Below are 57,421 nucleotides of genomic sequence, written 5' to 3' on the forward strand. Positions count from 1 at the left end.
CGCGGGCGCGGGACGGCGGCGTACGGCGCGGGCCTGACCGCCGCGCTGCTGGTGGCCGGTGCGGCGGCCGGCTGGGCGTACGTCCTCGCCGTGGTGCTCGCGGGCGGGTTCGCGACGGGCGGCTGGTGGCTGTGGCGCACCGACCGCGGACTGCGCGGGCACGACCGGCGGTGGCGGAGGGAACAGGCCGTCGAGGCCGGGCGGCGCACCCTCGTCGGCGTCGACGCCATGACCGGCGGCGAGTTCGAGGAACTGGTCGCCGCACTGTGCCGGCGCGACGGATGCACCCGGGTGCGACGTGTCGGCGGCGCCTACGACGGCGGCGCGGACGTCATGGGGCGGCTGCCGGACGGCCGCACGATGGTCGTCCGGTGCAAGCGGTACGCGCCGAGCCGTACCGTGGCCGGCCGCGAACTGCGCGATCTGCTGGGCGCCAAGGTGCATTTCGGCGCCGAGGTCGCCGTGTTCGTCACCACCACTCGCTTCAGCCGCCCCGCCGAGGACTTCGCCCGGTACAACGGCATCCTGGCCGTCCACCGCGACCTGCTCGGCCTGTGGCACAACGGCACGCCTCTGCCGGCCCTCGGGGCCGTGAGCGGCCACGGCCGGGGCGGCGCACGCCACCGGGCCCGCTGGAAGCAGGCCTACGGCAAGTGAGGAGACCACGGGCCGGCCCACCCGGGGGACAGGCACTCGGCCTGGGCCGGACGCCGGCTGCCGCGTCAGCGGGGCGCAGGCCCCCCGCCCGGCACACTCTGCGGGCGCCGTGGCGCGGTCGCACGCGGGGCCGGACGCGGGTCCGTGCGGGGAATGGCCGGCGGGGGTACGCGGGTGAGGTGGGCCGTGGCCGAGGTGCGGCGCGGAGTCAGGCGGGCGACCTGGTCCGGGGGCAGGCCCAGCAGCCGGCCCACATCGCCCGGACCCACGCCGAGCGTGTCCACCAGGATCCGCACGGCCGCCGCGACCGCCTCCCCTTCGGCGGCCACCGCGGCCTCCCGTCGCCGGCGTGCCCCGGCCACGGCGTCCAGTTCGGGCGCCAGCTCCGGCACCACCAGGTGCACGGCGACCTGTTCCGGCCCGGTCCCCAGCGCCTGGGCGAGCAGATCGCGCGCCAGGTCCTCCGCCTCGTCCAGCGTGCGGCACTGGGTGTGCGCGTCCAGGCCGGGGATGTCGACGGCCCACCAGCGGCCCATGCGGTGCAGACGCACCTCGTGACGGCTCGTCATGGACGGTGAGCCCGTCAGCCGAGACACACCACGAGCAGGCAGAGCTGCTGCTGCGACGGCGTCGTGCTCGACGGCGAGGTGCTCGACGGCGCCGGAGCGGGTGCGGTGCCGCTCCCGGAGCCCGTGGGCGTCGACGGCTGCTGCGCCGAGGTGGACGTGCCGCCGGGGTCGGTGACCGGGGCGCCGGACGGCTGCGGGAGCGGGGTGTGCTGCCGGCGGATCGTGGGGATCACCGGCTGCGCGGGGGCCGCGGACTGCGGCCGGGCGTGGGCCGTCGTCGGTACGGCGGCGGGCGACCCGGCGCTGTCCGTGTGCCGGGCCGGGGGCGCGCTCGGCGCCGCGTGTCTCGGCGCCGAGCGGGTGGTGGGGCGCTGCGGCTCGGGGGCCACCGGAGGCGCGTAGGTCTGCGCCGGTACCTCGGCGACGTTCATGGTGTGGTCGTCCGGAGTGGTCGCGGCCTGCGCACGGTTGCCGGAGCCGCGGTCCATCGCGGCCACCGTCAGCCCACCGCCGACCAGCGCGACGGCGGTCGCCACCGCCGCCCGGCGCCGGTTCTTCTGCCAGCGGGCTCGCTGCCGGCGCCGCGCGGCCCGGCCGGACGGCGCGGAACCACCGTCGTACGCGACGTCCCTGTTGCCGCCGCCCGTTCCGTCCTCGGCGACCGCGGCCGCCGGCTCCCAGACCGGCGCGGTGCTCGACGGCTCGTGGTGGGGCTCGGTGCCCAACCGCTCCCAGACCGGGGCGGTGTGCGCCGGCTCGCGGGCCGGCGCGATGCTCACCGACCGTCCGGCCGACGCCGTGGCGGGGGGCTCGGCGTCGAATCCCGGGTCTATGTCCGGCGCGTAGGCGCCACACCCCGGGCACACCAGGGCGCCGTTGAGGTGGCGGCGGCACGAGGAGCAGTAATCCATCGGAGTCTTCCTGACGGTGGTACGGACGGCCAGTCACGCTAACGAGCCTGTTGAAAGGCTGTGTGCAGTCCGTGTGAGACTCCTGCGCGGATTCTCCGGCGGCCCTGCGGGCGCCGGACACAGGGGACGCCGGCCGCCGGTCAGCGCCGGCCGGCCCCGTGACGGTCAGGCCACCTGCCGTACCCACGGCCGCAGTTTCTCCGGGTTGCGGACCACCCAGATCCGGGTGACGCGTCCGCCGGAGATGTCGAAGGCGGCCACGGTCGCGACGACGCCGGCGCGCTGGGCCACCAGGCCCGGCATGCCGTTGACCGACCGCTCCAGGAGTTCGAGGTCCGGAGCCTTGTCGGCGATGGCGGTCATGTACTGGGCGATGCGCGCGCCGCCCTCGACGGGACGCAGCACGGTGCCGACCATGCCGCCGCCGTCGGCGGTCATCACGGCGGCCGGGTCGAGGAGGGAGACGAGGGCCGCGATGTCCTTGCTCTGCCACGCCTCCTTGACGTGCCGCACCACGTCGGCCCGCCCGGTCGCCGTCACCGCAGGGCGTGCCGCGCCCACCCGCCGCCGGGCGGAGGAGGCCAGTTGCTTGCAGGCCGCAGGGCTCCGCTCCAGAACGCCGGCGATCTCGGCGAACGGGTAGCGGAAGACGTCGTGCAGGACGAACGCCACCCGCTCGGCGGGCGTCATCGACTCAAGGACGACGAGGAAGGCCATGGTCACCGACTCGTCCAGGACGATCTGATCGACGGGGTCCGCGGGTCCTGCGGGACCGGCGCCGCCCGGGTGGTGGCCCCACTCGGTGCGGTCGGGCAGCGGCTCGGGCAGCCACGCGCCGACATAACGTTCCCGGCGGGCCCGCGCCGAGCCGAGCACGTCCAGGCAGATGCGGCCGGTCACCGTCGTCAGCCAGGCGCCGGGGGACACGATCTCCGCCCGCCGGCTGGGTGACAGCCCGTACCAGCGTGCGTAGGCGTCCTGCACGGCGTCCTCGGCCTCGGCCAGGGAGCCGAGCAACCGGTAGGCGACGTTGATCAGTTGCCGTCGCTCGCCGGTGGCCTCCTGTGTGCCGGTCCCGACAGTCCCCATTCGTGCGGCCGCCCCCTCGCCTTACCTTTCGCGGGCCCGTGTCGTCGGGCCGGTGAGACCTTATCGATCCACCGCCCCAGGGCGGAGAAGAAGGGGGACCCCGACATGGCCACCGAAGTGACGGCGAACTCCCGGCGCGCATCCTCGTTCCTGAGGCTCGCGATCGCCGCGCAGACCCTGACCATCTTCCTCCAGGCGGTCTCCGCCGGACTGCTGCTGACCTCGTCCTACGGGGAGACCCTGCACAGTGTGGGAGCGCGCGTCATGTACGCGGCGTCGATGCTGTACGTGCTCGCCGCGGTGCTGGCGTGGAAGCCGGGCGGCAACTCGCCCCGGCCGATCTGGCACGCGTCGGGCTTCCTCGCCCTGGCCTCCGTCCAGGTCGTGCTCGGCATCGCGCACGTCCCCTCGGTGCACCTTCCGCTCGGCGTCCTGATGTTCGGCCTGAGCGCGCTGGCGCTGTCCCGCCGCTGAAGGACCCGCGCTAGCGCGTCCGTACGTCCGCCAGAAAGCCGGTGATCAGCTCCAGCCATGCGCCGGGCCGCTCCACGAACGGCAGGTGTCCGGTGGGCAGTTCGGCCACCTCGGCGTGCGGCAGCGCGGCGGCGAGCTCGCGTTGCAGGCCGGGATGGACGAGCGGGTCGCCGGTGGTGACGACCACCAGCGTGGGCGCGGTGATCCCGGCCAGGTCGGCGCGTACGTCGGCGGCGCGGACCAGGGCGACGTGGTCACCGGTGCCGACGGGCAGGCCGGCGGCCAATCCCTCCAGTGAGGCGCGCAGTTGGCCGGGCGTGAGCGCGTTCAGGGCCGGGGTGCTCAGCGTCATGAGGGTCATGTACTCGGCCAGCAGGTCGTGCCGACCGGTGTCGAAGAGCCGCTGCCAGACGGACGCGGCGAGGTCCGTGCGGGCATCGGCATGCGCGAAGGTCGCGGTGAGGACCAGTGCCTCGACGCGCTCCGGGTACCGGGCCGCCAGCCGCAGCGCGACCGGCCCGCCCAGGGAGAACCCGCTGACGGCGAACGTGCCGAGCCCCTCCGCGTCCGCCGCGGCGACCAACTGGTCGGCGAGCTCGTCCAGGGTGAGCGGCTCTGTCGCCTTCGGCGTGGCGCCCGTCCCCGGGTAGTCGACGCCGACGACGGTGTGACCGGCGGCCAGCCCGGCCATGATCGGCCCGTAGTTGGCCTCGATGCTCCCGCTCGCGCCGTGCGCCAGCACAAGCCCCGGGCCCTGGCCGTGGACGGTGCGGGCGTAGAGGGATGAGAGCGAGGTGGTCATGGCTGCGTCCTCCCGGAACGTGGGCACGTCGGACACCGCACAGCTGTAGCGATCGCTAAAGCCAGCGGCGGCTCCGACCGTATCAGCTTCTTTAGCGATCGATACAGGGTTGGTTAGACTGGCCGCCATGAGCAGCACGGACAGCCCCCGCCCGGCCGCGGCCCGGCCCAGCCGGCGCGCCTTCGACCGTGACCGGGCGCTGGCCGCCGCGCTCAGGGAGTTCTGGACCCACGGCTACGAGACGACCTCGATCGCCTCCCTCACCGCGGCGATGGGCGTCAACCCGCCCAGTCTGTACGCCGCCTTCGGCGACAAGCGCCGCCTCTTCGACGAGGTCGTGCAGCTCTATCGGCGTGAGTACGGGGCCGGCCCGCTGGAAGGCCCCGACGCCCGTACGGCCATCGCCGCGATGCTGCGGTACCTGGCCGCCGACTACACCGACCCGAGCCACCCCCCGGGCTGTCTGATCATCACCGGTGCCGCCAACTGCGCTCCGGGCTCGGCGGACGTGAAGGAGGGGCTGCGGGCGATGCGCGAGGAGACCAAGGCCGCCTTCGCCGCTCGCATCCGCGCGGACGTCGACGCCGGTCTCCTCGGCCCGCAGGTGGACGCCGACGCCCTCGCGGCGTACTACGCGGCGGTCGTCCAGGGGATGAACCAGCAGGCGTGCGACGGGGCGGACCGGCGGACGCTGGAGCGGATCGCGGACCTCGCGATGGCGGCCTGGCCCGCCCCCGCCCCCTGACGGCGGGGCCGAGAGGGACGCCGCTCAAGGGCATGAGAAACGGCGAAGGGGTGGCAGCCCGTGAGCTGCCACCCCTTCGCCGTCAGGCCGGGAGTGCCGGGTGGGAAACCCGGTGTCAGGCGGCGACCGCCTCGCCCGCGTGGCCGTGCAGACGGGCGACGACCTCGGTCAGCTGCGCGGCGACCTCGGCGTCGTCCACCGGGTGGGTCTCGGCGAAGCGGGTCACCGAGCCGGGGATGGAGAGCTTGATGTCCTCGATCACCTTGCCGCCCGCGATGCCGACGGCCTTGCGGGTGTCGTCCTGCGCCCACACGCCGCCGTACTGGCCGAAGGCGGTGCCGACGACGGCCACCGGCTTGCCGCCGAAGGCGCCGGCGCCGTACGGACGCGACAGCCAGTCGATGGCGTTCTTCAGGACGGCCGGGATGGTGCCGTTGTACTCGGGGGAGAACAGCAGGAAGGCGTCGGCGGTCTGGGCGGCCGCGCGCAGCTCGGCGGCCGGGGCCGGGACGTTGCCCTCGACGTCGATGTCCTCGTTGTAGAACGGGATCTCGGCCAGGCCCTCGAACAGCACGACCTCGGCACCCTCGGGGGCGAGCTTGACGGCGGCCTCGGCGAGCTGACGGTTGTGCGAACCGGCGCGCAGGCTGCCGACCAGAGCGAGGATACGAACGGACATGGGAACTCCAAGGGCTGCTGAAAGACTGCTGTCAACGAATCCGGACCGGGGTCCGTTTATTTTTCTATCACCCTAACCGGACCGCGGTCCAGTTTCATTCCCATGCTTTACGCTGAGTTCATGTCCGTGCCCCTGCCACCGGTTCCGCACCCCCAGGAGATCGACGGCGCACCCGACCTGCTCACCCTCGGAGCCGCCGACGACGAGCCGTGCCTGCGCGCCGACGCCGCCCGCAACCGCGCCAAGCTCCTCGACGCCGCCTCCCGGCTGATCGCCGAGCACGGTGTGGCCGGGGTCACGATGGAGGCCGTGGCGGCCGCCGCGAACGTCGGCAAGGGCACCGTCTTCCGCCGCTTCGGCGACCGCACCGGACTGCTGACCGCGCTGCTGGACCACTCCGAGCGCAAGTTCCAGGCCGCGTTCCTCAGCGGCCCTCCGCCGCTCGGTCCCGGCGCCCCGCCCGTGGAGCGGCTGCGCGCCTTCGGGTGCGCGCTGCTGCGCAGGACCGTCGCCGAGCTGGAACTGGAGCTGGCCGCCGAACCGAGCCCGGACCGCCGCTATGTCGTGCCGCCGCGCCGGGTGCTGCACAGCCACGTCGCCCTGCTGCTGCGCCAGGCGGTCCCGGACGCCGACACCGAGCTGCTGGCGCACGCGCTGATGGGCCAGCTCAGCCCGTCCCTGGTCCACCATCTGACCCGCCAGTGCCGGATGCCCGTCGAGCGGCTGGAGGCGAGCTGGATGGACCTCGTCGACCGCGTCACCCGCACCGAGCCCTGCTGCTGACCCCGGGCCGGCCGGAGACGGCGCGGTGAGGCGGGCCGCCTTCCACGCCGGCGCCGCTTCGTGAAATCGCGGGGCATGCCGCCCCGGGCAGGAGGACTGCGCCCGCCTCTGCCAAGATGCGTACCGTCATGGTGCAGATACCGAACACGCCCCCGCCCGCGTCGCCCGCACCCCGCTCCGCCCCCACGAGCGCCGATGTCGCCCGGCTGGCCGGCGTCTCGCGCGCGACCGTCTCCTACGTGCTGAACAACACCAGCGCCGTACGGATCAGCGACGCCACCCGCCGCCGCGTGCACGAGGCGGCGAAGGAACTCGGCTACGTCCCGCACGCGGCCGCCCGCAGCCTGCGCGCCGGCCACAGCCGCATCGTCCTGATGCCCGCCCCGGCCATCCCGGTCGGCCCGCTCTACAGCGGCTTCCTCAACGAACTCCAGTGGGCGCTCGGCCGCCTGGACTACACCGTCGTGCAGTACGGCACGGTCGGCGTCCAGGGCGACGACGCCGCCCGCGCCTGGGCGGAGCTGCGGCCCGTCGCCGTCCTCGTCCCCGGCACCGGTCTCGGTCCCGACGGCGTCGCCGTCCTCAAGCGGGCCGGCGCACGCGCCGTGCTCACGCTCGGCTCCGAGGCCGTCGAGGGCGCCCACGCCCTGCTGCTCGACCACGAGGGCGTCGGCCATGCCGCCGCCACCCATCTGTACGCCCGCGGCCGGCGCCGGATCGGCGTCGTCGTCCCCGAGGAAACAGGCCTGGAGTCCTTCTCACGCCCCCGCCTGGAGGGCGCCCGCCGCGCGCTGCGGGACACCGACGCCACGGTCACCGCGCTGCCCCTCGCCTACGAGGAGGAACCCGCCGCCCGGCTCGCGGCGCGCTGGCGCGGACTCGGCCTGGACTCCGTGTTCGCGTACAACGACGAGTACGCGATGCTGCTGATGCGCGCCCTGCAGGACGAGGGCGTGCGCGTGCCCGAGGAGACGGCGGTCGTCGGGGCCGACGACCTGATGCTGGGCCGGCTGCTGCGGCCGAGGCTGAGCACGGTCCACATCGAACTGCCGTCCGGAAGTGACCTCGCCGAACTGGTCGACCGCGCGGTCCGCGAGCCGGGCGCCGCACCCGGCATCCACAAGGTGGTCGGCGCCTCGGTGGTGCACCGCGACTCCAGCTGAGAGGTGTGCGGGCGGGCAGACCGAGCGCGAGAAAGGAGCCCCCGGCCCGGGCGCCCCCGTCCCGGCCGAAGGCTCCTTCCGCGCCGGTGGACGGGCCGGGAAGCCCCTTGCCCCACGCCGGCGGACGAGCCGCGAGGTGTTACTGCCCCTGCTCCGCCTGGCCCTCCTGCGCCGCGATCGACTGGCGCACCTCGTCCATGTCGAGCTTGCGGGCCTGACCGATGACGTCCGCGAGGGCGGCCTCCGGCAGCGCACCGGGCTGGGCGAAGATCGCGACCTGGTCCCGCACGATCATCAGCGTCGGAATCGACTGGATCTGGAAGGCCGCGGCCAGCTCGGGCTGCGCCTCCGTGTCCACCTTGCCGAACACCAGGTCCGGGTTCTCCTCCGCGGCCTTCTCGTACACCGGCGCGAACTGACGGCACGGCCCGCACCAGGACGCCCAGAAGTCGATCAGGACGAAATCGTTGTCCGTGACCATCTGGTCGAAGTTCTCCTTGGTGAGCTCCACGGTGCTGCTCATGGCGTGCATCCCTCATTCCTGGTGTCGGGGGGCGAGCGTCCCGCACAACACGGCCGACGACGTGCGTATTCCGCGCACGTACCCATGTGGCCAGGGCGCACACCTGTGTTCCGACGGCGCACACCCGCGCCGCGATCCGGCGGTTCTGTGGCCCGGACGGCCGCCACCCACCAGACTGACCCCATGACGGAAACGGAAACGATCGCGTACGACGTCGTGGTGCTCGGTGCCGGACCCGTGGGGGAGAACGTCGCGGACCGCACCCGCGCGGCCGGCCTCACCACCGCGGTCGTGGAGAGCGAACTCGTCGGCGGTGAGTGCTCCTACTGGGCGTGCATGCCCAGCAAGGCCCTGCTCCGCCCGGTGATCGCCCACGCCGACGCCCGCCGCACCCCGGGTCTGCGCCAGGCGGCGCAGGGCCCGCTGGACGCCGCGGAAGTGCTGGCCCACCGCACCTACGAGACCTCCGACTGGGACGACGAGGGCCAGGTCCGCTGGCTGGAGGGCATCGGCGCCGACCTGTACCGCGGACACGGTCGCCTCGCCGGCCCCCGCACCGTCGAGGTCACCGCACCCGACGGCACGCGCCGCACCCTGACCGCCCGGCACGCGGTCGCCGTGTGCACCGGCACCCGCGCCCAGCTGCCCGACCTGCCCGGACTCGCCGACGTCAAGCCGTGGACGAGCCGGGAAGCCACCAGCGCCAAGGAGGTGCCGGGACGGCTGATCGTGGTCGGCGGGGGAGTGGTGGCCACCGAGATGGCCACCGCGTGGCAGGGCCTCGGCACCGAGGTCACGCTCCTCGTGCGGGGCAAGGGCCTGCTCAACCGGATGGAGCCGTTCGCCGGCGAGCTGGTCGCCGAGGCCCTCACGGAGGCCGGCGCCGACGTACGTACCGGCACCTCCGTGGAGTCCGTCAGCAGGCAGAACGGCACCGTCGTGGCCGTCACCGGCTCCGGCGACCGGATCGAGGCCGACGAGATCCTCTTCGCCACCGGCCGCGCCCCGCGCACCGACGACATCGGCCTGGACACCGTCGGCCTGAAGCCCGGCACCTGGCTGGAGACCGACGACAGCCTCCGTGTCACCGGCACCGACTGGCTGTACGCGGTCGGCGACGTCAACCACCGTGCTCTCCTCACCCACCAGGGCAAGTACCAGGCGCGGATCGCCGGCGCCGCCATCGCCGCCCGGTCCGCCGGCGACGCGCTGCCCGAGCACGAGCCCTGGGGCGCGCACTCCGCCACCGCCGACCACCACGCCGTACCGCAGGTCGTCTTCACCGATCCGGAGGCCGCCGCCGTGGGCCTCTCCCTCGCCGAGGCGGAACAGGCCGGGTACCGGGTGCGCGCCGTCGACGTCGAGATGTCGTCGGTCGCCGGGGCCGGCCTGTACCGCGACGGCTACAAGGGCCGCGCCCGCATGGTCGTCGACCTCGAGGAGGAGATCCTGCGCGGGGTCACCTTCGTCGGCCCCGGCGTCGGCGAGCTGATCCACTCGGCGACCGTCGCCGTCGCCGGTCAGGTCCCCATCGGCCGGCTGTGGCACGCGGTGCCGTCCTACCCGACGATCAGCGAGGTGTGGCTGCGGCTGCTGGAGGCCTACCGGGGCTGAACGCACCGCCGGCGCCGGTCACTCGGGGAGGCCGGCGCCTGGCGACAGCGCCTCAGCGGGGCAGCCGGAAACCGAGCTCGCGGGCGGCCGTGCCGGGCGTCGGCTGGTTCCACCGCCCGGCCATCGCCTCGTTCGACGACAGGGACCGCGGCTCGGCGGGGTCCAAGTACAGCGTGCCGTCGAGATGATCGGTCTCGTGCTGCACGATCCGTGCCGGCCAGCCCGTGAACACCTCGTCCACGGCCCGGCCGTGCTCGTCCTCAGCGGTCAGCCGCACGCGCGCGTGCCGCGCCACCACCGCCTGCCAGCCGGGCACGCTGAGACAGCCCTCGAAGAAGGCGGCACGCTCGGAGCCGACGGGCTCGTACGAGGGATTCACCAGCACCCGGAACGGCTGGGGCACGCGCCCCCGCGCCACCCGGACCTCCTCCGTGACCGGCGCCGGGTCCTCGATCACCGCGATCCGCAGCGCCACCCCCACCTGCGGCGCGGCCAGCCCGACGCCCGGCGCCGCGTGCATGGTGACGCGCAGCGCCTCGACGAAGCGGGCCAGCAGCGCGGGGGCGAGCTGTCCGTCGTAGCGCTCGGTGCCGCGGCGCAGCACGGGGTCGCCGGCCGCGACGATGGGCAACGGGCCGCCGGGCGCGAGCAGTTCCTCGATCCGCCCGGCCAGGGTCGCGTGATCACGGGGAGAGGCCATCGCGCCAGCATGCCATGGCCCGGAGGGGCGACAGGCGCCCTCCGGGCCATGGCGATGCACTCACTCCTCTTCGAAGTCCCCGGCGAGTGCGGAGGCGATCCGCAGATGGGTGTCGGCCTCCTCGCCGCGTCCCTGCCGTTCGAGGGTGCGGCCCAGCATCAGCCGGGCGTAGTGCTCCACCGGGTCGCGCTCCACGATGAGCCGCAACTCGCTCTCCGCACGCCGCAGTTGAGCGGAGTGGTAGTAGGCGCGGGCCAGCAGCAGACGCGGTCCGGTCTGCTCCGGCACCTCTTCGACCAGCGGACCCAGCACCCGCGCCGCGGCGGCGTAGTCCTTGGCGTCGAAGAACATCCGGGCGCGCTCCCAGCGCTCCGCGGGCGTTCCGTGGGTGTAGTACGCGGACTCCTGCGACTGCTGCGGCTCCTGCGCCGCGTTGAACATGCTCTGCACGGCCGACCTCCTTCGGGGCCGACAACCGGCGCGGTTGGTTCAATATTCCACTAGTTGTGTCCGAGGGTGCGCAGCTCGGCGTTCGCCCGCTCCGTCACCAGGGCCAGCACCCGGCCGGCCGCGGCCCGGTCCGCCTCGGGGATGTCAGCCCAGATGCGCGCCGAGGCCCGTGCGGTCTCGGCGGCCCCGGTGTCGTACAGCGCCCGGCCGTCCTCCGTCATCCCGACGGTGCCGCTGTCGTCGACGGTGAGCAGCCCGCGTCCGATCAGCGCGTCGACGGTCCGCTCCGCCTCCCCGGCGGTGATCTTGACTGTGTCGACGACGCTCTGGACGAGCCGGCCGCGGGAGAACGGCTCTTCGGCGGCGGCGACCGGCCGCAGCACGGTGGTCTCCAGGAAGCTCAGGCCGTGGCGGCCCATCACCTGCTCCAGAACCGCGCGTGCGGCGTAGTGGGCCAGGCCGATCGCGCGGCTGTCGGCGAGCGGTGCGGTGGTGGTCATGACTGCTCCTTGTCGGTGTCTGCGTGGACGTACGACGGGTCGAGCGGTGTGTCGAGCAAGGCCGTCAGTTCGCTCGTGAACTGCCGGGTGCGCGGGCTGCCGAGGCCACCGAGCGGCTGGAGCAGCTGGTCGAGCAGCCCCTGGACGACCTCGATCGCCCGCTCGGTGGTCGCCCGCCCCTGCGGGGTCAGCGCGAGCTGCACCGCGCGCGGGTCACGCGGATCGCGGGCGCGCTCCAGCAGCCCGGCGGCCTCGAGGGAGCGGGCCAGCTTCGACACGTACAGCGGCTCCAGCCCCGTGTGGTCGGCGAGGCGCCGCTGGCTGGGACGCTCACCGGTGCGCTGCATGCCGTGCAGCGAGGCCACGAGCGAGTACTGCGCGTGGGTCAGTCCCAGCGGGGCGACCGCGCGATCGACGGCGACCCGCCATTTCGTCGACAGGCGCCACACCAGATAACCGGGGGTCGGACCGCCGGCCATGTTGCTGCTCATGCACTTACAGTACATGGCTACTATGTCCATGGCTACAAAATTCTCTGTCCATGGCTACTGCGCCGGGCACCGCCGCCATCGCACGCACAGGTGGTGCCCGGCCGACGGACTGACGGGGCGAGCCGGACGGGACTACGTTGTTCCGTATGAGCAATCTCGATCGCCAGGCGGTGCCCGCCGTGTGCGGTGGCCGTGGCTTCGTCGTGGCGGAACCGGTCCGCGAACTCCTCAGCCCGCGCCGCGTCCCGCTCGGCGAGTCGACCGAGGTCCGCCGGCTGCTGCCCAACCTCGGCCGCCGCATGGTCGGCGCCTGGTGTTTCGTCGACCACTACGGCCCCGACGACATCGCCGACGAGCCCGGCATGCAGGTGCCGCCGCACCCGCACATGGGCCTGCAGACGGTGAGCTGGTTGCACGAGGGAGAGGTACTGCACCGCGACTCCACGGGGAGCCTCCAGCTGATCCGCCCCAGGCAACTGGGACTGATGACCTCGGGCCGGGCGATCAGCCATTCCGAGGAGAGCCCGCGCTCGCACGCCCGCTTCCTGCACGGCGCCCAGCTGTGGGTGGCTCTCCCCGACGCTCACCGCCACACCGAGCCGCGCTTCGAGTACCACGCCGACCTGCCGACGGTCACGGCACCGGGCCTCACGGCCACGCTGCTCCTCGGCGACCTGGACGGCGCGACCTCGCCGGGCACGGCGTACACCCCGATCGTCGGCGCGGACCTGGCCCTGTCCCGCGGCGCGGACGTACGCCTGCCCCTGGAGCCGGACTTCGAGTACGCGGTGCTGTCCATGTCGGGCGAGGCCCACGTGGACGGCGTACCGCTCCTGCCCGGCTCGATGCTCTACCTCGGCTGCGGCCGCACGGAACTCCCCCTGCACGCCGAAACGGACGCGGGCCTGATGCTCCTGGGCGGCGAGCCGTTCGAGGAGGAACTGATCATGTTCTGGAACTGGATCGGGCGCTCCCAGGAGGAGATCGAACAGGCGCGGCGGGACTGGACGGAGGGGACGCGGTTCGGGGAGGTGAAGGGGTACGACGGGGCGCCGCTGGCCGCTCCCGAGCTGCCGGCGACGCCGCTGAAGCCGCGGGGACGGGTGCGCTGACCTGCGGGAATGCGTGAGCGCGAACTGCCAGGTCGCGGTCAGCGTCCACGCCGCGAGTGACGCCGCTTCCTGCCCGCTGCAATGGCGACTGTTCCTGCCCCAGGAATGGGCCTCGGCCACCACTTGCCGGGCCCTTGCCCGCGTCCCGGCGGACGTCGCACACCGCGAAAAATGGCGCGTGGCCCTGGGCATGCTCGACACACTCGCCGGCTGCGGCATGAGCCCGCCGGTGGTGGTCGCCGACACCGCCTATGGCGCCAACGCTCACCTGCCGTTCGCGCTGCCCGAGCGCGGGCTTGCCTACGTCCTGGCCGCCCGGTCGGACGTGAGCACCCACCCCTTCGAGGCGGACCTGTCGTTCCCACCCACAAGGGGGAGGTCGGCTGCTGGCCCCAGCCCCCGCTACCGACAGGCCGCACCGTCGGTGGCAGACGTGGCCGCCGGACTTGGACCGCAGGCTCACCCACTCACCTGGCGGCACGGCTCGACGGGCGGGTTGCGCTCCCGCTGCGCCGCCGCGCGCGTGGGCCCGGCCGGCAAAGCGGTCGAGCGCCCCGTCAAGGCCGCAGCCTCGGCCTAACAAGACTGGTGGGACCGGGTCCTGCCCGACTGCCGGCTACTGGTCGAAATGGCCCGCCGACGCCGAGGCGCCGACCGTCCACCGAACAGCGCCTGGCCCGCAAAAGCGCCCGGACCGGCCTCACCCTCTACCAGTCCCTCGACGCCCTGCAGAGCATCCTGAGGTGTTGGAACGGCGTCTGCATCACCTGCCGACAACCCCTGCCCAGCAGGTCACACCCAAGTCCAAGATCGAGAGAGCTAACGGAGTCGTACTAGAAAACCTGCCCCCAGTTGAGTGTCGACGAGGTGCGGTCGTTGAACCCGAAGACGTCCAGGTGGTTGATTGACGTACCGGCGTAAATCTCGAAGCGGCTGCCGCTCCAATTCGGGTTGTCAAACAACGTCACGTGCCATCTGCAGTTGTCGGTCGACGAAATGATGTCGTTCCAATCGCCGAGGTGGAGAAATCCACGGCCTACCTTGTTGAGGTCCAGCCATCCGGAATTGGGGCCGTTGTAAAGCCAATCTCCGCCGCCGTGTTCGTGCTCGAAGTAGGTCGAGTTTGCGGGGCAGCCCGGGGGGTAGCTCACGCTGACGCTCGCTTCATCGCGTAGGAGAGAGGGCTCAAGTCTGTGTGTGCGCAGGTGGTTCGTCATCATGCGCATGGAGGTGAACATGTAGAGGACCAGCTCGTCCTTCAAGGTCCCCGGCGTTGAGTAAAGGGCTTGTCCGTCGAATTCGCTAACCGTCCTGGGCTCGTTGACCTCACCGTCGATGACCACCCTCACCTTCGGTGGTGTATGCGGCCGGAGCGGTTGCTGGTCGGCACCACCAACGGTCGGCAGCAGCAACAGGTCATCTTCGTGTGTGACGCGAGGGGACCATCGCTTCACCAGTGCGTCGAGAGAGTCGATGCCAAGTTCCCGGAGGTTCTCGCGTGCCTGGGCCGCGAAGTCTTCCGGGTCCGCGCCTGTTGCGGGGTTCGGTTGCTGGGTCATGACCACTGCCCGAATCGCAGAGAGAAGTGTTCCGGACGACGCGCTCGCCACCGTCAGGCCGCAGTCGTCCGTTTGGAGATGCCGCCTTTACGGCGAAGGGGTCATAGGAGAGGTTACGCCGCGCTATAGGGGGGCGGAGCCACCCAGACCAATGCGGGCTACTTCCATTGAGACACATCGGGGTGGGTCTTGCACGTGGAAACTTGGCAGAGGCATTGCGGGTGGTCCCAGGACGACGGGCACACCGAAAAGACGACCCTGGTACTCCAGCTGTAGATCGTGACCGTCGTGTCGGGGATGGTTATCTCACGAGCCCTCCCACAGCCCCAGCCGCCGCAAACGACGCTGCCGATGCCTCTCGTGCAGCGCCGTTGGCCCGAAGATCCCGCCGAGTAGAAAGCCGCCGATCGGTGCGATGACGTAGTCCGACGGCTGCACGTCTGGGAGCAACAGGAAGTAGGCGGCCCACACTGCTCCCTTCCGCAGTGCCGTTCGGGCTTTGGTGTCCAAAACTGTTGTGGTCTTCATGTGGGATGCGGCTTGTCGCCGGTAATGACTGGCCCGTGATCGCGCCCGGTGGCGGCGTCGCCAGGCGGACCAGCGGAGGCCGGGGGCCGGGCCGTACGAAGCGGTCAGGCCGCTTCTGCTGCGTCTGCGCGTGCAGAAACCGTGGCTGATGCCTTAGTCGAAGGGGTTGCCGGAAGCAGCGATGGCTCCGGCACCGAGGACGCAGCCGAGTCCGCCGGTGCGGCACCTGGCCGATGAGTCAGCCGGCCCACCTCGCCGGCCGTTGGACGGTCATCACGGGTGGATGGCCACCGGACGAAGGAGCCGTCGGCCCTGGAGTGTCCTCAGTGGGACGAGCCCGAGCTGTCGCCGTCGCGCCCCCGGCTCGTGGAGGGCACGTGTGGGGAGCGGAGCACGAGCAGGGTGATCTCGCTGGGGGCGAAGACGCGGAACGGCGGGCCCCAGAAGCCGGTGCCGCGGCTGGTGTAGAGGAGGGTGCGCGCGCCGTGGTGGCTGAGGCCCGCGAGGACGGGCTGGTCGATGCGGACCAGGTGGTGGAAGGGCCAGATCTGGCCGCCGTGGGTGTGGCCGGAGAGTTGGAGGTCGACGCCTTCCGCTGCCGCCTGGTCGACGAACTTGGGCTGGTGTGCCAGCAGCAGGACGGGTAGGCCGGGGTCGGCGCCGTTCAGGGCTCCGGCGAGGTGGGCGCGGTGGCCGGCCAGACCGGAGGACTCGGCGGTGACGTCGTCCACGCCGGCGACCACGAGGGTGTCGCCTCCGCGTTCGAGCAGCAGGTGGCGGTTGCGCAGAGGCTCCCAGCCCAGCTCGTCCATCAGGTCGACCCAGCCCTGGGCCTCGCTGTAGTACTCGTGGTTGCCGGTCACGTAGACACGGGCCCGGGTGGCCCGCACCGTACCGAGGGGGGCGGCCTGGGCGCGGCGGCGCTCGGCGGTGCCGTCCGCGATGTCGCCGGTGTGGCAGACCAGGTCGGCTTCCAGGGTGTTGACCGTCTCGCACACCCGTGCCGACCATCGGGCGCGATCGAGTGGGCCGTAGTGGGTGTCGGTGATGAGGACGACGCGGGTTCCGTCCAACCCTGCCCCCAGCCGCGGGAGTTGTACGTCGAGTCGGCGCACGCGTGGCACGCGGCGGGCCTCGGCGTACCCCCAGGCGAGCAGTACGGCGGTCACGCCGAGGACGGCCCACGTGACGATGCGGGCCCGGTCCTGACTCTCCTCGACGCCGGCCACGGTCAGGGCGAGCCGCAGGAGGACGCCGAGCAGAACGGACCAGGTGAACAGGACCCAGCTGGCGCCCAGCAGGGTGTCACCGATGATCGCCGCCCGGTCCTTCTGGCGCCGGCCGTGGCCGCGCACCATCGCGAGCGGCATACCGACGAGACCGAGGACGAACAGGCCGGTGCCGACCAGCGCGACGGGCAGCGGCCACTGCTGGCCGGTGTACAGCAGCACCCCGCAGGGCACGGCCCACAACAGGACGGGGGCGATCAGGGGGATGTAGCGCATCAGGCGGTGCAGTGGGCTCTGCCGCGTCTCTTGCGCTTCATCCACGGCGGGCCGGGTGTTGCTGGTGTCGTTCACGCTTGCCCTCCCCAACCAGGCTGCCGTCTCGCGCACTGTATCCCGTTGTCCGGACCGAGCCGGGTCCGGCCCTGCCCGGCGGCCTGCGGCTCCTTGCTCGCACAGCCTCGCGCAAGAGCCGGCGCCGTGCCGGTCACCGGCCTTCGCTTGATGATCTCGTTCAGGAATCGGTCGGTCGATGAGCCGCGCGGACGAGCCCTGACTCGTAGGCCATGATCACCAGTTGCGCACGGTCCCGCGCGCGCAGCTTGCTCAGCAGTCGGCCTATGTAGGTCTTGACGGTGCCGTTGCTGAGGTGGAGGTACGCGCAGATGTCTGACGACGATCACGTTGAGGCTGTGCGAGATGATGTCGTGCAGTTCTCGGGCGATGCGCAGTCGCTCCTCGGTCAGTGCCTCCTCCGCAAGGCGGCGCTCCCTGCGGGCAGTTCGGGATCTCCGCTCTCGCACGGCACGGCCCGCGGTCCACGCTGCCCCGACGACGACCCACACCAGGGCGGCGGTTCCGGCAGCTTCGGCCCACGGGCCGGAGGGCGTCAGGACCGCTTCCCCCGTGAGAACCGCGGCTGCCGAGACGACCAGGGTCGGGGCGAGCGCCGTCGAAGCCCGGCGTGCCGGCTCGACGAGCGCCACCGCGTAGACGACCAGGGCCGCGGAGATGTACGGGTCCCGAGTGATGTCGAGCAGTGTCGCCGTCGCCGAAGCGCCCAGCGCGACGGCCAAGGCAGGCAGGGGCCACAGGCGCCGAACAGCCACCGGGACCCCGACACAGACGGCCACCAGCCATCCCAGCCACCACGGACCGCAGAACCGTGGCAGACCGTCTGCGGTGTCCTGAGCGGCCAGCGCCACGTATCCGGCTGTCACGACGGCCGCCGCACAGACGTCGATCGCCAGCAGATGCGCGCCGGTCCGCAGGTGCTGCCTCACTCCGTGCACCGCTCGACGATACCGGTGACCGTTCATCCCGCCTGCCCGAGGAGGAACATCGCGGTGCCCACGGCGACCAGCGCCAGAAGCCGTCCGGCGACCGTGGCCGCCCGCGGGGTCGGCCCGCTGCGCAACACGGCCATGCCGAGCGGAACGAGCGCGAGGCACAGTCCGGAGGCGGCGGCGACCGGCAGCGGGGTCGTGCCCTTCAGCACCCCCAGCGGCATCGCCGAGGTCAGAGCCAGGGCCGTCGCACGCACCGGGCCGAGCACTCGGGAGCGGTGTGCGCCGATGGCCAGCAGGAGCCAGCCGCCCATGACGGCGGCGTTCAGTGTGCTGAAGATGTGGAACGCGCCGTAGGTCTGGCTCACCGTTCGCGTCGCCGATGCCGCCCCCTGGACGGCCGCCAGCTGGAAGGCCAGGTGGTCCACACCGGCGTGGAACGCGCGGGCGAAGAGGCCGAGGACGGTGAACGTGCCGCCCCACAGAGCGAGTTCCCGGAACTCCCTGTGTGAGAAGGGTCGTTGACGGGGTCGTTACGGTCATGGGGCAACGATGCTGCTGCCGGACGTAGCGCGTCGTCGGAGCCCGGTCCACACTATCGGCTCGGACCGTGGTCGTATCGATGGCCTCCGGGCCTCGCTCGAGTGGGGATGGTCTGCTGCGGGCGCGTCCCGGTGCCGGCCCCGAGCCGGAGCTGTTGATGATCGTGGGGGTTTCGCTGACGAGTGCTCGCCCATACTGTGGCCCCGTGACGTCGATCAGAAAGTTCCAGGTCACCTTCGACTGCGCGGAACCTGAGCGCCTCGCCCGCTTTTGGTGCGAGGTGCTGGGGTACGTCGTACCGCCGCCGCCCGACGGGTTCGCCACCTGGGACGAGTTCAAGCGTTCGCAGCCACCTGAGCAGCAGGACGCATGGTTCGCCTGCGTCGATCCCTCGGGCGTGGGTCCGCGACTGTACTTCCAGCGCGTCCCCGAAGGGAAGGTCGTCAAGAACCGGCTGCATCTCGACGTGCGGGTCGGCACCGGACTCGTGGGCGAAGAGCGCCTCGCCGCACTGGAGGCCGAGTGCGCACGGCTGGTCCCGCTCGGGGCGGTACACGTGCGAACGCTGTACGACGGCAACGATTCGTGCATCCCGATGCTGGACATCGAAGGCAACGAGTTCTGCATCGACTGAGGGCCCGCGAAGGAGCCGGCGCACGTACCGGCTCGTCCCCGCAGTGCGGGCAGGAACGCGGCGGCCCGTCACCCGCCCGGCCGGCCTCCGCGACCCCTGCGACGCGCATGCCCGAGCCGGTCCACGCGGCCGGCCTGGGCTCGTCCACCACGCTGTAAGCCTCGATGCGTGCCGGGTCGACCCGCGAGAGGAGAACGTCCTGGTGATTGATGTCGATTTTCGGCGGGTCGGAGTCGAGATCCGGACCCACCCTCGCAATGCGCACCGGCCCTCCGGTGTACTGGATCGCGTGGGAGTCGGAGCTCGAACTTGCGCTGGGAGCAGGGGTGTCCGCGGAACCGGACTCAGAGGGCTGAGCGGCCGGCGGAGTGGCAGTCACGGGTGACACCGTGCTGCCCGGCGTCGCGGAGTCCGGTGCCGCCGGCCTGTCGGCCTGGTCGTCGCCGGTGAGGAGAGCCGGAGCGACAGCGGTGATCAGGCCGAAGGCGCCACCGCCGACCGTCGTGACCACAGCCAACGACGAGGGTGATCTTGCCGCCTTCGCTCAGTCCCGTGAACCAGTCCCAGGCGCGGCGCAGGGCTGACGTTCGCGACGGCGGGGGAGTGGACCGGAGCCCGGGCCGGGCGTCGAGCCCGGACTGTTGTGCTGAGAAGGCGACGTCGAGGACATCCAAACTCCCTGACCGCGCGGTTGGTCGGGGTCCAAGAGAGTAGAGGAAGCGAGCGCCTGGGGCTGGCCCGGTCGCCGAACGGGCGCCGTCGGCACCAGGGGCGCCGCCCTCTTCCAGGACCGCCCGCATCGCCACCCGGAGACCGGGTCGGGATGAGGCTCAGCGGGTTCCGGCCGTCGTGGCCCGGGGCTCCGCCGGGACGTCACGGATTCCGAGGCACAGGTGCTCGACGTGGAAGAGGGCCTGTTCCAGCAGTTCGGCGACGTGGTTGTCGTAGAGGGCGTAGATGACCGAGCGGCCCCGGCGCTCGCCCGTGACCAGGCCGAGGTTGCGCAGCAGGCGCAGCTGGTGGGAGCAGGCGGACTGTTCCATGCCGACGGCGTCGGCGAGTTCGGTCGCCGCGCACGGGCCCTCCTGGAGGCGGGCCAGGATCCGCAGCCGGGACGGGGTGGCCAGAGCCTGGAGCGTGGCGGCGACGTCGGCGGCACCCACCGTCTCGAGGCGCTCGCGCGCGGTGGCGGTCGTTTTGGCATCAGCTCCGTGGCCCATGGCCCTCATCCTACGGAGACAGACCCATGAACGCATGAATGGGTCTTCATGTGGTCCTGTACGGTGGAGGGAGTGGCGCCGGACATCCGGCTCAGCGCTGTTTCGCCCTGCCTTTCGTGAAGGACTCCGCTCCGATGACCTCCACCCTCACCCAGCCGTCCACCGACCTGGCCGTGCTGCCACGCGGGAGCGGGGCGCCCCGGCGTCGCACTCGTGTGCTCGCCCTCCCCGAGGCGCGCTGGGCGCTGGCGGCCACCGTCCTCTTCCTGCTCGCCCTGCCGCTGCAGCTGACCGGCGCTCCCGTGTGGGCGTGGGCCCCGCTGTACACGCTGGCCTACGCGACCGGCGGCTGGGAGCCCGGCTGGGAAGGGCTGAAGGCGCTGCGGGAGAAGACCCTCGACGTCGACCTGCTGATGGTCGTCGCCGCGCTCGGGGCGGCGGCGATCGGGCAGGTGATGGACGGTGCTCTGCTGATCGTCATCTTCGCCACCTCCGGCGCGCTGGAGGCACTGGCCACGGCACGCACCGCCGATTCCGTGCGCGGGCTGCTGGATCTCGCGCCCGCCACAGCGACGCGGGTGGGCACCGACGGGGCCGAGGAGACCGTCGCGGCCGGGGATCTGTGGGTCGGCGACACCATCCTCGTGCGGCCCGGCGAGCGGGTCGGCGCCGACGGCCGGGTCCTGGACGGGGCGAGCGATGTCGACCAGGCGACCATCACCGGCGAGCCGCTGCCCGTCGCCAAGGAGAAGGGCGACGAGGTCTTCGCAGGCACACTCAACGGCACCGGCGCCCTGCGCGTGCGCGTCGAGCGGGACACCTCCGACACGGTGATCGCCCGCATCGTGCGCATGGTGGAGGAAGCGTCCGAGACCAAGGCGCCGACCCAGCTGTTCATCGAGAAGGTCGAACAGCGCTACTCGCTGGGCATGGTCGCGGCGACCCTGGCCGTGTTCCTGATCCCACTGGCCTTCGGCGCGCGGCTCACCGACTCGCTGCTGCGCGCGATGACCTTCATGATCGTGGCCTCGCCGTGCGCGGTCGTCCTCGCGACCATGCCGCCCCTGCTGTCGGCCATCGCGAACGCCGGACGACACGGTGTGCTCGTCAAGTCGGCCGTGGTGATGGAGCGGCTCGGTCAGGTCGACGCGGTGGCGTTGGACAAGACGGGCACGCTCACCGAGGGCACCCCGCGGGTCACCGACATCCGCGCGCTGACCGGCACGGGGCCGGACGAGCTTCTGGTCCTCGCGGCGGCTGCCGAGCGCCCGAGCGAGCATCCCCTGGGCCGCGCCGTCGTGGACGCGGCACTCGAGCGCGGGCTCGCCCTGCCGGTGGCGGAGCACTTCGACTCCACGCCCGGCGTCGGCGTGACCGCCACCGTCGACGGGCGCGTGGTCGCCGTCGGGGCGCCGGCCCGGCTGCTCCTCGGCGCCACGGACGCGAACTCCGCCCGAGCGGCGGTGCTCGCCGCCGAGCTGGAGGACGGCGGGCGCACCGCGGTGCTGGTCAGCGTGGACGGTACGCCGGTGGGGGTGCTCGGCATCGCGGACCGGCTGCGCCCCGACGCCGCCGCCACGGTGGCCTCGCTGACCTCTCTCACCGGATCTGCTCCGCTTCTGCTGACGGGTGACAACCCGCGCGCCGCCGCTCGCCTCGCCGCGGAGGTCGGCATCGAGGACGTGCGTGCCGCACTGCTGCCGCAGCACAAGGTCGTCGCCGTCCGGGAGCGGGAGGAGGCCGGCCGCAAGGTGATGGTGGTCGGCGACGGCGTCAACGACGCCCCGGCGCTCGCCGCCGCCCACACCGGCGTCGCCATGGGCCGGGCGGGCTCCGACCTGGCGTTGGAGACCGCCGACGCCGTGATCGTCCGCGACGAGCTCACCACCGTGCCCGCCGTGATCGCCCTGTCCCGGCGAGCCCGCAGACTGGTCGTGCAGAACCTGGTCGTCGCGGCTGTCTTCATCGCGGGCCTGGTGATCTGGGACCTCGCCGGGAACCTGCCGCTCCCGCTCGGCGTCGCGGGCCACGAGGGCTCCACGGTCCTCGTCGGCCTCAACGGACTGCGGTTGCTGCGTGAGGCGGCCTGGCAGCGGGCCACCGAGTGAGCCGCCGGAAGACTCCCGCCGAAGCGGCACCCCGGTGCACGGTCACCGTATGCAGGGGCTGCTGCTGCGGCACGCCCAAGGTTCCGGGCGTCGACCACGCCGCCCAACTCGCCACCCTGAAGGCAGAACTGGGGCCGGTCGCCCACATCAGGGCGGTGAACTGCCTCGACGCGTGCGAGCAGGCCAACGTCATCGTCGTACAGCCCTCCCCGGCCGGACGGGCGGCCGGTGGCCGGCCGGTCTGGCTGGGGCTGGTCAACGACCCCGACGCCACGGGGGACATCGTCGCGTGGGTGCGCGCCGGTGGGCCGGGGCCGGCGGATCCACCTCAGGTCCTCGACCTGTACGAGTTCGGGCCGTCCCGGCGCGTGCGGCGCGGCCTGGAGGACTGAGGCGTCCTCAGCGGTGCGCGCAGGGACCGTCGCCCACGTGACGGTGACTGTGTCGCCGGCCGTCCCGCACCGCGGCCGTCACCCCCGTCGACGAGCGACAGTGCGTCAAGGTCGGCGGCGGAGGGTCAGGCGGTTCCGCCAGGGGCTCTGGGGGCGGTCGCCATGGCTCGCGTCCGGGGCCGCCTGGTAGGCGGGATCGGGTTCCGTGAAGTAGGCGCTGTCCTTGGGGCGGCCGCGGTCCGCGGTGGGCCGGGGGCGCGGGGCCGGCTCCAGATGGGGAATGTGCTTGGAGCAGTGGACGTAGGCTTCCTCGACCGTGATGTGGACCCACAGGTGCGGCCGGCGGCCGGGCGCGGTCTCGGTCGGCAGGTGCGGGAACCACGCCCGTTGGTCGTGGTCGGCGTGCAGCCGTGCCGTGCCGTTGACGTGCAGTCCTATGTGGTCGTGCGTGAAGTCCATGAACAGCAGGCCGACGTGAGGGTTCTCGGTGATGTTGCCCGCACTGGCCAGGACCCCGTTGCCCCGGTATTCCGGGTAGGTCAGGGTGCGGTCGTCGAGGGGGACGCAGAATCCGGGCGGACCCGAGCGGAAGCTGGCATCGCAGGCGCCGCGGGAGTCGGCCGTCGACAGGAAGACCATGCTCTGGCGGGTTATGAACTCTTGCATGGCCGGCGTCAGACAGGGGCGTACCTGGCGGTCGTAGAAGCCGGCCGCTCGGTCGGTGGTGCCCAGCTGCTCCTGCAACAGGCGTTCTCCGAGAGAACCGGGCATGTAGGGGTCGGTCACAGCTGGTCGGTCTCCTCGGTCGGGCGGAGCGGCCGCAGGGGGGCGGTCAGGACGGGGACGTCCCAGGGGTCGTAGTGCATGAGATGGGGTGGAACACCGTGCCGTTGCAGGGCCTGCACCGCTTCGCCGAGCATCTGCGGCGGGCCGCACAGGTACGCCTCGTGCCGGTACCAGGGCCCGAACTCCGCGAGGACCTCGGGCAGCGTGCCCTCCAGCCCCGCGATGCGCTGATGGGAGACGGCAGCCCGGACCCGCAGCCAGTGGTGGCGCTGGGACATACGCAGCATGTCGTCGAGCCCGTAGAGTTCGTCTGCCGTTCTGGCGCCGATGAACACACTGACCTCCGTCCGGTCGCCGATACCCTCTCGGGCCGCCTGTTCTATGAGGGCGCGTATCGGAGCGAGGCCGGTCCCGCCCGCCACGAAGAGCAGATCGCGTCCGGCGGCCGGGCGCAGCACCATGTCGCCTTCCGGTGGGCCGAGCCGGACCGGATCTCCTGGACGGGCATGGTGGACCAGCGCGTTGCTGACGACGCCGCCGTGGACGGCACGGACGTGGAAGGTGAGCTCGGAATCGTCCCGCGGGGCGTGCGCGGGGGAGTAGTGCCGCCACAGCCTCGGCGCCCAAGGCGTCTCGACGCTGACGTACTGACCCGCCACGAAGGGGTACGGCGCCTGTGGCCGGACGGTGATCTCCGCGATGCCGTTCCCGCGGTGCACGTGCTGGACGATGTGCGCGTCCCACACCGCCGGCCGGTGATGTGCGTCCTCCTCGGCGGCGCGGATCATCACGTCCGCGGCTGCGGTGTAGGCGCGCTGCCACGCTGCCGCCAGGTCGGGCGTCCAGGCAGGGCCGGCGTAGCGGGAGAGTGCTTCCAGCAGGCATTCACCGACGGCCGGGTAGTGGGCCTCCTGGGTGCCGAACTTGCGGTGGTCACGCCCCAGGCGGGAGCAGAAAGCGACGAGGTTGTCCGGATCGTCGACCAGGTCGACGATCCGTAGGAGGGCACGCAGCAGGCGGTCCCGCTGGACGTCGAGGGCGGCCGGGAACAGGTTTTGGACCTGTGGGTGGCGAGCGAACAGGATGGCGTAGAAATACACCGCCAGCTCGGCGACGTGTGGCCCGACCACCGCCAGACTTGCCCGTACGAGTGCGATGTCCTCGGCGCTCACCGGATGCTGGACGGGCGCGGCGTAACGGGGGGCCGCGGCGGGATCCGGTGGGATCATGGCCGCTCCGCCCCATCCATCCCGCCGTCGCGGCTGCGGATCAAGGGACCAGGCGCCGGTCATCGGCCGGCGCTCGCCCGTCATGCTCTGCCCGAGGGCCGGTCCGCCGCGACAGCGACATGCGCGGGGCAGCGGAGAACCTCCGGCGCGTCGCAGAAGTGCGTGCGCGACCTGGTGATTCCTGCCGGGCGGAAGCGCGAGAGGGGCATGACCGTACGGCCAGGGCGCTGCCGAGCGCTGTACATGGAACGCACGAACCTTTCTCTTACTGATGGGAAACGCTCAGCACGAGCGGGGCGACGTCGTCGTTCGGGCGCCGGACCGAAGCTGCCAGGGGCCCCGCATGTGTGCGAGGTGTTCCTGCGGCGAGCCTGGTTGCCCGGCAGGGTCCGCCGGGCGGTCATCACCGTAGCGGCCGATCATGGCGGCGTGGGCCCGGCCGGTCACCGGTTGGGCGATTCCATCGGGTCCCGCCGGGCAGGACGACCCCTTATCGGCCCTGCACAGGCCGTACGAACCCGGGGCCGGTGGACCTCCAGCCGGATCTCGTTGCCGTCCGGTAACGGTTCTGTGGACGGCTCGGGTAGGGCCGACATCTCGGCCCATGTCGCCGGTCCTGGCCGGCCTCCGCCGCTCGGAAGGGAGAGTGGTGACGGCAGGCCACCGAGGGAAGGAAGGGGGCGACCGGGTGGGCCGCGCCGCGTCAGCCGTTGTCCGGAAGGTCCCGGATGCAGAAGGACTTCCGGTCCGCGGAGAACGTGTACGAGGTGCCGTTCCCCGCGGCCCGGGCAGGTCCGGTCACCGGGTGGGGGTCGGAGATCTCGCCGCGCAGGGTCATGCCGGCGGTGCCCGCCGGCCGGTGGCGTGCCGGGCCGTGTCCCGCGTCGCTCTCCGAGGTGCCGGCGACGACCGTGTCCTCGTTCACGAAGGCCGCGTCCATGTCCCAGCCATCCTCGCCCTCGCCGACGCTCAGCCCCATCCGCGCCGGATCGGCGTGCGGCGTGTGGAACGACCCCGAGGCCACCCGTCTCCGTGCTCGCGCGGGCGAGCATCCGGCCGCGGGCGGCGTCCAGGACGAGCCACACAGCTCGTCGTCTCCGTGTCGTCACCGTCGGCCGCGAGCAGGCCCCGGACGTGCGGCCGGACCAGCCTGCCGCCGGCGGAGACCGCGGCTGAACCGCTGTCGGGTCACCCGTTCGTCGTCGGCGTACTCGGAGAAGTCGCGGTGCAGTCGCGGGCATTCACCGGCCCGGCAGGCGTGGCGCACCTCCCACAGCGTGGCGCCGGACGCGTCCACGCAGCGCACGGCGTGCACTGCGGCGAACACGGCCGTGCCGCCGTCCGGGGAGACCGTCACCGTGCCGGAGCGGCGGGGCCAGGGGGTGGGGAAGCGCACTACGTCGGCCGAGTCCGGGTCGAGTGCGGCATCGGCACGTGCGCGATCAGCCGGCGCCCGGCCCGGCGCAGGACTTCGGGCGCGTCCTCGGATCCCGGGGCCGACGGGGCGGCGACGGTGGCGAGGAGACGGGCGGCGGTCACCGGGCCTTCGACGCGAGAGAGGTCCGGGGCCTTCACCCGCCACTCCCGTAGGAGGCCGCATCCGGCCCCCCGGCGGACGGCTCGTCGGCCGGCCCGAGAATGGCGGGAAGGTCGTCCATCCAGGCGAGGACCGCTTCCTCGTAGCGGATGCCGAAGGCGAGGGTGGCGCGCTGGTGGATGTCGAACGCCGAGGTTCCCAGGCGTGCCTGGTACGTCTTCAGGCGCCGCTGGTGGACCGTGCGGTGCTGGTCGACATAGGACAGCAGACGGGTGCGGTCCAGATGACCGCCGAAGGCGATCGTCAGCAGCAGGGGGTAGCGGATCTGTTCCGCGCCGGGAGGTGCGGCGATCCACTGTGCGAACGCGTCCCGCCCGGCGTCGGTGATGCGGTAGCGGACCCGGGCGCGCGGCCCGGTGTCCCCGGCCATGACGAGCCCGCGCTCGGCGAGGGCGGCGAGTTCGCGGTAGACCTGGCTCCGGGTCACGGTCCAGAACGCGCCGACGACCTCCTCGGCGATCCCCAGGAGTTCGTAACCGCTTGCTTCCCCCGTGTGGAGGAATCCCAGGAGCGTGGCGGCTGTGGCGTTGAGGTTGTCCATGCAGGCTCTCCTTGACACTCCACAGTGGACGGTACATGATGCTGGCGGTCGATAGTCCACTGTGGTCGGTCGATCCACTGTGTCACAGGGTCGGGGGCCCGGATGAGCACGGCGCAACGGGGGAGAGCTGTCATGGCGCGATTCGGTCTGGGCTTACAGAGCCTGGACGACGAGACCCAGCCGGTCGAACTCCCGGTCAGCGGGCGCCTCCCCGAGTGGTTAGGTGGCACGCTGCTGCGGAACGGCCCCGCCAAGTTCGAGGCCGGCGCCACGGGCTTCCGGCACTGGTTCGACGGACAGGCCATGGTCCATCGGTTCGCCGTCGACAGCGGGCGGGTGCACTACGCCAACCGTTACCTGGACACGCCGAGCAGCCGCGCTGTTCTCGGAGAGGGCCGCATCCGTCACCAGGAATTCGCCACCGATCCCTGCCGAAGCGTCTTCGCTCGTTTCTTCACGCCTTTCCAGCGCGGCCGCCCCGCAAATCCCAACGTGAACATCGCGCGTTTCGGGGACCGGACCGTCGCGCTCACCGAAACACCACTGCCGGTGGAGTTCGCGCCGGACACCCTCGCCACGGTCGGAGTGGTCGACTATGACGACCGGCTCGGCGGGCAGCTGACTACGGCGCATCCCCATCGGGACCCGGTCACCGGTGACCTCGTCAATTACGTGACGCATTTCTCGCGGCGCAGTGAATACCGTGTATATCGCCAGCGGCCCGGCGGCACACCGCGCCGTGAACTGCTCGGGCGCCACCGTGTGGGCGAGCCCGCGTATATGCACAGCTTCGCCATCACCTCCCGGCACGTGGTGCTGGTCGAGTTTCCCCTCGTGGTGAACCCCTTCAGGCTCCTGCTGAGCGGTCGACCCTTCATCGAGAACTACCGCTGGAAACCGGAGCGCGGAACCCGGTTCATCGTCATGGACCGAGATGACGGACGCGTGCGCGCGGTGCTGCGTGGCCCCGCGTGCTTCGCCTTCCATCACATCAACGCGTGGGAAGAGAACGGCCGGCTCTTCATCGACCTGTGCGCCTACGACGACGCCGCGGTGATCGAAGCCCTCTACCTCGACTCCCTGCGCGGCGGTGACGCCCTCCCGCCGGCCACGCCCACCCGGTTCGCCCTGGATCCGGAGGCCGGAACCGTCGCGGCGCAACCGCTGGCGGCGGAATCCCTGGAGTTGCCGCGCATCGCCTATCGGCGGCACAACGGCCGGCCCTATCGCTACGCCTACGGTGTCGGCTCCCGCGATCGCCGGACCGACGACTTCTTCAACCAGCTGGTGAAGCTCGACGTCGGGGACGGCGGCACGCTTGTGTGGCACGAGGAGGGCTGCTATCCGGGCGAGCCCGTCTTCGTCGCGGCCCCTCCTGATGCCGGCCGGGACGGAGCGGAGGACGACGGCGTCGTGCTCGCGGTGGTCCTGCGTCCGGCGACCGCGTCGTCGTATCTGCTGGCCCTCGACGCGCGGACGTTCCGGGAGCTGGCCCGGGCAGAGGTCCCGCACGCCGTCCCGTTCGGGTTCCACGGCGCCTTCGTCCGGGAGGACCGCGCCCGCGACGTCGTCTGAGCGGTTGGATTCTGGGTTCAGCAGTAAGAAACGGTGGGGGGCGCGGAGTGTCCGCGATGCCTCCGAATTCGCTGTGCGCTGCATTGAAAAAGAACTTGTCATGATCATGATTATGCCCGGATTAACAGACCCTTGGCTGCTCGAGCTGACTGGCCGGTCAGAATGATGCGTTCGTTCATTTCTGTAGAAAAATGGATACGCCGAGTTAACGCAGAGTCCCTTTATTTTCCTCCAGCGCGGCTCTAGACTCCAATCACTGACTCGGAGGAGCCGGTCGCGGGGGTGCCCCACCACCGCCGGCGAGCGAAACCCGGATCCAGTCTGACTGCTGAGTAAGGAGGACTGGGATCTGTCGTTCCGGCGACTTCTCATGGCGATGAGATCGCCGTCTCCTTCGAAGTCGGTGGATTCCTCCGTTGTTTCCGTCGTCAGATTCGCGGCTGCGTGCGGAATTCGGCGCCTCTGTGACTGTCACAGCAGGCGTGTGCACGCGTCATGCCGCATTCCGTCCCGCTCGGGTTTTTCCCCATTTCCCGAAAGGAACCACCATGCCCGCAGTGAGCGCTCTCGAGGCGCAGGAGTGGCTGATCGAGAAGATCGCGCACCGCCTCGGCACAGAGCAGGCCGAGGTAGCGCCCGAGATGTACTTCGACGAGATGGACCTCGACTCGACGGAAGCCCTCATCCTCGCCGGCGAGATCGAGAGCTGGCTGGGGTTCGAGCTGAGCACCACCACGCTGTGGTACCACCCCACCATCAAGGACCTGGCGGCTCACATAGCGGAGGAGAGCGACCGCCGTGCGGCATCCGCGTAGCGCCGAACGGCCCGTCGTCCACCGCCACCGCGCGGCGGCACCGGGCAGCCACACGGTCTACCTGGTCCACCCCGGCGCGCTCGACGTGTCCGTCCACCGCACCCTGGCCGCTGCGCTCCCCGCAGGCGTCGGGCTGACCGTGCTGGACCTCGGCGGACTGCCGGAGTACTGGCAGGCGGCACTCACCGGCGGCCACGCCGACACCACCATCGACGCGCTGGCCTCCCGGCTGCAGACGGCCGTCCAGGTCGCTCACATCGAGGGCGACTACGTGCTCGCGGGCTGGTCCTTCGGCGGCGTGGTGGCGCACGCCATGGCGTCCCTGCCCGCCCGCCACGGCCGTCCCGCCCGGCTGGTGCTGCTGGACAGCATCGCGCCCGTCGAGGCGTACAAACACGACGACGACGCCCTGGAACCGTCCCTGCTGCTCGGCTGGTTCGGCATGTACCTCGGCGCGAAGCGGGACCGCCCGCTGCCGCTCGACCCGGAGCGGCTGGCCGGACTCGGCGTGGACGACGGTCTGAAGCTGGTGCTGGAGGCAGCCGTCGCCAACGAGGTGCTGCTGCCCTCCACCCCGCTCCCGGGGCTGCGCAAGCTGTACGACACCTATGTCGACGGCCTGCTGCGCAACAACCGGCTGACGAACCCTCACCGGCCGCTGCCCGCTCCGGTGCCCGTGGTGCTGGTCAAGGCCGACCGCAGCCTCGTGCCGGGGGACCGGACGCTGGGCTGGGAGCCTCTCGCTCCCCACGGCCTGCAGGTGCACACCTGCCCGGGAGACCACTACACCATGCTCACCCGCGCTGACGCCGCTGCCGTCGTCGCGTCGCTGCTCGATGCCGCCTGACCGCGATACCGGCAAGCTCAGGTATCACGGGCATCGAGAACCAGCAGACCTTCGCCAGTAGGCGCATCCTCTTCCCACGAGGCCGGGCCATGCCGCCCTGCCCCGACCCTCGAGAGAGCCTCGCTGTGAACGTTTCGCAGGATTCCGACCTCGACCGCCGGCTCGCCCGCGACCCGATCGCGATCGTCGGCCTGTCCGCCCTCTACCCCAAATCCCGCGACCTGAGGGAGTTCTGGGCCAACGTCGCCGCGGCGGCCGACTGCATCGAAGACGTGCCCGCCACCCACTGGGACGTCGACGAGTTCTACGACCCCGATCCCGCGGTGCCGGACAAGACCTACGCCAAGCGCGGCGGTTTCATCCCGGACACGCCCTTCAACCCGCTGGAGTTCGGCCTGCCGCCGAACACCCTGGAGGTCACCGACGTCCTCCAGCTGCTCAGCCTGGTGGTCGCCCGCGACCTGCTCAAGGACGCCGGGGCCGACCAGTCCTGGTACGACGCCTCCCGCACCGGCGTCGTACTCGGCATCACCGGCGCCAACCAGCTCACCCAGCCGCTCACCGCCCGCCTGCAGACCCCCGTCCTGAAGGAGGTCGTCCGCAGCTGCGGCCTGAGCGACAAGGACGCGGAGGAGATCGCCGCCAAGTTCCGCCTCGCCTACGCCCCCTGGGAGGAGAACTCCTTCCCCGGCATGCTCGGCAACGTGGTCGCCGGGCGGATCGCCAACCGGCTCGACCTCGGCGGCATCAACATGACCGTCGACGCCGCCTGCGCCAGCTCGCTGGGTGCCGTCAAGGCGGCCGTCAGCGAACTGCTGGAGCGCCGCGCGGACACCATGCTGGTGGGCGGCTGCGACGCCGAGAACACCATCTTCATGTACCTCTGCTTCAGCAAGACCCCCGCGCTGTCCAAGTCCGGCCGCATCCGGCCCTTCGACCAGGACGCCGACGGCACGCTCATCGGCGAGGGCATCGGCATGCTGGCGCTGCGCCGGCTCAGTGACGCCGAGCGGGACGGCAACCGTGTGTACGCCGTGCTGCGCGGCATCGGCGCCGCCAGCGACGGCCGCTTCAAGTCCATCTACGCCCCGCGCAAGGAGGGCCAGGTCCTCGCCCTGGAACGGGCCTACCACGACGCGGACTGCTCCCCGGCCAGCGTCGAGCTCTTCGAGGCGCACGGCACCGGCACCGCCGTCGGCGACGCCACCGAACTCAGCTCGCTCGCCGCCGTCGTCTCCGCGGCCACGCCGGAGCGGCAGTACGCGGCCGTGGGCAGCGTCAAGTCGCAGATCGGGCACACCAAGGCGGCGGCCGGCGCGGCCGGCATGATCAAGCTGTCGCTCGCCCTGCACCACAAGGTGCTGCCGCCCACCATCAACGTCGACCAGCCCAACTCGGCCGTCGACTTCGCGAACGGGCCGTTCTACGTCAACACCGCTCTGCGCCCCTGGATCCGCGACCCGCGGCGGCCGCGGCGCCGGGCCGCCGTCTCCTCCTTCGGCTTCGGCGGCACCAACTTCCACCTGGTGCTCGAGGAGCACGGCGAGGGCGAGGACCTCCAGGTGATGTTCCCGGTCGCCCAGGTGCACCTGTGGCACGCCGCCGACACCGCGGCGCTCACCGCCGCGCTCGCCGAGGACGCGCCCGTGCAGGCCGGTCCCGTCCCCGACAGCCACGCCCGTGTCGCCTTCGCCGCCCGCGGCGCCGAGGACGCGGCGGCACTGCGCGAGCTGGCGCTGCGCGAGCTGCGGGCCCGCCCGGACGCCGACTCCTGGTCGCACCCCAAGGGCATCTTCTTCCGCCGCCGTGCCGCCGAGGCCGGGGAGCGCGGCAAGGTGGGCGCGCTCTTCGCCGGGCAGGGCAGCCAGTACGTCGCCCCGGGCATGACCGCCGTGCTGGCGCTGCCGCCGTTGCGCGCCGCCTTCGACCGCGCCAACCGGCACTTCCAGGGCGCCGAACCGCTCTCCCGCATCGCCTTCCCGCCGCCCGCGTTCGACGAGGCCACGCGCACGGCGCAGGAGAACGCGCTGCGCGCCACCGAGTACGCCCAGCCCGCCATCGGCGCCCTCGCCGCCGGTCAGTTCCGCTACCTGGGCGAACTGGGCTTCGCGCCCGAGGGCTACCTCGGGCACAGCTTCGGCGAGCTGACCGCGTTGTGGGCGGCCGGGGCACTGGACGACGACACGTACTTCGCCCTCGCCCGGGCCCGGGGCGCCGCGATGGCGCCGCCCGCCGAGTCCGGTTTCGACGCCGGTGCGATGGCCGCCGTCAGTGCCCCCGAGGAGCGCGTGACGGAGTTGCTGACCGGCATCCCGGGGCTGCACGTGTGCAACCGCAACGCGCCGGACCAGATCGTGGTGGGCGGCGCCACCGAGGCCGTGTCGCAGCTGGTGGCCGCCGCGGGCGAGGCCGGGATCAAGGCGTCCCGGCTGCCGGTCTCCGCGGCCTTCCACACCCCTTACGTCGGCCACGCGGTGGAGGCGTTCCGCGCGCACGTCGAGGCCGCACAGGTGGCCGAGCCGCGCGGCCCGGTCTACGCCAACACCCGAGGGGCTTCCTACGGCGCGGACGTGGCCGCCAACCGCCACATCCTGGCCGAGCAGCTCATCCACCCGGTGGACTTCGCCGCCCGTGTCGAGGAGATGTACGCGGCCGGGTTCCGCACCTTCGTCGAGTTCGGGCCGAAGAGCGTGCTCACCCAGCTGGTGCGCCGCATCCTCGGCGAACGCCCGCACACCGCGCTGGCCGTGGACGCCGGCCCCGGCAAGGACGCCGACCTCGCGCTGAAGCAGGCCGTGGCCCAACTCGCCGTACTGGGGCTGCCGTTGCGGACCGCGGACCGGTACGTGGCCGCACCGGTGGAACAGGAGCCGGTGAAGGGCATGTCCATCATGCTCAACGGCATCAACTACGTGTCGCCGGAACGCAAGGCCGCCTACCGCTCGGCGATCGAGACGGGCTACCGCGTCGCGCTGCCGACCGCGGCGCCGGCGCTGTCCGCACCTGTGCCGTCCGCGCCCGTTCCCGCACCCGCCCCCGTGCCCGCGCCGTCTGCCGTCGCCGTGCCCCAGCCCCGGCCGGTCGCCGCGCAGCCGCCGGTCCCGCAGCCGGTCGCCGCGCAGCCGTCGTTGCCGCAGCCGGGTGCCGGGTACCAGCCGGCCGCCGCTCCCGCCGAGCGCGCGACCGCCGTGGCTCTCGCGCCGTCGCCGGCCGCACCCGCGCCGGCCCCGGCATCCGCCCCCTCCCTCACCGCCCAGGAGACAGCACCCGTGGACAAGGATCGCCTGGCCGACGTGGTCGCCGACCACCTGGCGCTGCACGACGAGTACCTCAACGGGCAACTGGACAGCGCCCAGCGCCTCGCCGGACTGCTGGAGCGCGCCTACGACCAGGGCCTGCTGAACCAGGTGCTCTCCGGTGTCACCACCGTCAAGGAGCACAGCCTGGCCATCGGCCGCACCCATCTGCGGGCCAACGAGATCCTGCGCGAACTGGCCGGCTTGGAGATCGGCGCCGCCTCGGCGCCCACCACGGCCCCCGCCCCCGCGCCGCAGGCATACGCCGCGCCCGCCCCGGCCGCCGTCCCGGCCCCGGCGCCGCAGCCGCTGGCCGTCCCCGCCGCACCCGCCGTGGCGGCGCTCCCGGCCCCGGCCCCCGCTCCGGCTGCGGCCCCCGCCCCGGCCCCGGCGCCCGCTCCGGTTGTGGTCGCGGCACCCGCTCCTGCCGCAGCGCCTGCCCCTGTGGCTCCGGCTGCTCCCGCCGGGCCTGATGCGGCGTCGGTGACGTCGGCGTTGTTGGAGGTGGTGGCGCAGAAGACGGGTTATCCGGCGGAGATGCTGGAGCTCGGGATGGATGTCGAGGCCGATCTGGGCATCGATTCCATCAAGCGCGTGGAGATCATGGGCGTGCTGCACGAGCGGTTCGCCTCGGGTGTGGCGGCGAGCCCCGAGCAGCTGGCCGAACTGCGCACGCTGCAGGACATCGTCAGCTTCATGGCGGGCGCCGCCGCCGCGCCCACTGCCGCCACGCCGCTCACCGCCGCCGCCCCCGTCGCTGCCGCCTCGCTGGCTCCTGCTGCCGGGCCTGATGCGGCGTCGGTGACGTCGGCGTTGCTGGAGGTGGTGGCGCAGAAGACGGGTTATCCGGCGGAGATGCTGGAGCTCGGGATGGATGTCGAGGCCGATCTGGGCATCGATTCCATCAAGCGGGTGGAGATCATGGGTGTGCTGCACGAGCGGTTCGCCTCGGGTGTGGCGGCGAGCCCGGAGCAGTTGGGCGAGTTGCGCACGCTGCAGGACATCGTCAGCTTCATGGCGGGCGCCGCCGCCGCGCCCACTGCCGCCACGCCGCTCACCGCCGCCGCCCCGGTCGCTGCCGCCTCGCCGGCTCCTGCTGCCGGGCCTGACGCGGCGTCGGTGACGTCGGCGTTGCTGGAGGTGGTGGCGCAGAAGACGGGTTATCCGGCGGAGATGCTGGAGCTCGGGATGGATGTCGAGGCCGATCTGGGCATCGATTCCATCAAGCGCGTGGAGATCATGGGCGTGCTGCACGAGCGGTTCGCCTCGGGTGTGGCCGCGGCGAGCCCGGAACAGCTGGCCGAACTGCGCACCCTCCAGGACATCGTGAGCTTCATGTCCGGGCAGGACGCGCCCGCCGCGCAGGCCGGCCCGTCCCTCGTCCCGTCGGCCCCGGCGTCCGAGCCGGAAGCCGCCCCGGAGCGCGGGCGGATCGGCCGGGCCCAGGCCGCCCTGGCCGAGCTGCCGGTTCCCGACCAGCTGGTCAACGCCTACCCCGCGTCCTCGGGCGCTCTGCTCGTGGACGACGGCGGTGACCTGGCGCCGGAGATCGCCGCCAGGCTCCAGGCGCAGGGCTGGAAGGTGCACGTGCTGCGGCTGCCCGGCGTACCGCAGCGGATCGACGACACGGTGGATCACGCGCTGACCGGCTGGGGCGTCACCGAGCTCGCCTCGCGCATCGAGGAGGCGCTGGGGGAGCGGATCAGCCTGGTGCTCGACCTGTGCACCAAGGCCCCCGCGGACTGGGCGGAGGGAGTGCGGCGCCTGGCCCACACCCTGCTGGTGGCCAAGCACCTGACGGAGCCGCTCAGCACCGCCGCGGCCTTCGGCCGCGCCGCCTACGTCAGCGTCACCCGCCTGGACGGCTCCTTCGGCCTCGGCGGCGTCGACGAGCGACTGGCGCCGATCGGCGGCGTCGCCGGTCTGGCCAAGACGCTGGCCGTGGAAGCCCCCGAGGTCTTCAGCCGGGCCGTCGACCTGGCCCCCGGCCTGGCCCCCGGCGCCGCCGCGGCGCTGGTGCTCGGCGAGGCGCACGACGCGGCCACCGAGCCGGTCCAGGTCGGCCACGACGGCACCCGCCGCGTCACCCTCACCCTCGGTGAGCAGCCGCTGCACCAGGCGGGCACGCGGCCGCAGCCGCTGAGCTCCGACGACCTGCTGGTCGTCACCGGCGGCGGGCGCGGCATCACCGCCACCTGCGTGGTGGAACTGGCGCGACGTCACCAGCCGGGCCTGCTGCTGCTGGGCCGGACCCCGCTGGAGGACGAGCCGGCGTGGGCGCGCGGGCTGCAGGAGGCCGCCGCGCTCAAGGCCGCGGCGGTCGCCGACCTGAAGGCCGCGGGCGAGAAGCCCACACCGAAGCGGGTCGAGCAGGCCTACCGGGCCGTCGTCGGCGGCCGCGAGGTCCGGGCGACCCTGGACGCGCTGCGCGCCGCGGGCAGCCAGGCCGAGTACCTCGCGGTGGACATCACCGACCCGGAGGCCACGGCGGCCGCCCTCGCCCCCTACCGCAGCCGGATCACCGGTCTCGTGCACGGCGCCGGGGTCCTCGCCGACCAGCTGATCGCGCAGAAGAAGGCCTCCGAGATCGAGCGGGTCTTCGCCCCCAAGCTGGCGGGGCTGCGCGCCGTGACGGCCGCGCTGGACGCGGACACGCTGCGACACGTGGTCCTCTTCTCCTCGGTCGCCGGCTTCTTCGGCAACCGCGGCCAGTCCGACTACGCCATGGCCAACGAGGCGCTGAACGCCTGGGCCTCCTCCTGGAAGCAGCGGCACCCCGCCGCCCGGGTGACCTCGCTCAACTGGGGCGCCTGGGACAGCGGCATGGTCTCCCCGGAGATCAAGGCAGTCTTCCGGGAGCGCGGCATCACCCTCATCCCGCAGGAGACCGGCGCCGCCCTGTTCGCCGACCAGTTCGCCGCCGAACGCGCCGACGACGTGGTGACCGTGCTCGGGCCGACCACCCCGCTCTCCGAGCGTGTCCCGTCCGCACCGGCCGCCACCGTCACCGTCGAGCGGCGGATCGCCGATCTGGACCGGGACCCGCTCGTGGCCGACCACGTGATCGGCGAGGCCCCGGTGCTCCCGGCGGCCGTGGCGCTCGGCTGGGCGATCGGCGCGGTGGAGCGCGCCACCGGCGGCGAGGTCCGCCAGGTGCGGGAGTTCTCCGTGCAGAAGGGCATCGTCTTCGACGGCGGCCAGCCGGAGAACGGCCGCCTCGTCATCACCCCGCTGCCGGAGGCCCCCGGCACCGTACAGGCGGCCATCCGCTCGGTGAACCAGGACGGCGCGGTGCGACCGCACTACGCAGCCGTGCTGGACACCGCGCCGGCCGCGGCACAGGCCCCCGTCACCGGGCTGCCCGCGCTGGGCGGCGGCCGCGCCGCCGACGGCCTCTACACCGACGGCACTCTCTTCCACGGCCCCTCACTGCGCGGCATCCGACGGGTGCTCGCCGAGGACGAGTCCCGGCTCGTCCTGGAGTGCGCGCTCGCCGAGCACCGCACCGAGGGCGGCGCCTTCGCCGGCGCCCGCTACGCCCCCGGCACCGCCGACCTGCTGCTGCAGGCCGCCCTGGTGTGGGTGCGGCTGTTCCGGGACAGCGCCGGGCTGCCGCTGGCCGTCGGCCGCGCCGAGCTGCACCACGCGCTGCCCGACGGTGAGCCCTTCCTCGTCCTGGTGGAGCCCGGCACCGCCGGCGCGGGCGCCGAAGCCCGGCTCTCCGTCACCGCCTGCGCCCCCGACGGACGGGTGCTGATGCGCCTGCACGACGTGTCCGTCATCTCGGCGCCGCAGCTCACGGCCAAGTTCGTCAGCGGCTGACCGGCCCGTCCGTATCCGACTGACGACCTGACCGGTCGGCCCGGCCGGCGCCCTTCGCGCCGCCGGCCGGGCCGACCGACCTACGGAGGGACCTCGCTCTGATGAGCAAGTACGCCATCGTCGGCCTGTCCTGTCTCTTCCCGGGCGCCCGCACCCCCGCCGAGTTCTGGCAGAACCTGCGCAACGGGGCGGACGCCCGCCGGGAGGGCGGTGACGAGATCTTCGGCGCAACGCCCCTGGACGCCGACCTCGACCCGCAGCACCGCATCTACTGCCGCCGCGGCGGCTTCATCACCGACTTCGCTTTCGACCCTACCGGCTACCGCCTCGACCCCGAGCAGCTCACCGACCTCGACCGGATCTTCCACTGGTCGATGCACACCGCGCGCGAGGCGCTGCGGGACAGCGGCTACGACGCCCGGCCCGAGACCCTCGCCCGCACCGCGCTGATCCTCGGCAACTACTCCTTCCCCACCCCGACCTCGGCCCGGATCAGCGTCCCCCTGGCCCGGGAAGCGGTGCTGGAGGGGCTGCGCCGGGCCGGGCTGCCCGCGCTGGCCGGGCTCCCGGAAAGCGCCCCGCTGGTCGACACCGCACTGCTGCGCGGTGAGCACCTGCGGGTCAGCGGCTCCCCGGCGGCCGTCACCGCCGCCGCGCTCGGTCTCGGCGGCCCGCGCTACGCCCTGGACGCGGCCTGCTCCTCCGCGCTGTACGCGCTCAAGCTGGCCTGCGCCCACCTCGCCACCGGCCAGGTGGACCTGGTGCTGGCCGGCGGCGTCTGCGCCCCCGACCCCACCCTCATCCACCTCTCCTTCAGCGACCTGCACGCCTACCCCGAGAGCGGCTTCAGCCAGCCCTTCGACGACCGCTCCGAGGGCATCCTCACCGGTCAGGGCGCCGGGATGGTCGCCGTGAAGAGGCTCGCCGACGCGCTGCGGGACGGCGACCGCATCCACGCCGTCATCGACGGCATCGGCCTGAGCAACGACGGCAGCGGACGCCACCTGCTCGTGCCGCAGGGCGGCGGCCAGCTCGCCTCCTACGAACTCGCCTACGCCGAGGCCGGCGTGGACCCGTCCGCCATCGACTACCTGGAGTGCCACGCCACCGGCACCCCCCTCGGGGACGCCACCGAGGCCGAGTCCGTGGCCGCCTTCTTCGGCCGCCACGGCAAGGTCCCGCTCATCGGCTCGGTCAAGGGCAACATCGGGCACCTGCTCACCGTCGCCGGACTGAGCAGCATGCTGAAGGTCATCCTGGCCATGGACGAGGGCCACATCCCGCCCACGATCGGCGTCGAGCAGCCGGTGCGCTCGAGTGACGGACGGGTGGGGGAGCAGGTGCTGGTCCGCGAGGGCCGGCCGTGGCCCGAAGGGGTGGGTCCGCTACGGGCGGCCGTCTCCGCGTTCGGCTTCGGAGGCACCAACGCGCACGTCGTGCTCTCCGCGCCCGAGGCCGCGGAGACCTGGGAACCCGTCGAGGAGGCCCCGGCCGAGCCGCCCGCCCTGGACATCGTCGGCCTGGGTGCGCACTTCGGCCCGCTCGAAGGCGTGGACGCCCTGGAACGGGCCGTCCACGCGGGCACGGACGCCTTCGGGCCGCTGCCCGAGCGCCGCTGGCGCGGCCTGGAGCAGACCGGCGGCGGAACCCTCGAACAGGCCGGTCTGACCGGGGAGTCCGTGCCGCACGGCGCCTACGTCGACGGAGTGGACGTCGACCCCGTCGACCACAAGATCCCGCCCGCCGACCTGCGCACCTACAACCCGCAGCACGCGCTGGCCACCCAGGTCGCCGACGAGGCGCTGCGCGACGCCGGCTACAGCCGGGCCGTACCGCCGGGAGCGAGCGCGCCCGAGCCGCGGCGGATCGCGGTGGTGGTGGCGATGGAGCTGGAACCGTACACCCACGCCCGGCTCACCCGGTACACGCTGGGCACCTTCCTGCGGGAGCAGTTCGACGCCGCGGGCGTGGAGCTGACCGAGGAGCAGCTCGCCGCGATCGCGTCGGTGGGCCGGGACGCGGTCGTACCGCCGATCGTGGCCAATGAAGTGCTCAGCTACATCGGCAACGTGATGGCCAGCCGGATCTCCTCGCTGTGGAACCTCACCGGCCCGTCCTTCACCGTCTCGGCGGAGGGTTCGGGGACGGCGGAGGCCCTGGAGGTCGCCCGGCTGCTGCTGCTCGACCCGGGGATCGAGGCGGTGCTGATCGGCGCGGTCGACCTCACCGGCTCCGCCGAGCACCTGCTGCTGCACCCCGACGCGGTCTCCGAGGCGGGCCTCACGTTCGCCGACGGCGCCCGCGGGGTGCGGATCGGCGAGGGCGCCGGCGCGGTCGTCGTCACCCGCAGCGGCGAGGCGCAGGGCCGCCGCGTCTACGCCCGGCTGGACGCCCTGGCCGTCGGCACGGCCCCGGCCCGCGAAGGCGCCGTACCGCAGGCGGACGCCGACACGCTGGCCGCCACCGCGCAGGCGGCCCTCGAGGCCGCCGGGATCCCCGCCGCGCAGGTCGGCTACGTCGAGGCCCACGCGGCGGGCACCGCCGGCGAGGACGAAGCCGAACTGACCGCCCTGGCACGCGTGTACCGCGCGCCTGTGGCGGACGCGACATCCGACGAGGAGCGGGCCTCGGCCGGCCCCGTCGACCCCACGCGCGTCGTCGCCCTCGGCAGCGTCAAGGCACAGCTCGGCGACGCCGGCTGCGCCTCCGGGATGGCCGGGCTGATCCGCACCGTGCTCTGCCTGCACGGCGGTTACCTGCCGGGCACCACCGGCTGGCAGCGCCCGGCCCCCGAGTACGCCGCCGGCTTCGCCGCTTCCGCGCTGTACGTGCCGGAGCGGTCGCGGCCCTGGCTGCGTGCCTCGCGCAGCACAAGGCGGTACGCCGCCGTCAGCATGGTGGGTTCGCAGGGCGGCTGCGCCCATCTGGTGCTCTCCGCGGACGGGACCCGGGGGCGCGCGGTGGACGGTGACTGGCAGCGGGCCGAGGGACCGGTCCTGCTGGCGCTCTCCGCCGCGAGCCTGGACGGCCTGCTGGCCTCCGTCGAGCGGCACCGCGGCCTGCTGGACGAGGGAGCCGACCCGATGGCGCTGGCCCGCGCCGCCGCCCGCGAACTCCCCGGCGGGCCCCTGCGCGTGGTCCTCGTCGGCCGCGACCGGGACGATCTGCACCGCCAACTGGAGCTCGCCGCCCGGGACATTCCCGGCGCGCACGCCGCCGGCGGCGAGTGGGCCACCCCGGCCGGCTCCTACTTCACCGCCCGCCCGATCGGCCCCGAGGGCAAGGTCGCGCTGGTCTACCCCGGAGCGTTCAACTCCTACCCGGGTCTCGGCCAGGACCTGTTCCGCGCCTTCCCCGGCCTGCTCGAGCACTTCGAGGCACAGGCCGAGGAACCCGCCCGGCAACTGCGCTCCGCCCTGCTCTACCCGCGCACCCAGGTGACGCCGGGCCGGCGGGAGCTGATGGAGCTGGAGTCCGCGCTGGGCGAGGACGTGCCGTTCATGCTGGCCACCGGCACCAGCTTCGCCATCCTCTACACCCACCTGGTGCGAGACGTCCTGGGCGTCACCGCGCACGGCGGCTTCGGCTACAGCCTGGGTGAGTCCAGCATGCTCTTCGCCACCGGCGGCTGGGCCGCCGAGGGCCGCCGGGACGATCTGATCAGCAACACGCCGATCTTCCGTGACCGCCTGGTCGGCGCCCGCCGTACCGTGCGCGAACTGTGGCAGGACATCCCGGCCGGGACGCCCGCCAAGGACCTGTGGGCCTCGCACGTCCTGCTCACCGATCCGGACACGGCGCAGACCGCGCTCGCACGCTACGACCGGGTGTTCCTCACCCACGTCAACACCCCCGGCGAGCTGGTGATCGCGGGCGACCCCGCGCAGTGCCGCGCGCTGATCGAGGAACTGGGCTGCCCGGCGGCGCGCTCGCCGGTCAGCGTGGTGATGCACTGCCCGGTGGTCGACGCCGAACTCGACGGCCTGGCCGGGCTGAACGACTACCCGACCGGTTCCCTTCAGGGCCTGGAGCTGTTCTCCGCCTACGACTACCAGGAGCTGCCCGGCCTGGACCGGGAGCGCATCGCCCGGCGTATCGCGCACACCCTGCGCTCCACCATCGACTTCCCGCGCCTGATCCGCACCGCCTACGACCGGGGCTACCGCTACTTCATCGAGGTCGGCCCCGGCGCCACCTGTTCGCGCTGGGTGCGCGACACCCTCGGTGAGCAACCGCACGTCGCGGTCTGCGCGGACCGGCGTGGCGTGCCGGCCACCAAGTCGATCGCCCAGTTGGTCGCCCGGCTGGTCGGACACGGTCTGCCGGTGGACCTCACCGCGCTGCTCGGCGCGCAGACCAAGGCCCCGGCGGCCGTTCCGGCCCGGCGCACCACCCGGTTCCGGGTGGGCGGCGGCGACCCGGTACCGGAGCGGGTGGCCCATGAGGTGCGTGCAGTCGCCCCGGAGGTCGGCCTGCTGACGGACCGTCGGCCGGTGGCCCAGCCGGTCACCGCGTCGGTGGCCGGGTCGCCTCCGGCGCCCCAGCCCACACCCGTGCCCGCCGCCGCGTCCGGGCCGGCCCCTGTGCCCGCCGCCGCGTCCAGGCCCTCGACGGTGCCCGCCGCCATGTCCGAACAGGCCCCCGTGCCCGGCGCCGCGTCCGAGCCGCCCCCCGTGCCCGTCGCCGCGTCCGAGCCGCCCCCCGTGCCCCCCGTCGTTTCCGCCGCAGGACCTGCCTCCGCCCCCGTCCCGTCCACCGCACCGGAGGAATCCGATCTCATGCCCGCCGACCCGACTGTCGCGGACCCCGAGGCCATCGTCTTCGACGGCGACCCGATCGCCTTCCTGCCGTGGGCGCCGGCGAGCCCGGCGCAGCCCGCCACCGCGGCCCCCGCCCTCTCCGACCCGCACGCCGCCACCGCGGCCCCCGTCCCCTCCGGTCCGCCCGCCACGCCGTACGGCCCCGCCGCGCCCGCGGACCCGAGCGGCACCGGCGTGTCCGCCGCGGACCTGGTGCGGGAGCTGCGCCAGCAGATGGTCGCCACCCACTCGGTGGTGATGGAGACCCAGCGCGTCCTCCAGAACGCCACCCTCCACCGCGCCGAGTCGCTGCTCGCCGGCCAGCCGACCCCGGCGCAGGTCCCGCCGATGCCGGCGCAGACCCCGCCGGCGCCGGTCGCCCCCCTGCACCGCGCGAGCGCACCCCGGCCCCCGGCCGTGCCCGCGCCCGAGCCCACCCCGGCCCTCCCGTCCGCCGCGTCCCTCTCCGCGGAGCCTGTCGAAGCCGCCGCATCGCCCGCCACGGCCGCGCCGGCCGGTCCCACCGCGTCCGGGGGCGGCGCCCCGCTGGAGGGCGTGATCTGGGACGAGGACGCGCTGCTGGAGTTCGCCACCGGCTCCGTGGCCAAGGTGTTCGGGCCGGAGTTCGCGCCGATCGACGGCTACGCCAAGCGTGTGCGGCTGCCCGCACCGCCGTACCACTTCGTCACCCGGGTGACGAAGCTGGACGCGAAGACCGGCAGTTTCGGACCCGCCACCATCACCACCGAGTACGACATCCCCGAGGACGCCTGGTACCTGGTGGACGGGGGCGCGCCGCCGGCCGTGACCGTCGAGGCCGGCCAGTGCGACCTGCTGCTGGTCAGCTATCTCGGCATCGACTTCCGCAACAAGGGCGAGCGGGTCTACCGCCTGCTGGACAGCTCCCTGATCTTCCGCGGCGGTCTGCCGCGCGCCGGTCAGACGCTGCGCTACGACATCTCCATCGACCGCTTCGTGCACAACGGCGACACGACGCTCTTCTTCTTCAGCTACAACTGCTACGCCGACGGCGAGCTGATCCTCGAACTGCGGGACGCCTGCGCCGGGTTCTTCAGCAAGGAGGAGCTGGCCACCCCGCTCGGCGTCGTCATCACCGACCGCGAGCGCGCCGAACGCGCCGCCTTGACCCAGGGCTACTTCAAGCCGCTCGCCCGCACCGACAAGACGCTGCTCACCACAGCCGACCTGGAGCTGCTCGCACAGGGCAGGCCCGGTGACGTCTTCGGTCCCGAGCACGCCCAGGACGAGGGCCTCAACCCGGCGCTGCGGCTGCCGGACGCGATGCTGCGGATGGTGGACGAGGTGACCGTGGACCGCCTCGGCGGACCGCGCGGCCTCGGCAAGCTCACCGCCGTCAAGCGCCTCCAGCCGGACGCCTGGTACTTCACCTGCCACTTCCCCGACGACCCGGTGCTGGCCGGCTCGCTGGTCGCTGAGGGCGCGGTGCAGCTGCTCCAGACGTACCTGCTCTACCTCGGCATGCACCTCACGCTGCCGGACGCCCGCTTCCAGACCGTCACCGACGAGCGGATCGACGTCCAGGTGCGCGGCCAGGTCACCCCGGAGCACTCGGAGATCCGCTACGAGGTCGAGATCATGGACATCACGCTGCTGCCGCGGCCGACCGTGATGGCGGACATCCTCGTCTACCTGGGCGACAAACCGGTCATCAAGATGCGCAACCTCGGCCTGCAGGTGCGCGAGAAGGACGGCACGCCGTACCGCCCGGAGGCCGGGGGAGTGCCCGCATTCCTCGGCCGCCGCAACCGCAGCGGCGAGCCCGCGATGATCAACGAGCTGCACCTGGCACACGCCGCCAAGGGCCTGCTGGACATGGCGATGGGCCCGGAGTTCGAGATCTACCGCACCAGCCGCGCGCCCTACATCCCCAACGGCGACTTCCAGTTCGTGGACCGCGTGATGTCCCTCAAGGGCACCCGAGGTGAGCTGGGCCCCGGTTCGGAGATGGTCACGGAGTACGACTCGCCCGAGGACGCCTGGTACTACCGGCACAACTCCTACCCGCACATGCCCAACTGCGTGTACATGGAGACCTCGCTGCAGGCGGCCATCTTCCTCGGCTACTACCTCGGCGCAACCCTGAAGGACCCGCAGCAGCAGTACGCCATCCGCAACCTGGACGGCCGGGCCACCCTGGTCAAGGACGTCGACCTGCGCGGCAAGACCATCCGCCACCACTCCAAGCTGCTGATGACCAGCGCCGTCTCCGGCGCCGTACTGCAGAACTTCTCCTACGAACTGTCCGCGGACGGCGAGGTCTTCTACACCGGCGAGTCCCTCTTCGGCTACTTCAGCGAGGCCGCGCTCGCCAACCAGGTCGGCCTGGACAACGGCAGTTACGTCGCGCCCTGGATCGAACAGCACCAGCCCGGCACCGAGCAGGTGCGCCGTATCGAACTGCCCGCCGACGCGCCGGCGTTCACCGACCCTGCCGGCGGACATCTGCACCTGCCCGGCGGCCACTTCCACCTCGTGGACCATGTCGACCTGGTCGCCGAAGGCGGCCGGCACGGTGCCGGCTACCTGCACGGCCAGCGCCAGGTGCGGCCCGACGAGTGGTACTTCGACTGCCACTTCCACCGCGACCCGGTGATGCCCGGCTCGCTCGGCGTGGAGGCCGTGCTCCAGGCCATGCGGCTGTTCGTGCTGGAACAGGGGCTGGCCGACGGCATCGAGAACCCGCGCTTCGCCATGGCCACCGGTGTGGAGATGAGCTGGAAGTACCGCGGCCAGATCCTGCGCAACGACGGCGAACTCCGCTTCGACGTGCACATCAAGGAGGTGCGGCGGGAAGCGGACCGGCTGCTGCTCATCGCCGACGCCGACCTGTGGAAGCCGGGCCTGCGCATCTACGAGCTCACCGACGCGGCCATCGAGGTTCGCTCCGCCCCCGACCACGCCTGAACCAGCCGAGGAGCTGCGCTTCCCATGTCCACCACGCACCCCCAGACCCCGTTGCGCTGGTACGGCGACGGCTTTCCCAGCACCGACCCGGCCGGCGTGTACCAGGTCCTCGCCGACCTCGAGAACCCCTGCTTCATCGTCGCCACCCCGCAGGGGCCCGGCGCCGTCTCCGGCGGCACCGCCGCCCCCACCGGCCAGGGCCCGCACCTGCTGGCCGCCGCCGCCCCGCTGCCCCCGCACCGGCTGGGCTCGTCGGCCTTCACCGCCGCCCACGGCGTGCGCCAGCCCTACATGGCCGGGGCCATGGCGGGCGGCATCGCCTCCGCCGACATGGTGATCGCCCTGGCCCGGGAGGGCTTCCTGGCGTCCTTCGGCGCGGCCGGGCTGCTGCCCGAGACGATCGAGAAGGCGCTGCTGCGGTTCGCCGCCGAGATCCCCGGCCTGCCGTACGCCGTCAACCTGATCCACAGCCCCAGCGAGGACCGCCTGGAACGCGAGGCCGTGGAGCTGTTCCTGCGGCACGGCGTGCGCTGCGTCGAGGCGTCCGCCTACATGGGCCTCACCCCGCACGTGGTGCGCTATCGCCTGGCCGGACTGCGGCGGGACGAGGGCGGGCGGATCGTCGCGGGCAACCGGCTGATCGCCAAGATCTCCCGCCCGGAGACCGCCGAGCGCTTCATGCGTCCCGCTCCCGCCGCCACCGTCAGCGCCCTGCTGGAGCAGGGACTGATCACCGCCGAACAGGCGTCCCTCGCCCACCACGTCCCGCTGGCCGACGACATCACGGTCGAGGCCGACTCGGGCGGCCACACCGACCGCCGTCCGCTGCCCGCGCTGCTGCCGTCCATCCTGCGGCTGCGCGACCACGTCCAGCGCGAGCACCGCTACCCGGTGCCGATCCGGGTCGGCGCGGCCGGCGGCCTCGGCACCCCGGTCGCGGTCGCGGCGGCCTTCGCGACGGGCGCGGCCTACGTCGTCACCGGCTCGGTCAACCAGTCCTGTCTGGAGTCCGGGGCGTCCCCGGCCGCCAAGGCGATGCTCGCCGAGGCCGGCATCGCGGACTGCGAGATGGCCCCGGCCGCCGACATGTTCGAGATGGGCGTCGACCTCCAGGTGCTCAAGAAGGGCACCCTGTTCCCGATGCGCGCCCGCCGCCTCTACCAGCTCTACCAGGCCCACGACGGCCTGGAGGCGCTGCCCCCGGCCGAGCGCGCCCGGCTGGAGCAGCAGATCTTCCGCCGCCCGCTGGAGGACGTCTGGCAGGACTGCGTCGGCTACTTCGAGCGCCGCGACCCCGAGCAGCTCACCCGCGCCGCCGGCAGCCCCAAGCGCCGGATGGCCCTGGTCTTCCGCTGGTACCTGGGCATGGCCTCGCGCTGGGCGGTGACCGGACAGGAGGACCGGGCGCAGGACTACCAGATCTGGTGCGGACCGGCCATGGGCTCCTTCAACGACTGGGCCACCGGGAGCTACCTGAAGAACCCCAGCAACCGCCGCGTCGCGGACGTCGCACACCACCTGATGCGCGGCGCCGCCTTCCACACCCGCCTGGCCCAGCTGCGTCTGGCGGGCGTGCACATCCCGGCCGGCGCCGCCGACTACCGCCCCGTCCCGCTGGAGACCCCCACCGGCGCCGCCCCCACGGCAGGTGCCCGATGAGCGGCGACCTGACCCCCGAGACGCTGGAGGAGCTGCTCGGCGACCCGGCCGACCCGGCCAACCCGTTCGGATACGCCGCCGCGGTCGCCCACGACGAGGCGAACGCCTCGCCCGAGCGGCTGTACGAGGTGCTGCGCGACACCGGTTTCCACCTCAACTACCTGCCGGAACAGTGGGGCGGCGCCTTCCGGTCCTTCGACCGCAGCCTCACCCTGGTCCGTGCGGCGGCCCGCCGGGACGTCAGGATCATGCCCGGCACCATGTTCAGCATCATCGCCGCCACCTGCCTCCAACTGCACGGCACCACACAGCAGCAGGAGCGGGTGGCCCGCATCCTGCGGGACGGTGGCGCCGTCGCCTTCGCGCTCACCGAAGCCGACCACGGCAGCGACCTGCTCGCCGGACAGGTGCGGCTGGACGCCGACGGACTGCTGCACGGCGAGAAGTGGCTGGTCGGCAACGGACTGCGGGCCCAGGCCGTCTACGTCGTCGCCCGCACCGGCGCCCGCGGGCCGGGTGCCTTCACCTCCTTCCTGCTGGATCTGACCGATGGATCCCTGGACGACGACGACCTGACCCGGCTGCCGGCGCCGCCGATCACCGGCATGCGCGGCATCGACCTGGCCACGCTGCGATTCGACGCCCTTGCGGTGCCGTGGGACGCGCAGGTCGGCAAGGAGGGCGAGGGCCTGGAGGTCGCCATCCGGGCGCAGCAGGCGGTGCGGCTGATGAGCATGGCGGGTTCGCTCGGCATCGCGGACACCGCGCTGCGGCTCACCCTCGGTTTCACCGCCGAGCGCCGCTTCGGCCGTACGGCGCTGTCCGCGACGCCTTACGCGGCACGGGAGGTGGCGACCGCCTCCGCCGCGCTGCTGGCCGCGGACGCGGTGGCGCTGAGTGCCGCCCGCGGTGTGCATGTGGTGCCGGAGGCGTTCAGCGTCTGGGGCCCGGCCGCCAAACACCTGGTCGCCGAGGCCGCCGAGGACCTGCTGCGCCACTGCGGCACCGTGCTGGCCACCCGCTCGGTGCTGCGCGAGCAGGCCCCCGGCGACGGGGTGTTCCAGAAGCTGCAGCGCGACTCGGCCGTCGTCCGGGTGATCGACGCCAGCCCGTACGCCAACCTGCGCTCCTACAGCGGCCAACTGCCCACCCTGCTCGCCACCACCGACACACCCACACCGGGGACCCTGCGCCGCATCTTCGCCCTGGACGCCGAGCTGCCACCTTACGAGCCCGGCCGTCTCGACCTCATCGCGCGCGGCGTGGACCCGGTCCTCGGCGGGCTGCCCACCGTGGCCGTCTCCGTCCGTGCGGCCCTGGACGAGGACACCTCGGACCTCGTCGCCCGACTCGCCGAGGCCGTCGCCGGCCTGTCGTACGAGGCCGAGGCCGCACGGCGCCCCGGCGCGGAGCCCAACGCCCTCGCCGACCTCGCCGAGCGCTACGCCTGGCTGCACGGTGCCGCCGCCTGCGTCCACCTGTGGTGGGCCAACCGCGAACGCCCGCTGTACGGCGGCGCGCCCGGCGCCACCGGATGGCTGCGCGCCACCCTCGCCTACCTGCTGGCCCGCGCCGACGGCACCGACCCCCGGCGGCACGGCCCGCACCTGCTGGCCGCGCTCGACGTCCTCGCCGCACTGCGCGAGCAGGACAAGCTCTTCACCGCCACCCCCGTCCGCCTCGCGGCGACACCTCAGGAGGCCGCCGATGCCCACGCCTGACCTCAGCGCACTGGCCGCCCGGCTGGAGGAGTTCCTCGGCTACAAGCACGACCCGGCCGACCGCACGCCGTACGCCCCGATCACGCAGTCGGACGAGCGGGTGCCCTTCCCGGACAAGGCCGTCCAGATGCTGCGCTGCTGGGGTCTGCCGGACTACGGGCTCTCCGACGACCGGCCCGCCCTCTCCGTCCGCCTCGGCGACGCCCCAGGAGGCCGCTGATGCCCAAGCACGACCTGACCGAACTGGCCGCGCGGCTGGAGGAGTTCCTCGGCTGCCCGCACGACCCGGCCGGCCGCATGCCGTACGCCAGGATCATGGAGCTGGACGAGCGGGAGTCCTACCCGTACGAGTTCGTCCAGTTGCTGCGCGGCTGGGGTGTGCCCGAATACGCCCTGCCCGGCGAGCAGGGCGGCCGCGCGGGCGACGTGGAGGCCGAGTTCAACCTCGTCCGGCTCATCGCCCGGCGCGACCCGGCCACCGCCACCGCGCTCATCATCACCAACCTGGCCTTCATGCCGGTGTGGATCGCCGGCACCGACGAACAGAAGCGCCGGATCGTCGAGGCCGTCAAGTGCGGCCACCGGCTCTCCTGGGGACTGTCCGAACGTGCCTACGGCAGCGACCTGCTGGCCAACGCCATGACCGCGACCAAGGTCGACGGCGGATACCTGCTCACCGGCGAGAAGTGGCTCATCGGCAACGCCACCTGGTCGGACGGCATGGTGGTCTTCGCCCGCACCAGTGAGCGCGGCGGCACCGGCGGCTTCTCGGTCTTCGTGCTGGACAAGCGCACCGCTCCGGTCGGCAGCGTCCAGGAGCTGCCCGGCGAGCGGCTGCACGGCCTGCGCGCCATGGACATCAGCGGTCTGCGGGTGGAGGGCGTCTTCGTACCGGAGGAGGCCCGGCTCGGCGCCGAGGGCCAGGGGCTGGAGACCGCGCTGAAGGCCACCCAGACCGCCCGGGCCCAGATCAGCAGCATCGCGCTCTCCGCCGTGGACACCGGCCTGCGGCTCACCCTGGACTTCACCGAGGGCCGCGTCATCCTCGGCCAGGCCGTCAGCGACATCCCCTACAGCCGCCGTCAGCTCACCGAGGCCTTCGCCGACCTGCTGGTGGCCGACGCCGTCAGCCTGGGCGCGGTGCGCGGGCTGCAGGTGACACCGCAGCAGGTCAGCGTCTCCTCCTCGGTGGCGAAGTACTTCGTACCGACCCTGCTGGAGCGCACGATGTCCCAGCTCGCCGTGGTGCTCGGCGCCCGCTTCTTCCTGCGCGCCCACCCGCACTACGGCGTCTTCCAGAAGATGCTCCGCGACCTGCTGGTGGCCAACTTCGCCGACGGCAACACGGTCGTCAACCTGCGCAACCTCGGCCACCAGCTGCAGCCCCTGCTCACCACCGCGCTGAACGCCGACGAACAGCTGCGTGCCGAGGCGGTGGACAACGCCGCCGTGCTGTACGGCATCGACCGGTCCATGCCGCCCTACCGGCCCTGGCTGCAGGAGCTGTTCAGCCGTGGCCGGGACGACACCGTGCTGGCCGCGCCGGACGCCGTCGCCCGGCTGCGCGCCCTCGCCCGGGAGGCCAAGGAGGACGACCAGCGTGACTGGCTGGTCCGGGCCGCCGGCACCGCCGAGGAACTGCTCGGCCACACCACCTCTCTCGCCGGGCGCTGCGAGGGACTGCGCACCGAACTGGGCCGCGCCTACGGCCAGTCGGCGGAACTGTTCGACCTGGCCAAGGAGTACTGCGTGGTGCACGCCGCCGCCGCGTGCGTGCTCACCTTCGTGCACTCGCACGAGGCCCTGGACGAGCCGCTGCCCAACGCCGCCGTGCTGCTGCTCCAGCTGGAGCGGCTGCGCCGGCATCTGCGGCCCCACGAGGCCGTCACCGACCGGGGCGTCGTGGACGAGGTGATGCGGGTGCTGCGGCACTTCCACCGCGAGGAGCGGCTCTTCTCGCACTGGCAGTTCCCGCTCGCCGCGCGCGCCGTCGACCCGGACGCCGTCCGCTACTGACCCCGAGGAGGACACCGGCGTGAGCACGCACCACGTCCCCGGGGCGCTCGTTTCGACCTCCTACGGCTCGGTGAACGCCGAGCCGATCGTCCGATCGCCGGCGCCGGCGATGAGCTCCGACCCGGCCGTCCTCTGGCTGCTGCCCGAGCGTGCGGTGGACGGCTTCGCCGGCGCGCTCGGCGGCCCGCGGCTGCTCACCGACGAGGAGCGCGCCCGCCTGCACCGGCTGCGCGGCGAAGGTGCGCGCCGCCGCTTCCTGGGCGCGCGGATGCTGGCCCGCTACGCGCTCAGCGCGCGCAGCGGGCGGCCCGTGCACGCCTGGCGCTTCCGGGCCGGCCCCTGGGGCCGGCCCGAGCCCGAACCCCCCTGCGAGGGGCTGCGGTTCAACCTCTCGCACACCGAGGGCCTGATCGCCTGTGTGGTCACCAGTGGCCGCGACTGCGGGGTGGACGTCGAGTGCGCCCCCGCCTCGCCGGACGCGGTCACCCACCTCGTCCCGCACCTGGCCGACACCGAACGCGCCGAACTGGCAAGCCTGCCGCCGGCGGCCCGTGCCGACCGGCTCAGCGAGCTGTGGGTGCTGAAGGAGGCGTACCTCAAGGCCCTCGGTACCGGGATCACCCGGGACCTGGCCGGCTTCACCTTCACCACCCCGCCTGCCGGGCCGATCACCGTGCACGACCCCTGCCGGCCGTTCGGGGCGGGGGAGACCTGGTCGTTCGACCTGCTCCGCCCCGCGCCCGGATACGTGCTCGCCGTCGCCGCCGAGCACGGCCGCCCGGGTGACCTGCACCGCGTCGACCTGGCCGACCTCGCCGATCTGCCCGCCGCCTGATCACCCGTCCGTTTCACAGTGAGGACCACCATGGCACCCGACCACACCCCGCGCGTCGCCGTCATCGGCGCGGGCGTCTCCGGCATCTCCGCCGCCTACCACCTGCGCGACCGCGCCCGGATCACCCTCTTCGAGCGGGAGGACCGGCTCGGCGGGCACGCGAACACCGTCGAGGTCGAGGAGAACGGCCGCGTCCTCGGGATCGACACCGCCTTCGTCGTCTTCAACCGCCCCGCCTACCCCAACCTCTACGGCTTCTTCGACGAGCTGGGCGTGGACGCGGTGGAACACCTCGGCGGCTTCAACTTCTTCGACCTGGACTCCGGCCTCGAGTACGGCACCGAGGAACTCGACCTCGGCGAGGACGAGGTGCGGGCCCGCTACGCCGGCTCCCCGGAGTTCCTCACCATCTGGCGTGAGGCCCGCCGCTTCCACACCGAGGGCCGCCGCGACTTCCTGCGCCGCCGCACCGACATCCCGCTCGGCGAGTACCTGGACCGCGGCGGCTACAGCCAGGAGTTCCGGCACTCCTACGTCATCCTGCTCTGCTCCGCCGTGTGGTCGGTGCCCGCGGAGCTGATCTGGGAGATCCCCGCCTCCACCGTGATCGCCTTCTACATGGGCCACGACGAGGGCGGCCTGGGCGGACGCCGGGTGGACTGGCGCACCGTGGGCGGCGGGTCCATCTCCTACGTCCGCAAGGCGATCGCCGCCATCGGCCCCGAGATCCGCACCGGCGAGCCGGTCACCGGCGTCCGCCAGGAAGCGGACGGCGTCGTGGTGACCACGGCCGCGGGCAGCGAGCGCTTCGACTACGCCGTCATCGGCGCGCACGCGGACGAGGCGCTGGCCATGCTGGACAACCCCACCGAGCGGCAGCGGACCGTCCTGGGCACCGTGCGCTACAACTCCTCCGACGTGGTGCTGCACACCGACGACTCGGTGATGCCCGCCGACCGCGAGCGCTGGGAGGCGTGGAACTACGGCAAGGTCTCGGTGGACGGCCGGGCCCACACCTACGTCGCGTACTACATGAACAAGCTGCACGGCTTCACCGCCGAGCAGGACTACTTCGTCACCCTGGACTACCCGCGCGAGGTCCGTCCCGAGACGGTGATCGCCCGCTTCCCCTACACCCACCCGATCATCGACAACCAGGTCCGGGAGCTGCAGAAGGACATCTACGACGTCAACGAGGGCACCCGGGTCAAGCTCTGCGGCTCCTACTTCCACTCGCGCAGACTCGGCTGGGACCAGATCGGCTCGCACGAGGCCGGCTTCTCCTCCGGCGCCGAGGCGGCCCACCGGCTGCTGGAGGAGCTCGACGGCCCCGGCGCCTGAGCCTCACTCCTTGTGGCGCTGCGCGGACTCGTGCTCCTGGGCGAGCCTGCGCAGCGCCATCAGGGCGGGCTCCAGCAAGGTGGTGAGGACGACGGCGCGCTCGGCCAGCTCCAGCGGGTCCGTCACCCCCTCCAGGTGGTCGAGGTCGAGCCGCGCGGTCTCCTCGGCGAGACGGGCGTAGGGCAGCAGGGCGTGCCAGTCCAGAGCCATCCCGAACTGCTGGAGACTGGCCAGCGTCTCGGCCAGCACGCCACGGGCCGGGGCATCGCTGTGCACCTGCCAGCCCAGCTCCTTCAGGAGGGCGTCCACCGCGGCCGGGTGTTCGGACTCCCCGGCGGGCTCCTCCGGGAGACGGATCGCGCCGAGGGCCAGACCGAGCACCAGGTGGGGGTGGGACTGCTCCTCGGAGAGGGCCCCCAGCACCTGCCGGGTGGCCTCCACGGACAGCCCGCGTACCCCGATCAGGGCCCGGATCAGCCGCAGCCGGCGCAGGTGCTGCTCGTCGTAGTCGGCCTGGGTGGCCGAGGTGTGGCGGCCGGCGGGCAGCAGCTCCTCCCGGATGTAGTACTTGATCGTCGGCACCGACACCCCACTCTTCCGGCTGAGTTCGGAGATTCGCATCGGTCCTGTCTCCTTCTGTTCATTCGATAGCTCCACTGTCTATAGTGGATAGCGACAGTATCCATAGGGTCACTATCCATTATGCCCGTCGGCGGCTTCCGCAGGTAGGCCCCTCTCAGGAAGAGCACCGTCATGCCCACACTCCCCTGGACCACCCCGAACGAGCCGCAGCCCGGCGTCACCACCGCCCTGGTGATGGCCTCGCGCCTGGAGGTGCGCTCCCTCAAGGACGTGCCGCGCTTCTTCCTCCAGTCGCTGGCCGCCTGGAAGCAGGTGCGCGGCGCGCAGGGCGCCCTCGGCGCCTCGCTGATCGCCGACCCGCTGCGCCGCACCTTCTGGACCCTGTCCGCCTGGGAGAGCCGGGAGCAGCTCTACGCCTACGCCAAGGCGGAGCCGCACCACACGATCGTGAAGGGCCTGCGCTCCACCATGCGCCGGTCCGTCTTCACCTTCTGGGAAGTCCCCGTCGGCGAGCTCCCGATCACCTGGGCGGACGCCAAGCGCCGCATCGCCGAGCAGCAGGCCGCCGAGGCCAATTCCTGAACCCCTTCACCACCGACCGATCCGTTCCCTTCGCCTTCCCCTGAAGAACCGCCGAGGAGACCCCCATGCCCAAGCCCGATACCCGGTCGGCGCCGCTGTGGCTGTCGATCGTGGCCTCCAGCGTCCCGATGTTCATGGTCGCGCTGGACAACCTGGTCGTCTCGACCGCGCTGCACACCCTGTCCGCAGAGCTCGACGCCTCCACGCAGGACCTGCAGTGGTTCGTCAACGCGTACGTGCTCAGCTTCGCCTGCCTGCTGCTCACCGCCGCCGCGCTCGGTGACCGCTTCGGCCGCCGTCGGGTCTTCGTCCTCGGCATCACCCTCTTCACCGTCGCCTCCGTCTTCTGCGGCCTCGCCACCACCAGCGGCGAACTGATCGCCGCCCGGGCCGTCCAGGGCATCGGCGCCGCGGCCGTGATGCCGCTCTCCCTCACCCTGCTCTCCCAGGCCGTGCCGGCCCGAAAGCGCGGCCTGGCGCTCGGCCTGTGGTCCGGCATCAGCGGCCTGGCCGTGGCCATGGGCCCCGTGGTCGGCGGCGCGGTGGTGGACGGCCTGGACTGGCAGTGGATCTTCTGGGTCAACGTGCCGGTCGGCATCGTCGCCGTCCCGCTGATCCGCTTCGTCCTGAAAGAGAGCCGCCTGGAGGGCGTGGGGCTGGACCTGCTGGGCATGCTGCTCGCCTCGGCCGCCCTGTTCGCCGTGGTCTGGGGCATCGTGCACGCCTCCACCGACGGCTGGACCTCCGGCACCGTGCTCGCGGCATTCGCCGCCGGGGCCGTACTGCTGGTCCTCTTCCTGCTCTGGGAGCGCCGCGCCCCGCAGCCGATGCTGCCGCTCTCCTTCTACCGGGTACGCGCCTTCACGCTCACCAACATCGTCTCCGCCAGCATGTACTTCGGCGTCTTCGGCTCGCTCTTCCTGCTCGCCCAGTACCTGCAGATCGCCCCGCCGCGCACCCCCTTCGAGGCGGGCGTGCGGACACTCGCCTGGACCCTGATGCCGATGTTCGTCGCCCCCGTCGCGGGCATGCTGACCAACAAGGTCGGCGGCGGACGGCTGATGGCCCTCGGCCTCTTCCTGCAAGGCGCCGGCCTGGCCTGGATCAACGTGATCGCCGGCACCGACACCTCCTACCCGACCCTGGTCGCGCCCATGGTGGTCGCCGGCATCGGCATGGGCTTCGTCTTCGCGCCCACCGCGGCCGTGGTGCTCGGCTCGGTCAGCCAGGAGCACGCCGGCAAGGCGTCCGGAGCCAACACCACCGTCCGCGAAGTGGGCGGCGCGCTCGGCATCGCCGTACTGAGCACCGTCTTCGCCGGCCACGGCAGCACCGCGTCGCCCACGGACTTCGTCGACGGCATGCACCCGGCGGTGTGGGTGGGTGTCGGCGTCGTACTCGCCGGCGCGCTGTGCGCGCTGGGTATCCCGCGCCGGCCGCAGCCCGCCGACACCCCGGCCGCCGAGTCCGAGGCGGCCGCCCCCGACGCGGACCGCACCGCGGCCGCCACCGCCTGACCGTCCCCCCGACCGGCGCGGGTGCCCGAACCCCCGCGGGCACCCGCGCCACCCGTGCCAGGAGAAGCCATGGAACCCTCACTCGAAGGCTGGGACATCGCCCGCGTCGACGGCGACGACGAGCTCCCGTGGATCCCCTGGGGCACCCAGGGCAAGGCGCGGGCCAGGATCGCCGCCCGTGCGGACGGCTACCACGTGGCCATCGTGGAGGCCGAGCCCGGCTACCGGACGGAGCCGCACGTGCACCGGCACGCCGAGTTCCTCTACGTCATCGAGGGCACCTGCAGCAACCAGGGCCGCACCATGACCCGCGGCGACGTCTTCGCCGCCGCCGCGGGCTCCGCACACACCCACTTCGTCGCGGAAACACCCCTGACGTACGTCTCGATCTTCAAAACCGAAGGTGACGAAGACAAGAGCTGACACAGCGCATTCGGCACCCTCACCGAACCGAGGATTCCCATGATCGTCGAATCGTCGTCCGACAGTGCCCGCAAGACCTTCTTCCGCGTCCTCGGGCCGTTGCGGGTCTGTTCCGGCAAACGGGAGGCCGCCCTCCCCGAAAGCCGCCAGCTCACGGTCCTGGCCGTGCTGGTGACCGAGGTCAACAAGGCTGTCCCCCTCGGCAGGCTGGTCGACGCGGTGTGGGGCGACACCCCGCCGGTCACCGCGGACAAACAGATACAGACCTGTGTGTGGCGGGTCCGCAAGGCACTCGTCCAGGCCGGGTCCCGGGCCGACCTCATCGAGACGGTCCGCGGCGGCTACCTGCTGCGGCTGCCCGACGGATCCGTGGACACCCAGCTCTTCGAGCAGCTCAGGGAGCGCGGCCGGCTCCGGGCCCGGGCCGGCGATCCGGTGGGCGCCGTCGCCGACTACCGCGCCGCTCTGGCGCTGTTCCGGGGAGAGCCGCTGGCCGGGCTGACGAGCCGGGCGCTGGAACCGGTCGCGGCGTACTGGGCCGAGCGCCGGCTCACGTTGCTGGAGGAGTGCTTCGACGTCGAGCTCTCCCTCGGTCACCACCGGGAACTGGTCGGCGAACTGAGCCTGCTGGTCGACGAGCACCCGTTACGCGAACAGCTCCGCTGGCACCTGATGACGGCGCTCTACCTGTCCGACCGCCGGGCCGACGCCCTCGCGGTCTACCACGCGGGCCGGGCCGCACTGATCAGCCATGTCGGCCTCGACCCCTGCGCGCGCCTCCAGGAACTGCACCAGCGGATCATCTCCGGCGACCCGGTCCTCCCGCCCGAGGCCGTCGTGTACCCCGGGCTCGCCCTGCGGGGCGTGTCCTGAGCGACCGCCTTGCGTCACCGGACACCGGCCGCTGCCGTCTCCTCGGCCCGCTCTTCGGCCCGCTCTTCGGCCCGCTCCTCGGCCGCTACGAGCTCGGCGGCGAGCGTCTCCAGCGCCTGCCGGAGCACATCGACGGCCTTCGCGTACTCGGCGAGATCGATGTGCTCCCGGTCGGTGTGGTCGAGAGCGGAGTCGCCCGGGCCGTAGACGGCCATCGGCACGTTCCAGTGCGGCTCGACGATGTTGAGGTCGGCCGTGCCCGTCTTGAGCTTCAGCGTCGGACGCGCGCCCTGAGCCCGTATCGCGGAGCACAGGGCGCGCACCGCGGCGCCCCGGGTGTCCACGCGCACCGCAGGGGTCCGGTCGTCGATCTCCAGCACGGCGTCGCCGGCGGCGTCGGTCAGGAACCGTTCGAACGCCTCCAGGTCGAACCCCGGGGGGGTGCGGCAGGCGACGGTCATCCTCGCCTCTTCGATCGTGCCGCCCATCTCCGTCAGCGTCGGGATGGGCCGGTCGAAGGCACGGGTGCCCGCCGCGTGCGCCTCGCAGTAGCCGGCCACCTTGTTCCAGAAGGCGACGGCCGCCTCGGTCGCCTTCTCCTCCGGGCTCGCCGTGTGCACGGCGGGACGGCGCACGGCGTACCGCACCACGACCCGCCCCTTGTAACCGATGCCGACGCCGGACCACCCGTTGGGTTCCCCGACGAAGGCGGCGTCGGGCCGGTGTCCCTCGAGAAGGTGCGTCGCGCCCCGCCCGAAGGTCTCCTCCTCGACCACGCCCGCGACCACCAGGCGCACCTCCTGGCCGACCTCGGCGGCCGCGGCCGCGCAGATCATGGTGGCCAGCGGTCCCTTGGCGTCC

General features: G+C 72.7%; 46 protein-coding genes and 2 pseudogenes (2 of these 48 running past the window's edge). 26 read left to right on the forward strand and 22 right to left on the reverse strand.

Going from position 1 to position 57,421, the window contains the following annotated elements; genetic code table 11:
• A protein-coding gene (locus ACZ67Q_RS33970) for a restriction endonuclease (protein ID WP_471190058.1) crosses the window boundary here: on the forward strand, positions 1–657 show its 3' portion. The gene continues 33 nt to the left of window position 1, outside the view; the window shows 657 of its 690 coding nt (coding positions 34–690); the start codon falls outside the window, past its left edge; it ends in the stop codon at positions 655–657.
• A gap of 65 nt (positions 658–722) precedes the next feature.
• Here ACZ67Q_RS33970 and ACZ67Q_RS33975 read toward each other — a convergent pair whose 3' ends face one another.
• From ACZ67Q_RS33975 to sigJ, 3 genes are all read right to left on the reverse strand, one after another.
• On the reverse strand, positions 723–1,226 hold the full coding sequence (locus ACZ67Q_RS33975; protein ID WP_471190060.1) for a hypothetical protein: 504 nt from the start codon (positions 1,224–1,226) through the stop codon (positions 723–725).
• Between the two features lie 14 nt (positions 1,227–1,240).
• Positions 1,241–2,137: an SCO2400 family protein gene (locus ACZ67Q_RS33980; protein WP_471190062.1), complete on the reverse strand. Its 897-nt coding sequence runs from the start codon at positions 2,135–2,137 to the stop codon at positions 1,241–1,243.
• A 165-nt stretch (positions 2,138–2,302) separates the two neighbouring features.
• Entirely contained in the window at positions 2,303–3,226 is a 924-nt protein-coding gene (sigJ, locus tag ACZ67Q_RS33985; protein WP_471190064.1) for an RNA polymerase sigma factor SigJ, read from the reverse strand.
• 105 nt (positions 3,227–3,331) lie between these two features.
• On the opposite strand from sigJ, the gene ACZ67Q_RS33990 reads away from it, so the two are divergent.
• A complete protein-coding gene (locus tag ACZ67Q_RS33990) occupies positions 3,332–3,700 on the forward strand; it encodes a hypothetical protein (RefSeq protein WP_471190066.1) in 369 nt (122 codons plus the stop codon).
• A gap of 10 nt (positions 3,701–3,710) precedes the next feature.
• On the opposite strand, the gene ACZ67Q_RS33995 is transcribed toward ACZ67Q_RS33990, so the two are convergent.
• Entirely contained in the window at positions 3,711–4,502 is a 792-nt protein-coding gene (locus ACZ67Q_RS33995; protein WP_471190067.1) for an alpha/beta fold hydrolase, read from the reverse strand.
• 127 nt (positions 4,503–4,629) lie between these two features.
• On the opposite strand from ACZ67Q_RS33995, the gene ACZ67Q_RS34000 reads away from it, so the two are divergent.
• On the forward strand, positions 4,630–5,247 hold the full coding sequence (locus ACZ67Q_RS34000) for a TetR/AcrR family transcriptional regulator (RefSeq protein ID WP_471190069.1): 618 nt from the start codon (positions 4,630–4,632) through the stop codon (positions 5,245–5,247).
• Between the two features lie 115 nt (positions 5,248–5,362).
• Here the strand turns inward: ACZ67Q_RS34000 and ACZ67Q_RS34005 are convergent, their stop codons facing one another.
• Positions 5,363–5,926, reverse strand: coding sequence for an NAD(P)H-dependent oxidoreductase (locus ACZ67Q_RS34005; RefSeq protein ID WP_471190071.1), 564 nt, complete (start codon positions 5,924–5,926; stop codon positions 5,363–5,365).
• Between the two features lie 120 nt (positions 5,927–6,046).
• On the opposite strand from ACZ67Q_RS34005, the gene ACZ67Q_RS34010 reads away from it, so the two are divergent.
• Both ACZ67Q_RS34010 and ACZ67Q_RS34015 read left to right on the forward strand, forming a co-directional pair.
• Positions 6,047–6,709, forward strand: coding sequence for a TetR/AcrR family transcriptional regulator (locus ACZ67Q_RS34010; RefSeq protein WP_471190073.1), 663 nt, complete (start codon positions 6,047–6,049; stop codon positions 6,707–6,709).
• A gap of 116 nt (positions 6,710–6,825) precedes the next feature.
• Positions 6,826–7,872 (forward strand): LacI family DNA-binding transcriptional regulator, encoded by a 1,047-nt coding sequence (locus ACZ67Q_RS34015; protein WP_471190075.1) that lies wholly within the window; start codon positions 6,826–6,828, stop codon positions 7,870–7,872.
• 139 nt (positions 7,873–8,011) lie between these two features.
• Here ACZ67Q_RS34015 and trxA read toward each other — a convergent pair whose 3' ends face one another.
• Entirely contained in the window at positions 8,012–8,395 is a 384-nt protein-coding gene (gene trxA / locus ACZ67Q_RS34020) for a thioredoxin (RefSeq protein ID WP_471190077.1), read from the reverse strand.
• A gap of 183 nt (positions 8,396–8,578) precedes the next feature.
• On the opposite strand from trxA, the gene ACZ67Q_RS34025 reads away from it, so the two are divergent.
• Complete coding sequence (locus ACZ67Q_RS34025) at positions 8,579–10,009, forward strand: dihydrolipoyl dehydrogenase family protein (RefSeq protein WP_471190079.1); 1,431 nt, start codon at positions 8,579–8,581, stop codon at positions 10,007–10,009.
• A gap of 52 nt (positions 10,010–10,061) precedes the next feature.
• Here ACZ67Q_RS34025 and ACZ67Q_RS34030 read toward each other — a convergent pair whose 3' ends face one another.
• The 4 genes from ACZ67Q_RS34030 to ACZ67Q_RS34045 are packed head-to-tail and all read right to left on the reverse strand — an operon-like array spanning position 10,062 to position 12,150.
• Positions 10,062–10,709 (reverse strand): peptide deformylase, encoded by a 648-nt coding sequence (locus ACZ67Q_RS34030; RefSeq protein WP_471190081.1) that lies wholly within the window; start codon positions 10,707–10,709, stop codon positions 10,062–10,064.
• Between the two features lie 60 nt (positions 10,710–10,769).
• Positions 10,770–11,150 (reverse strand): tetratricopeptide repeat protein, encoded by a 381-nt coding sequence (locus tag ACZ67Q_RS34035; protein WP_471190212.1) that lies wholly within the window; start codon positions 11,148–11,150, stop codon positions 10,770–10,772.
• Positions 11,151–11,209: 59 nt separating this feature from the next.
• Positions 11,210–11,659, reverse strand: coding sequence for a MarR family transcriptional regulator (locus ACZ67Q_RS34040; RefSeq protein ID WP_471190083.1), 450 nt, complete (start codon positions 11,657–11,659; stop codon positions 11,210–11,212).
• Positions 11,656–12,150 carry a MarR family winged helix-turn-helix transcriptional regulator gene (locus tag ACZ67Q_RS34045; RefSeq protein WP_471190085.1) on the reverse strand — a complete coding sequence of 165 codons (495 nt, stop codon included), beginning with the start codon at positions 12,148–12,150 and terminating at the stop codon, positions 11,656–11,658. The genes ACZ67Q_RS34040 and ACZ67Q_RS34045 overlap by 4 nt, the downstream gene beginning before the upstream one ends.
• Positions 12,151–12,296: 146 nt before the next feature.
• On the opposite strand from ACZ67Q_RS34045, the gene ACZ67Q_RS34050 reads away from it, so the two are divergent.
• A complete protein-coding gene (locus ACZ67Q_RS34050) occupies positions 12,297–13,262 on the forward strand; it encodes a pirin family protein (protein WP_471190087.1) in 966 nt (321 codons plus the stop codon).
• Between the two features lie 13 nt (positions 13,263–13,275).
• Positions 13,276–13,842 carry a transposase gene (locus tag ACZ67Q_RS34055; protein WP_471190090.1) on the forward strand — a complete coding sequence of 189 codons (567 nt, stop codon included), beginning with the start codon at positions 13,276–13,278 and terminating at the stop codon, positions 13,840–13,842.
• 253 nt (positions 13,843–14,095) lie between these two features.
• Here ACZ67Q_RS34055 and ACZ67Q_RS34060 read toward each other — a convergent pair whose 3' ends face one another.
• From ACZ67Q_RS34060 to ACZ67Q_RS34080, 5 genes and pseudogenes are all read right to left on the reverse strand, one after another.
• A complete protein-coding gene (locus tag ACZ67Q_RS34060) occupies positions 14,096–14,827 on the reverse strand; it encodes a hypothetical protein (protein ID WP_471190092.1) in 732 nt (243 codons plus the stop codon).
• Positions 14,828–15,672: 845 nt separating this feature from the next.
• Entirely contained in the window at positions 15,673–16,929 is a 1,257-nt protein-coding gene (locus ACZ67Q_RS34065) for a metallophosphoesterase (RefSeq protein WP_471190094.1), read from the reverse strand.
• 160 nt (positions 16,930–17,089) lie between these two features.
• Positions 17,090–17,254: pseudogene (locus ACZ67Q_RS34070) on the reverse strand (response regulator transcription factor); the annotation flags it as partial.
• Positions 17,255–17,375: 121 nt separating this feature from the next.
• Positions 17,376–17,894: pseudogene (locus tag ACZ67Q_RS34075) on the reverse strand (DUF7134 domain-containing protein); the annotation flags it as partial.
• Positions 17,891–18,289: a hypothetical protein gene (locus tag ACZ67Q_RS34080; protein ID WP_471190096.1), complete on the reverse strand. Its 399-nt coding sequence runs from the start codon at positions 18,287–18,289 to the stop codon at positions 17,891–17,893. The gene ACZ67Q_RS34080 and the pseudogene ACZ67Q_RS34075, both read right to left, overlap by 4 nt.
• 320 nt (positions 18,290–18,609) lie before the next feature.
• Here ACZ67Q_RS34080 and ACZ67Q_RS34085 point away from each other — a divergent pair, with 320 nt between their 5' ends.
• Complete coding sequence (locus tag ACZ67Q_RS34085; protein WP_471190098.1) at positions 18,610–19,038, forward strand: VOC family protein; 429 nt, start codon at positions 18,610–18,612, stop codon at positions 19,036–19,038.
• Positions 19,039–19,868: 830 nt separating this feature from the next.
• Here the strand turns inward: ACZ67Q_RS34085 and ACZ67Q_RS34090 are convergent.
• Positions 19,869–20,258, reverse strand: coding sequence for an ArsR/SmtB family transcription factor (locus ACZ67Q_RS34090; RefSeq protein WP_471190100.1), 390 nt, complete (start codon positions 20,256–20,258; stop codon positions 19,869–19,871).
• Between the two features lie 134 nt (positions 20,259–20,392).
• Here ACZ67Q_RS34090 and ACZ67Q_RS34095 point away from each other — a divergent pair, with 134 nt between their 5' ends.
• Positions 20,393–22,366: a heavy metal translocating P-type ATPase gene (locus ACZ67Q_RS34095; protein WP_471190102.1), complete on the forward strand. Its 1,974-nt coding sequence runs from the start codon at positions 20,393–20,395 to the stop codon at positions 22,364–22,366.
• On the forward strand, positions 22,363–22,758 hold the full coding sequence (locus ACZ67Q_RS34100) for a (2Fe-2S) ferredoxin domain-containing protein (protein ID WP_471190103.1): 396 nt from the start codon (positions 22,363–22,365) through the stop codon (positions 22,756–22,758). Before ACZ67Q_RS34095 ends, ACZ67Q_RS34100 begins: the two co-directional genes overlap by 4 nt.
• A gap of 105 nt (positions 22,759–22,863) precedes the next feature.
• Here the strand turns inward: ACZ67Q_RS34100 and ACZ67Q_RS34105 are convergent, their stop codons facing one another.
• The 4 genes from ACZ67Q_RS34105 to ACZ67Q_RS34120 form a co-directional block, all read right to left on the reverse strand.
• Positions 22,864–23,529: a pyridoxamine 5'-phosphate oxidase family protein gene (locus ACZ67Q_RS34105; protein WP_471190214.1), complete on the reverse strand. Its 666-nt coding sequence runs from the start codon at positions 23,527–23,529 to the stop codon at positions 22,864–22,866.
• Positions 23,530–23,540: 11 nt separating this feature from the next.
• Positions 23,541–24,773, reverse strand: coding sequence for a globin domain-containing protein (locus ACZ67Q_RS34110; RefSeq protein WP_471190105.1), 1,233 nt, complete (start codon positions 24,771–24,773; stop codon positions 23,541–23,543).
• 703 nt (positions 24,774–25,476) lie between these two features.
• A complete protein-coding gene (locus ACZ67Q_RS34115) occupies positions 25,477–25,797 on the reverse strand; it encodes a hypothetical protein (protein WP_471190107.1) in 321 nt (106 codons plus the stop codon).
• Positions 25,798–26,344: 547 nt separating this feature from the next.
• The gene (locus tag ACZ67Q_RS34120; protein ID WP_471190109.1) at positions 26,345–26,911 is read right to left on the reverse strand and encodes a PadR family transcriptional regulator; all 567 of its coding nucleotides are present in this window, start codon (positions 26,909–26,911) and stop codon (positions 26,345–26,347) included.
• 132 nt (positions 26,912–27,043) lie between these two features.
• Between ACZ67Q_RS34120 and ACZ67Q_RS34125 the strand changes: the two genes are divergently transcribed.
• From ACZ67Q_RS34125 to ACZ67Q_RS34175, 11 genes are all read left to right on the forward strand, one after another.
• The gene (locus ACZ67Q_RS34125) at positions 27,044–28,486 is read left to right on the forward strand and encodes a carotenoid oxygenase family protein (RefSeq protein ID WP_471190111.1); all 1,443 of its coding nucleotides are present in this window, start codon (positions 27,044–27,046) and stop codon (positions 28,484–28,486) included.
• Positions 28,487–29,034: 548 nt separating this feature from the next.
• Positions 29,035–29,301: an acyl carrier protein gene (locus tag ACZ67Q_RS34130; RefSeq protein ID WP_471190114.1), complete on the forward strand. Its 267-nt coding sequence runs from the start codon at positions 29,035–29,037 to the stop codon at positions 29,299–29,301.
• Entirely contained in the window at positions 29,285–30,148 is an 864-nt protein-coding gene (locus tag ACZ67Q_RS34135; RefSeq protein WP_471190116.1) for a thioesterase domain-containing protein, read from the forward strand. The genes ACZ67Q_RS34130 and ACZ67Q_RS34135 overlap by 17 nt, the downstream gene beginning before the upstream one ends.
• A gap of 125 nt (positions 30,149–30,273) precedes the next feature.
• The gene (locus ACZ67Q_RS34140; protein ID WP_471190118.1) at positions 30,274–37,266 is read left to right on the forward strand and encodes an SDR family NAD(P)-dependent oxidoreductase; all 6,993 of its coding nucleotides are present in this window, start codon (positions 30,274–30,276) and stop codon (positions 37,264–37,266) included.
• A gap of 101 nt (positions 37,267–37,367) precedes the next feature.
• Positions 37,368–45,011, forward strand: a complete 7,644-nt coding sequence (locus ACZ67Q_RS34145) for a beta-ketoacyl synthase N-terminal-like domain-containing protein (protein ID WP_471190120.1) — start codon at positions 37,368–37,370, stop codon at positions 45,009–45,011.
• Positions 45,012–45,035: 24 nt separating this feature from the next.
• Positions 45,036–46,670, forward strand: a complete 1,635-nt coding sequence (locus tag ACZ67Q_RS34150; protein ID WP_471190122.1) for a PfaD family polyunsaturated fatty acid/polyketide biosynthesis protein — start codon at positions 45,036–45,038, stop codon at positions 46,668–46,670.
• Complete coding sequence (locus ACZ67Q_RS34155) at positions 46,667–48,391, forward strand: acyl-CoA dehydrogenase family protein (RefSeq protein WP_471190124.1); 1,725 nt, start codon at positions 46,667–46,669, stop codon at positions 48,389–48,391. The genes ACZ67Q_RS34150 and ACZ67Q_RS34155 overlap by 4 nt, the downstream gene beginning before the upstream one ends.
• The gene (locus ACZ67Q_RS34160) at positions 48,378–48,611 is read left to right on the forward strand and encodes a hypothetical protein (protein WP_471190126.1); all 234 of its coding nucleotides are present in this window, start codon (positions 48,378–48,380) and stop codon (positions 48,609–48,611) included. Before ACZ67Q_RS34155 ends, ACZ67Q_RS34160 begins: the two co-directional genes overlap by 14 nt.
• Positions 48,611–50,407, forward strand: coding sequence for an acyl-CoA dehydrogenase family protein (locus tag ACZ67Q_RS34165; protein ID WP_471190128.1), 1,797 nt, complete (start codon positions 48,611–48,613; stop codon positions 50,405–50,407). Before ACZ67Q_RS34160 ends, ACZ67Q_RS34165 begins: the two co-directional genes overlap by 1 nt.
• Positions 50,408–50,426: 19 nt before the next feature.
• Positions 50,427–51,242, forward strand: coding sequence for a 4'-phosphopantetheinyl transferase family protein (locus tag ACZ67Q_RS34170; RefSeq protein WP_471190130.1), 816 nt, complete (start codon positions 50,427–50,429; stop codon positions 51,240–51,242).
• Positions 51,243–51,272: 30 nt separating this feature from the next.
• Positions 51,273–52,583 carry an NAD(P)/FAD-dependent oxidoreductase gene (locus ACZ67Q_RS34175; RefSeq protein ID WP_471190132.1) on the forward strand — a complete coding sequence of 437 codons (1,311 nt, stop codon included), beginning with the start codon at positions 51,273–51,275 and terminating at the stop codon, positions 52,581–52,583.
• A 3-nt stretch (positions 52,584–52,586) separates the two neighbouring features.
• On the opposite strand, the gene ACZ67Q_RS34180 is transcribed toward ACZ67Q_RS34175, so the two are convergent.
• Positions 52,587–53,204, reverse strand: coding sequence for a MerR family transcriptional regulator (locus tag ACZ67Q_RS34180; protein WP_471190134.1), 618 nt, complete (start codon positions 53,202–53,204; stop codon positions 52,587–52,589).
• 132 nt (positions 53,205–53,336) lie between these two features.
• Between ACZ67Q_RS34180 and ACZ67Q_RS34185 the strand changes: the two genes are divergently transcribed.
• From ACZ67Q_RS34185 to ACZ67Q_RS34200, 4 genes are all read left to right on the forward strand, one after another.
• Complete coding sequence (locus ACZ67Q_RS34185) at positions 53,337–53,747, forward strand: DUF3291 domain-containing protein (RefSeq protein ID WP_471190136.1); 411 nt, start codon at positions 53,337–53,339, stop codon at positions 53,745–53,747.
• A gap of 65 nt (positions 53,748–53,812) precedes the next feature.
• Complete coding sequence (locus ACZ67Q_RS34190; protein WP_471190138.1) at positions 53,813–55,264, forward strand: MFS transporter; 1,452 nt, start codon at positions 53,813–53,815, stop codon at positions 55,262–55,264.
• 69 nt (positions 55,265–55,333) lie between these two features.
• Positions 55,334–55,687, forward strand: coding sequence for a cupin domain-containing protein (locus ACZ67Q_RS34195; protein WP_471190140.1), 354 nt, complete (start codon positions 55,334–55,336; stop codon positions 55,685–55,687).
• 39 nt (positions 55,688–55,726) lie between these two features.
• Positions 55,727–56,560, forward strand: a complete 834-nt coding sequence (locus ACZ67Q_RS34200) for an AfsR/SARP family transcriptional regulator (protein WP_471190142.1) — start codon at positions 55,727–55,729, stop codon at positions 56,558–56,560.
• Between the two features lie 14 nt (positions 56,561–56,574).
• On the opposite strand, the gene ACZ67Q_RS34205 is transcribed toward ACZ67Q_RS34200, so the two are convergent.
• On the reverse strand, positions 56,575–57,421 hold the 3' portion of the coding sequence (locus ACZ67Q_RS34205; RefSeq protein WP_471190144.1) for a [LysW]-lysine hydrolase. It continues 263 nt past the right edge of the window; only the last 847 of its 1,110 coding nucleotides appear in the window; its start codon lies beyond the right edge, outside the window; the stop codon is at positions 56,575–56,577.

Source organism: Streptomyces sp. NPDC036813 (assembly GCF_055609245.1).

Excerpts from the sequence above, each read along its gene's own strand:
- ACZ67Q_RS33975 (WP_471190060.1), bottom strand. The coding sequence starts at position 1,226 with ATGACGAGCCGTCACGAGGTGCGTCTGCACCGCATGGGCCGCTGGTGG.
- ACZ67Q_RS33980 (WP_471190062.1), bottom strand. The coding sequence starts at position 2,137 with ATGGATTACTGCTCCTCGTGCCGCCGCCACCTCAACGGCGCCCTGGTG.
- sigJ (WP_471190064.1), bottom strand. The coding sequence starts at position 3,226 with ATGGGGACTGTCGGGACCGGCACACAGGAGGCCACCGGCGAGCGACGG.
- ACZ67Q_RS33990 (WP_471190066.1), top strand. The coding sequence starts at position 3,332 with ATGGCCACCGAAGTGACGGCGAACTCCCGGCGCGCATCCTCGTTCCTG.
- ACZ67Q_RS33995 (WP_471190067.1), bottom strand. The coding sequence starts at position 4,502 with ATGACCACCTCGCTCTCATCCCTCTACGCCCGCACCGTCCACGGCCAG.
- ACZ67Q_RS34000 (WP_471190069.1), top strand. The coding sequence starts at position 4,630 with ATGAGCAGCACGGACAGCCCCCGCCCGGCCGCGGCCCGGCCCAGCCGG.
- ACZ67Q_RS34005 (WP_471190071.1), bottom strand. The coding sequence starts at position 5,926 with ATGTCCGTTCGTATCCTCGCTCTGGTCGGCAGCCTGCGCGCCGGTTCG.
- ACZ67Q_RS34010 (WP_471190073.1), top strand. The coding sequence starts at position 6,047 with ATGTCCGTGCCCCTGCCACCGGTTCCGCACCCCCAGGAGATCGACGGC.
- ACZ67Q_RS34015 (WP_471190075.1), top strand. The coding sequence starts at position 6,826 with ATGCGTACCGTCATGGTGCAGATACCGAACACGCCCCCGCCCGCGTCG.
- trxA (WP_471190077.1), bottom strand. The coding sequence starts at position 8,395 with ATGAGCAGCACCGTGGAGCTCACCAAGGAGAACTTCGACCAGATGGTC.
- ACZ67Q_RS34025 (WP_471190079.1), top strand. The coding sequence starts at position 8,579 with ATGACGGAAACGGAAACGATCGCGTACGACGTCGTGGTGCTCGGTGCC.
- ACZ67Q_RS34030 (WP_471190081.1), bottom strand. The coding sequence starts at position 10,709 with ATGGCCTCTCCCCGTGATCACGCGACCCTGGCCGGGCGGATCGAGGAA.
- ACZ67Q_RS34035 (WP_471190212.1), bottom strand. The coding sequence starts at position 11,150 with ATGTTCAACGCGGCGCAGGAGCCGCAGCAGTCGCAGGAGTCCGCGTAC.
- ACZ67Q_RS34040 (WP_471190083.1), bottom strand. The coding sequence starts at position 11,659 with ATGACCACCACCGCACCGCTCGCCGACAGCCGCGCGATCGGCCTGGCC.
- ACZ67Q_RS34045 (WP_471190085.1), bottom strand. The coding sequence starts at position 12,150 with ATGAGCAGCAACATGGCCGGCGGTCCGACCCCCGGTTATCTGGTGTGG.
- ACZ67Q_RS34050 (WP_471190087.1), top strand. The coding sequence starts at position 12,297 with ATGAGCAATCTCGATCGCCAGGCGGTGCCCGCCGTGTGCGGTGGCCGT.
- ACZ67Q_RS34090 (WP_471190100.1), bottom strand. The coding sequence starts at position 20,258 with ATGGGCCACGGAGCTGATGCCAAAACGACCGCCACCGCGCGCGAGCGC.
- ACZ67Q_RS34095 (WP_471190102.1), top strand. The coding sequence starts at position 20,393 with ATGACCTCCACCCTCACCCAGCCGTCCACCGACCTGGCCGTGCTGCCA.
- ACZ67Q_RS34105 (WP_471190214.1), bottom strand. The coding sequence starts at position 23,529 with ATGCCCGGTTCTCTCGGAGAACGCCTGTTGCAGGAGCAGCTGGGCACC.
- ACZ67Q_RS34110 (WP_471190105.1), bottom strand. The coding sequence starts at position 24,773 with ATGATCCCACCGGATCCCGCCGCGGCCCCCCGTTACGCCGCGCCCGTC.
- ACZ67Q_RS34120 (WP_471190109.1), bottom strand. The coding sequence starts at position 26,911 with ATGGACAACCTCAACGCCACAGCCGCCACGCTCCTGGGATTCCTCCAC.
- ACZ67Q_RS34125 (WP_471190111.1), top strand. The coding sequence starts at position 27,044 with ATGGCGCGATTCGGTCTGGGCTTACAGAGCCTGGACGACGAGACCCAG.
- ACZ67Q_RS34130 (WP_471190114.1), top strand. The coding sequence starts at position 29,035 with ATGCCCGCAGTGAGCGCTCTCGAGGCGCAGGAGTGGCTGATCGAGAAG.
- ACZ67Q_RS34145 (WP_471190120.1), top strand. The coding sequence starts at position 37,368 with ATGAGCAAGTACGCCATCGTCGGCCTGTCCTGTCTCTTCCCGGGCGCC.
- ACZ67Q_RS34150 (WP_471190122.1), top strand. The coding sequence starts at position 45,036 with ATGTCCACCACGCACCCCCAGACCCCGTTGCGCTGGTACGGCGACGGC.
- ACZ67Q_RS34155 (WP_471190124.1), top strand. The coding sequence starts at position 46,667 with ATGAGCGGCGACCTGACCCCCGAGACGCTGGAGGAGCTGCTCGGCGAC.
- ACZ67Q_RS34160 (WP_471190126.1), top strand. The coding sequence starts at position 48,378 with ATGCCCACGCCTGACCTCAGCGCACTGGCCGCCCGGCTGGAGGAGTTC.
- ACZ67Q_RS34165 (WP_471190128.1), top strand. The coding sequence starts at position 48,611 with ATGCCCAAGCACGACCTGACCGAACTGGCCGCGCGGCTGGAGGAGTTC.
- ACZ67Q_RS34175 (WP_471190132.1), top strand. The coding sequence starts at position 51,273 with ATGGCACCCGACCACACCCCGCGCGTCGCCGTCATCGGCGCGGGCGTC.
- ACZ67Q_RS34180 (WP_471190134.1), bottom strand. The coding sequence starts at position 53,204 with ATGCGAATCTCCGAACTCAGCCGGAAGAGTGGGGTGTCGGTGCCGACG.
- ACZ67Q_RS34185 (WP_471190136.1), top strand. The coding sequence starts at position 53,337 with ATGCCCACACTCCCCTGGACCACCCCGAACGAGCCGCAGCCCGGCGTC.
- ACZ67Q_RS34190 (WP_471190138.1), top strand. The coding sequence starts at position 53,813 with ATGCCCAAGCCCGATACCCGGTCGGCGCCGCTGTGGCTGTCGATCGTG.
- ACZ67Q_RS34195 (WP_471190140.1), top strand. The coding sequence starts at position 55,334 with ATGGAACCCTCACTCGAAGGCTGGGACATCGCCCGCGTCGACGGCGAC.
- ACZ67Q_RS34200 (WP_471190142.1), top strand. The coding sequence starts at position 55,727 with ATGATCGTCGAATCGTCGTCCGACAGTGCCCGCAAGACCTTCTTCCGC.